Origin of the sequence: Streptosporangium sp. CA-115845, assembly GCF_050943795.1 — a bacterium.
GTDB lineage: Bacteria > Actinomycetota > Actinomycetes > Streptosporangiales > Streptosporangiaceae > Streptosporangium.
Genome location: NZ_CP191988.1, coordinates 6564325 through 6620998, shown reverse-complemented (window position 1 = coordinate 6620998; position 56674 = coordinate 6564325). Strand labels below are relative to the sequence as shown.

At 68.9% G+C, this 56674-nt stretch carries 49 protein-coding genes (2 of these 49 running past the window's edge); 22 read left to right on the top strand and 27 right to left on the bottom strand.

All coding sequences use genetic code 11. The features are described from left to right. Positions 1-432, bottom strand: the start of a protein-coding gene (locus tag ACQP0P_RS31860) for an ATP-dependent DNA helicase (protein WP_433361735.1). The gene continues 1656 nt to the left of window position 1, outside the view; the window shows 432 of its 2088 coding nt (coding positions 1-432); the start codon lies at positions 430-432; the stop codon falls past the left edge of the window. Between the two features lie 315 nt (positions 433-747). On the opposite strand from ACQP0P_RS31860, the gene ACQP0P_RS31855 reads away from it, so the two are divergent. The 3 genes from ACQP0P_RS31855 (at position 748) to ACQP0P_RS31845 (ending at position 4165) form a co-directional block, all read left to right on the top strand. After that, complete coding sequence (locus ACQP0P_RS31855) at positions 748-954, top strand: zinc ribbon domain-containing protein (protein WP_433382209.1); 207 nt, start codon at positions 748-750, stop codon at positions 952-954. A 195-nt stretch (positions 955-1149) separates the two neighbouring features. Next, positions 1150-2400, top strand: a complete 1251-nt coding sequence (locus ACQP0P_RS31850) for a hypothetical protein (protein WP_433361732.1) — start codon at positions 1150-1152, stop codon at positions 2398-2400. Positions 2401-2581: 181 nt separating this feature from the next. Then, the gene (locus ACQP0P_RS31845) at positions 2582-4165 is read left to right on the top strand and encodes a Na+/H+ antiporter (RefSeq protein ID WP_433361729.1); all 1584 of its coding nucleotides are present in this window, start codon (positions 2582-2584) and stop codon (positions 4163-4165) included. 6 nt (positions 4166-4171) lie between these two features. Here ACQP0P_RS31845 and ACQP0P_RS31840 read toward each other — a convergent pair whose 3' ends face one another. Then, on the bottom strand, positions 4172-4597 hold the full coding sequence (locus ACQP0P_RS31840) for a hypothetical protein (protein ID WP_433361726.1): 426 nt from the start codon (positions 4595-4597) through the stop codon (positions 4172-4174). Between the two features lie 112 nt (positions 4598-4709). Then, positions 4710-4967 carry a ubiquitin carboxyl-terminal hydrolase 14 gene (locus ACQP0P_RS31835; RefSeq protein WP_433361723.1) on the bottom strand — a complete coding sequence of 86 codons (258 nt, stop codon included), beginning with the start codon at positions 4965-4967 and terminating at the stop codon, positions 4710-4712. A gap of 132 nt (positions 4968-5099) precedes the next feature. Here ACQP0P_RS31835 and ACQP0P_RS31830 point away from each other — a divergent pair, with 132 nt between their 5' ends. The 3 genes from ACQP0P_RS31830 to ACQP0P_RS31820 all read left to right on the top strand — a co-directional run bounded on the left by ACQP0P_RS31830 (position 5100) and on the right by ACQP0P_RS31820 (position 6241). Continuing rightward, positions 5100-5501 carry a hypothetical protein gene (locus ACQP0P_RS31830; RefSeq protein ID WP_433361720.1) on the top strand — a complete coding sequence of 134 codons (402 nt, stop codon included), beginning with the start codon at positions 5100-5102 and terminating at the stop codon, positions 5499-5501. A 69-nt stretch (positions 5502-5570) separates the two neighbouring features. After that, positions 5571-5912 (top strand): YidH family protein, encoded by a 342-nt coding sequence (locus ACQP0P_RS31825; protein WP_433361717.1) that lies wholly within the window; start codon positions 5571-5573, stop codon positions 5910-5912. Then, positions 5909-6241 carry a DUF202 domain-containing protein gene (locus ACQP0P_RS31820; protein WP_433361714.1) on the top strand — a complete coding sequence of 111 codons (333 nt, stop codon included), beginning with the start codon at positions 5909-5911 and terminating at the stop codon, positions 6239-6241. Before ACQP0P_RS31825 ends, ACQP0P_RS31820 begins: the two co-directional genes overlap by 4 nt. Before the next feature lie 88 nt (positions 6242-6329). On the opposite strand, the gene ACQP0P_RS31815 is transcribed toward ACQP0P_RS31820, so the two are convergent. Continuing rightward, positions 6330-7451, bottom strand: a complete 1122-nt coding sequence (locus ACQP0P_RS31815) for a ferritin-like domain-containing protein (RefSeq protein ID WP_433361712.1) — start codon at positions 7449-7451, stop codon at positions 6330-6332. A gap of 93 nt (positions 7452-7544) precedes the next feature. Between ACQP0P_RS31815 and ACQP0P_RS31810 the strand changes: the two genes are divergently transcribed. Next, positions 7545-8177, top strand: a complete 633-nt coding sequence (locus ACQP0P_RS31810; RefSeq protein WP_433361709.1) for a TetR/AcrR family transcriptional regulator C-terminal domain-containing protein — start codon at positions 7545-7547, stop codon at positions 8175-8177. 67 nt (positions 8178-8244) lie between these two features. On the opposite strand, the gene ACQP0P_RS31805 is transcribed toward ACQP0P_RS31810, so the two are convergent. Both ACQP0P_RS31805 and ACQP0P_RS31800 read right to left on the bottom strand, forming a co-directional pair. Continuing rightward, entirely contained in the window at positions 8245-8739 is a 495-nt protein-coding gene (locus ACQP0P_RS31805; RefSeq protein WP_433361706.1) for a transglycosylase SLT domain-containing protein, read from the bottom strand. Positions 8740-9087: 348 nt separating this feature from the next. After that, positions 9088-9480, bottom strand: coding sequence for a transglycosylase SLT domain-containing protein (locus ACQP0P_RS31800; protein ID WP_433361703.1), 393 nt, complete (start codon positions 9478-9480; stop codon positions 9088-9090). Positions 9481-9701: 221 nt separating this feature from the next. Between ACQP0P_RS31800 and ACQP0P_RS31795 the strand changes: the two genes are divergently transcribed. Continuing rightward, the gene (locus ACQP0P_RS31795; RefSeq protein WP_433361700.1) at positions 9702-10187 is read left to right on the top strand and encodes a glutathione peroxidase; all 486 of its coding nucleotides are present in this window, start codon (positions 9702-9704) and stop codon (positions 10185-10187) included. Here ACQP0P_RS31795 and ACQP0P_RS31790 read toward each other — a convergent pair. Further along, positions 10159-11157, bottom strand: coding sequence for a LacI family DNA-binding transcriptional regulator (locus ACQP0P_RS31790; protein ID WP_433361697.1), 999 nt, complete (start codon positions 11155-11157; stop codon positions 10159-10161). The two genes, ACQP0P_RS31795 and ACQP0P_RS31790, sit on opposite strands and share 29 nt — an antisense overlap. A gap of 176 nt (positions 11158-11333) precedes the next feature. Between ACQP0P_RS31790 and ACQP0P_RS31785 the strand changes: the two genes are divergently transcribed. Then, positions 11334-12554, top strand: a complete 1221-nt coding sequence (locus tag ACQP0P_RS31785) for an ABC transporter ATP-binding protein (RefSeq protein ID WP_433361694.1) — start codon at positions 11334-11336, stop codon at positions 12552-12554. A gap of 137 nt (positions 12555-12691) precedes the next feature. Here ACQP0P_RS31785 and ACQP0P_RS31780 read toward each other — a convergent pair whose 3' ends face one another. Further along, the gene (locus ACQP0P_RS31780; RefSeq protein ID WP_433361691.1) at positions 12692-13444 is read right to left on the bottom strand and encodes an SDR family NAD(P)-dependent oxidoreductase; all 753 of its coding nucleotides are present in this window, start codon (positions 13442-13444) and stop codon (positions 12692-12694) included. 242 nt (positions 13445-13686) lie between these two features. On the opposite strand from ACQP0P_RS31780, the gene ACQP0P_RS31775 reads away from it, so the two are divergent. The 3 genes from ACQP0P_RS31775 (at position 13687) to ACQP0P_RS31765 (ending at position 16770) form a co-directional block, all read left to right on the top strand. Continuing rightward, a complete protein-coding gene (locus tag ACQP0P_RS31775; RefSeq protein WP_433361688.1) occupies positions 13687-14187 on the top strand; it encodes a hypothetical protein in 501 nt (166 codons plus the stop codon). Beyond that, positions 14177-15937, top strand: a complete 1761-nt coding sequence (locus tag ACQP0P_RS31770; RefSeq protein ID WP_433361685.1) for a DUF4012 domain-containing protein — start codon at positions 14177-14179, stop codon at positions 15935-15937. The genes ACQP0P_RS31775 and ACQP0P_RS31770 overlap by 11 nt, the downstream gene beginning before the upstream one ends. A 110-nt stretch (positions 15938-16047) precedes the next feature. Then, on the top strand, positions 16048-16770 hold the full coding sequence (locus tag ACQP0P_RS31765; RefSeq protein WP_433361682.1) for a hypothetical protein: 723 nt from the start codon (positions 16048-16050) through the stop codon (positions 16768-16770). Here the strand turns inward: ACQP0P_RS31765 and ACQP0P_RS31760 are convergent. From ACQP0P_RS31760 to ACQP0P_RS31725, 8 genes are all read right to left on the bottom strand, one after another. Continuing rightward, positions 16748-18124, bottom strand: a complete 1377-nt coding sequence (locus ACQP0P_RS31760; RefSeq protein WP_433361680.1) for a polysaccharide biosynthesis tyrosine autokinase — start codon at positions 18122-18124, stop codon at positions 16748-16750. The genes ACQP0P_RS31765 and ACQP0P_RS31760 overlap by 23 nt on opposite strands. Positions 18125-18128: 4 nt before the next feature. Next, a complete protein-coding gene (locus tag ACQP0P_RS31755; protein WP_433361677.1) occupies positions 18129-19166 on the bottom strand; it encodes a glycosyltransferase family 4 protein in 1038 nt (345 codons plus the stop codon). Continuing rightward, positions 19163-20152, bottom strand: coding sequence for an NAD-dependent epimerase/dehydratase family protein (locus ACQP0P_RS31750; protein ID WP_433361674.1), 990 nt, complete (start codon positions 20150-20152; stop codon positions 19163-19165). The genes ACQP0P_RS31755 and ACQP0P_RS31750 overlap by 4 nt, the downstream gene beginning before the upstream one ends. A gap of 56 nt (positions 20153-20208) precedes the next feature. After that, entirely contained in the window at positions 20209-21174 is a 966-nt protein-coding gene (locus tag ACQP0P_RS31745; RefSeq protein ID WP_433361671.1) for an NAD-dependent epimerase/dehydratase family protein, read from the bottom strand. After that, entirely contained in the window at positions 21171-22352 is a 1182-nt protein-coding gene (locus ACQP0P_RS31740) for a glycosyltransferase (RefSeq protein WP_433361668.1), read from the bottom strand. The genes ACQP0P_RS31745 and ACQP0P_RS31740 overlap by 4 nt, the downstream gene beginning before the upstream one ends. 261 nt (positions 22353-22613) lie before the next feature. Further along, a complete protein-coding gene (locus ACQP0P_RS31735) occupies positions 22614-23945 on the bottom strand; it encodes a hypothetical protein (protein ID WP_433361665.1) in 1332 nt (443 codons plus the stop codon). A 3-nt stretch (positions 23946-23948) separates the two neighbouring features. After that, a complete protein-coding gene (locus tag ACQP0P_RS31730) occupies positions 23949-25037 on the bottom strand; it encodes a glycosyltransferase (RefSeq protein WP_433361662.1) in 1089 nt (362 codons plus the stop codon). After that, positions 25034-26152, bottom strand: a complete 1119-nt coding sequence (locus ACQP0P_RS31725) for a glycosyltransferase family 4 protein (protein ID WP_433361659.1) — start codon at positions 26150-26152, stop codon at positions 25034-25036. Before ACQP0P_RS31725 ends, ACQP0P_RS31730 begins: the two co-directional genes overlap by 4 nt. A gap of 781 nt (positions 26153-26933) precedes the next feature. Here ACQP0P_RS31725 and ACQP0P_RS31720 point away from each other — a divergent pair. Then, positions 26934-28175: a hypothetical protein gene (locus tag ACQP0P_RS31720; RefSeq protein WP_433361656.1), complete on the top strand. Its 1242-nt coding sequence runs from the start codon at positions 26934-26936 to the stop codon at positions 28173-28175. 236 nt (positions 28176-28411) lie between these two features. After that, entirely contained in the window at positions 28412-30712 is a 2301-nt protein-coding gene (locus tag ACQP0P_RS31715; RefSeq protein WP_433361653.1) for a hypothetical protein, read from the top strand. Between the two features lie 222 nt (positions 30713-30934). On the opposite strand, the gene ACQP0P_RS31710 is transcribed toward ACQP0P_RS31715, so the two are convergent. Then, complete coding sequence (locus ACQP0P_RS31710) at positions 30935-34498, bottom strand: DUF4082 domain-containing protein (RefSeq protein ID WP_433361650.1); 3564 nt, start codon at positions 34496-34498, stop codon at positions 30935-30937. 313 nt (positions 34499-34811) lie between these two features. Here ACQP0P_RS31710 and ACQP0P_RS31705 point away from each other — a divergent pair, with 313 nt between their 5' ends. From ACQP0P_RS31705 to ACQP0P_RS31695, 3 genes are all read left to right on the top strand, one after another. Then, positions 34812-37181, top strand: coding sequence for a hypothetical protein (locus ACQP0P_RS31705; RefSeq protein WP_433361647.1), 2370 nt, complete (start codon positions 34812-34814; stop codon positions 37179-37181). Positions 37182-37255: 74 nt separating this feature from the next. Beyond that, complete coding sequence (rffA, locus tag ACQP0P_RS31700; protein ID WP_433361644.1) at positions 37256-38410, top strand: dTDP-4-amino-4,6-dideoxygalactose transaminase; 1155 nt, start codon at positions 37256-37258, stop codon at positions 38408-38410. Further along, the gene (locus ACQP0P_RS31695) at positions 38410-39216 is read left to right on the top strand and encodes a GNAT family N-acetyltransferase (RefSeq protein WP_433361641.1); all 807 of its coding nucleotides are present in this window, start codon (positions 38410-38412) and stop codon (positions 39214-39216) included. Before rffA ends, ACQP0P_RS31695 begins: the two co-directional genes overlap by 1 nt. Here ACQP0P_RS31695 and ACQP0P_RS31690 read toward each other — a convergent pair. Beyond that, entirely contained in the window at positions 39167-40171 is a 1005-nt protein-coding gene (locus ACQP0P_RS31690; protein WP_433361638.1) for a glycosyltransferase family 2 protein, read from the bottom strand. The genes ACQP0P_RS31695 and ACQP0P_RS31690 overlap by 50 nt on opposite strands. Before the next feature lie 81 nt (positions 40172-40252). Between ACQP0P_RS31690 and ACQP0P_RS31685 the strand changes: the two genes are divergently transcribed. Together ACQP0P_RS31685 and ACQP0P_RS31680 are read left to right on the top strand one after the other, a co-directional pair. Then, positions 40253-40717 (top strand): GtrA family protein, encoded by a 465-nt coding sequence (locus ACQP0P_RS31685; RefSeq protein ID WP_433361635.1) that lies wholly within the window; start codon positions 40253-40255, stop codon positions 40715-40717. Positions 40718-40849: 132 nt separating this feature from the next. Beyond that, positions 40850-41917: a glucose-1-phosphate thymidylyltransferase gene (locus ACQP0P_RS31680; RefSeq protein WP_433361632.1), complete on the top strand. Its 1068-nt coding sequence runs from the start codon at positions 40850-40852 to the stop codon at positions 41915-41917. A gap of 153 nt (positions 41918-42070) precedes the next feature. Here ACQP0P_RS31680 and ACQP0P_RS31675 read toward each other — a convergent pair whose 3' ends face one another. Beyond that, positions 42071-44188, bottom strand: a complete 2118-nt coding sequence (locus tag ACQP0P_RS31675) for a DUF4082 domain-containing protein (protein WP_433361629.1) — start codon at positions 44186-44188, stop codon at positions 42071-42073. Positions 44189-44813: 625 nt separating this feature from the next. On the opposite strand from ACQP0P_RS31675, the gene ACQP0P_RS31670 reads away from it, so the two are divergent. Further along, positions 44814-46073, top strand: a complete 1260-nt coding sequence (locus ACQP0P_RS31670) for a nucleotide sugar dehydrogenase (RefSeq protein ID WP_433361626.1) — start codon at positions 44814-44816, stop codon at positions 46071-46073. Between the two features lie 138 nt (positions 46074-46211). Here the strand turns inward: ACQP0P_RS31670 and ACQP0P_RS31665 are convergent, their stop codons facing one another. The 8 genes from ACQP0P_RS31665 to ACQP0P_RS31630 all read right to left on the bottom strand — a co-directional run bounded on the left by ACQP0P_RS31665 (position 46212) and on the right by ACQP0P_RS31630 (position 52377). Further along, positions 46212-46538: a carboxymuconolactone decarboxylase family protein gene (locus ACQP0P_RS31665; RefSeq protein ID WP_433361623.1), complete on the bottom strand. Its 327-nt coding sequence runs from the start codon at positions 46536-46538 to the stop codon at positions 46212-46214. 37 nt (positions 46539-46575) lie between these two features. After that, positions 46576-47424: an NAD(P)-dependent oxidoreductase gene (locus ACQP0P_RS31660; RefSeq protein WP_433361620.1), complete on the bottom strand. Its 849-nt coding sequence runs from the start codon at positions 47422-47424 to the stop codon at positions 46576-46578. 61 nt (positions 47425-47485) lie between these two features. Further along, on the bottom strand, positions 47486-48214 hold the full coding sequence (locus ACQP0P_RS31655) for an SDR family oxidoreductase (RefSeq protein WP_433361617.1): 729 nt from the start codon (positions 48212-48214) through the stop codon (positions 47486-47488). Beyond that, on the bottom strand, positions 48214-49629 hold the full coding sequence (locus tag ACQP0P_RS31650) for an aldehyde dehydrogenase (protein WP_433361614.1): 1416 nt from the start codon (positions 49627-49629) through the stop codon (positions 48214-48216). The genes ACQP0P_RS31655 and ACQP0P_RS31650 overlap by 1 nt, the downstream gene beginning before the upstream one ends. A gap of 121 nt (positions 49630-49750) precedes the next feature. After that, the gene (locus tag ACQP0P_RS31645; RefSeq protein WP_433361611.1) at positions 49751-50299 is read right to left on the bottom strand and encodes a hypothetical protein; all 549 of its coding nucleotides are present in this window, start codon (positions 50297-50299) and stop codon (positions 49751-49753) included. Next, positions 50299-50502 carry a ferredoxin gene (locus tag ACQP0P_RS31640; RefSeq protein WP_433361609.1) on the bottom strand — a complete coding sequence of 68 codons (204 nt, stop codon included), beginning with the start codon at positions 50500-50502 and terminating at the stop codon, positions 50299-50301. The genes ACQP0P_RS31645 and ACQP0P_RS31640 overlap by 1 nt, the downstream gene beginning before the upstream one ends. Further along, positions 50499-51356: a cytochrome P450 gene (locus ACQP0P_RS31635; RefSeq protein ID WP_433361606.1), complete on the bottom strand. Its 858-nt coding sequence runs from the start codon at positions 51354-51356 to the stop codon at positions 50499-50501. Before ACQP0P_RS31635 ends, ACQP0P_RS31640 begins: the two co-directional genes overlap by 4 nt. A 439-nt stretch (positions 51357-51795) precedes the next feature. Next, positions 51796-52377 (bottom strand): TetR/AcrR family transcriptional regulator, encoded by a 582-nt coding sequence (locus tag ACQP0P_RS31630; RefSeq protein ID WP_433361603.1) that lies wholly within the window; start codon positions 52375-52377, stop codon positions 51796-51798. 141 nt (positions 52378-52518) lie between these two features. On the opposite strand from ACQP0P_RS31630, the gene ACQP0P_RS31625 reads away from it, so the two are divergent. Further along, positions 52519-55662, top strand: a complete 3144-nt coding sequence (locus tag ACQP0P_RS31625) for a BTAD domain-containing putative transcriptional regulator (RefSeq protein WP_433361600.1) — start codon at positions 52519-52521, stop codon at positions 55660-55662. 140 nt (positions 55663-55802) lie between these two features. Beyond that, positions 55803-56674 carry the 5' portion of an MFS transporter gene (locus ACQP0P_RS31620; RefSeq protein WP_433361597.1) on the top strand. 673 nt of this gene lie beyond the right edge of the window, so the window shows 872 of its 1545 coding nt (coding positions 1-872); the start codon lies at positions 55803-55805; its stop codon lies beyond the right edge, outside the window.

Here is a 56674-nt window from a genome sequence, read left to right as displayed (position 1 = left end):
CTCCTCGTCGGGCCACCCCGCGCTCGCCTTGTAGCGGCACAGGTAGTTGCGGCGGCCCTTGAGGATCGCGAACGTGGGCTCGTGCGGTAGCTGCGGGGCGAGGGCCTTGGCGAGGCGGGGCAGGTCGCGGTCGACGAGCTGGCGCTGGAGCGCGATGGTGGCGGTGGAGACGACCACGGCTCCCTTGGAGGTCATCGCGTGCCTGATCGAGGGGATCAGGTAGGCCAGTGACTTGCCGGTGCCGGTGCCCGCCTGGACGGCCAGGTGGTCGCCCGACTCGATCGCGTGCTGCACCGCCCTCACCATGGTGATCTGTCCGGGGCGTTCGACCCCGCCCACCGCCTCGACGGCGGTGCTCAGCAGGTCCTCAACCGGGGGGATGTCCACCTTTGAGGAGACGTCTTCGGGAGCGGTGATGGAGTCGGTCGGCACGACAGCCAACCGTACCGGCTCGCTCCGACAAGCGTGGCGGCTCCGGCGGGAGCGGTGCGCCCCCGCCTTCCTCGGTCCTGTCGTGATCCACCGGGCTGACCACGGGAGGCCGATACCTCCAGCTGGTGATCCACGTGTCGCAGGTCCTGCTCCCGGTTCGGAAAGATGACCCGCCGGACCCTTCCGGGATGCTCCCGCGCTCGGTCGTCGGAATCGCCGGGTGGAGGCCCCGTCGTTCACGGCGGGGAGGAAACGCGGAAAACGGCGCCGTCCGGTGGCGGTGAGTGACAGACTCGGTGCGTGCCGGTGACGGAAATGCTCAAGCCCGCGCCCTCGCCTGAGCAGGGGCAGGCCCAGCGTGCAGACCTGCACTCGTGGGGTTTCCATCGACTGCGGACGTTCGTGACGTACAAAGCGGTTTCGGCCGGGGTGGCGGTGCGGCCGGTGGATTCGTGTGACACCTCCCGCACCTGCCCGGGGGGCGGCCACATCGACAAACGGAATCGTGCTACCTGCTCTTGAGCTTACGCTCGGATATAGTCCCCTTTAGGTGTTCTATTGCGTACCCTTTGCTCGTTAGGCGGTGACCGAGAGTGATGGTCGGCGTGACGGTGTCCGCCGCGATTGCACCGCGATTGCACCGCGTGAGGTGCGATTGCCCTGCAAAGTCCCTGCTCGAACTGGATGTTTGGGGCGTTTGAGTACATTATGTCCTCCATGTCGGAAGTTGTCCCGTTGCCGTCGTTCGGCGAGGTGTTCTTTGACGAGCGTGGCCAGGAGCGGGTGCTCCGGGTCACCTGGCACGAAGGCACGCTGGTGCTGAGCCTGTGGCGCGGCGAGATGTGCACCGCGAGTTTCCGCATGCCCATGAACGACGTGGGGCGGCTGGTCGACACCCTTGACGAGGGCTTCGTCCAAGCCGGTGGGCAGTACCCCGACGAGGTGGGCGAGCCCGTTCACACCGAGCAGCAGATCCACAGTGAGTATCCCGGCACCGGTCAGTACGCCAGACCGCGGCCCGAGGACTACGCCCAGCCCCAGCAGCAGTATCCCGACCCGGCCGGTCACCTCCCCGCGCCGGACGAGCCCCGTCAGGCCGCCGCGCTCGGGCCGAACGACGTGCTCGTCGCGCGGGGAGTGGTGCCTCCGCCGGATCGACCCGACTGGTCTCAGGATCGGATGGCGCCGGGGCACGGCTCCTCCGACGCCGTGCCGCGTGAGAACATGATCGTGAACGACGCCCTGCCCTACGGGCAGCCGCAGTCCTTCGATCCGCTCGGTACGGGCCCGGTGCCCGGCGAGGCCGCCTACCAGATGCCGGGCGACCGCTACCCGCCCGCGCAGCAGCCCGATCCGTACGGCGCCCAGCAGCCGGACCCCTACGGCACGCCCGCGCAGCAGCCCGCCGACCGGTTCGGCGCCCAGCAGCCCGATCCGTACGGCGTACCGCCCCAGCAGCGGCCCGCCGACCCGTTCGCGCCGCACGCCGACCAGTTCCCCACCCCCGCCCGCCGGCCGGATCCCGACCTCTACGGGCAGGGGCAGCAGAACTCGACGGACCCCTTCGGGTTCGCCGCCCAGCAGCAGGCCGGGGGCCACGGGATCCAGCAGCCCGACCCGTACGGCTACCCGGCCCCCGCGCAGCCGGATCCCTACGCGTTCGGCACCGCGCAGCCGCACCAGGCCGGTCACCCCGCCGACCTTCGGGACCTGTACGGCTCGCCACCCGCCTACCCGCAGCAGGACGTCGATCCGTCCGACCCGCTGGGCCTGGGCGGCCAGTCCGCACCCGACCAGAGGCTGCCGCGCCCCTACCTCCAGGACCCGCCGCACTCCACGGGCGAGAGACTCCGCCCCGAACAGGGCTACGACGACCGGTACGACCGCCGCCATGACGAGCACCAGTACGACGACAGGCGCCGTGAGGGGCGGCGCCGCGACGACCGGGAAGAACGCCGGGAGTGGTGACTCTCCAGGGGAGGTGGGTTCCCCGGAGACGGGTTCCGTCGTGTCCCGGGCGCGAGATCCACATCCGGGGGTAGCGTCGTTCTGTCCGCCGAAGGGAAAAAGCCGGCGCTCCGCTGTCCCGGACGGTTCGCGAGGCGCGCGGAGGCACGGAAGCTGATCGATCCCTATCGGGCGGAGTGGTGTGGACCAGTCGACCGTGGTGCAGACGCTGGTCGTATCTGTCCTCGGCATCGCGGTGGCCGCCGTCGCCAGGCGCAGGGGGTGGCCGGCGCCGCTGCTGCTGGTGCTCGCGGGCCTGGTGCTGTCGCCCGTCTTCCCCGAGTACGAGCTCGACCCCAACCTGGTCCTGCTGGTCTTCCTGCCCCCGCTGCTCTACTCGGCGGCGGTCGACAGCTCCTACCTGAGGCTCAAGGACTTCCGCAGGCCGATCGGGCTGCTCTCGATCGGCCTGGTGCTGTTCACCACGCTGGTCATCGGGTGGATCACCCACCTGCTCCTGCCCGAGCTGCCGACGGCCGCCGCGTTCGCGCTGGGCGCGATCGTGGCCCCGCCCGACGCGGTCGCCGCCGTCGCCGTGGCCCGCAGGCTCGGATTGCCCCGCAGGACGGTCACCATCCTGGTGGGGGAGAGCCTGTTCAACGACGCCACCGCGCTCACCGCCTACCGGGTGGCCGTCGCGGCCGCGCTGGGAGGGGGCATCACCTGGCTGGAGGTCACCGCCGACTTCGCCCGGTCCGCGGTGGGCGGCGTGCTGATGGGCCTCGGGCTCGCCTGGGTCCTGGCCCGGGTGCTGATCCGGTTGCGCGACCCGCTCATCGAGAACACCGTCATGCTGCTCGCTCCGTTCGCCGTCTACCTGGCGGCCGAGAGCGTGCACGTCTCCGGTGTGATCGTCGTGGTGATCGTCGGGCTCTACATCGGCCATCGCCTGCCCAGGGCGGGCTTCGGTACCCGGCTGCTGTCCGGCGCGGTCTGGCGGGTCCTCGACTTCTTCCTGGAGACGATCGTCTTCGCGCTGATCGGCCTGCAGTTCTGGCCGATCATGAGAGGGCTGGAGTGGGCCGACCCGTGGAAGCTCGCCGGGATGGCGCTGGTCGTCTTCGCCGCCGTGGTGGTCACCAGGGCGCTCTGGGTCGTGCCCAGCCTCTACCTGCCCCGGATCCTGTCAAGGAAGATCCGCGAGAGCGAGCCCCACGCGCCGACCTGGCAGCAGGTGACCGTCGTGAGCTGGGCGGGCATGCGCGGAGTGGTCTCCCTCGCCGCGGCCTTCGCCATTCCGCAGACCCTGCAGGGCCGCGACCTGCTGCTCTTTCTCACCTTCTCGGTGGTGATCGGTACCCTCCTGGTCCAGGGCCTGACGTTCCCGGCGCTGATCCGCAGGTTGAAGATCTCCAACGAGCGGGAGATCTACACCGACAACCTGACCGAGGCGGCCGCCCAGCAGGCGGCCACCTCCGCCTCGCTGGCCCGGCTGGACGAGCTGGTGGGCGAGGGCGTCGACGAGGTCTATCGGGAGGTCGTCGACCAGCTCAGGGCGCGCGCCGAGCGCCGCACCCTCGCCGCCTGGGAGCGACTGGGCAGCGGCACGGGACCACAGGGGGAGGAGACGCCCAGTACGGTCTACCGGCGGCTCCGCCGTGAGATGCTGGCGGTCGAGCGCGAGGTTTTCGTACGCCTCCGCGACGAGCGGCGCATCGACGACGAGGTGCTCCGCCGGGTTCTCCACGAGATCGACTTCGAGGAGGCCATTCTGGAGCGCGACTAGCCTGGGTCAGCCACCCTGGGTGTAGACGGTCTTCCACCGAGAGCACCGCCCGGCCGGCCGTGCGGAGGTGCCCCGGCAGGTCCTCGCCTTGATCTGCAGGACCCCGCCGACGTTCTTACGGAACGTTCCCGGGCCGGGAACGCAGTTGTAGTAGGACGCCGTGTGCCACCGTCCGTTCTGAGCGCTCAGGTAACGTATCTGGGCCCATGCGCAGCCCGAGCCGCGGGTGTCCTCCAGCGTGCCGTACACGACGAGGCCCGACTGGCCGACGGTGACCTTGCCCCAGGCCGCGGCGAGCCCGTCGGTGGAGTGCAGGGGGCCCCATCTCCAGACCGTGGGGGCGGCGGTGGAGGCCAGGGCCGGGGCCGAACCGCCGAGAGCGAGCGCCGCGGCGGTGGTCAGGCCGAGCAGGACACGAAGACCGGTACGCATGGAGGGGTTCCAAACTCTTGAGCATCGTTACATGTCAAGAGATAGGCCCTCGTGCTTGGAAAAGACTTGCGGCTGACATCCCCGCGGGGTGGAGGAACCCCGCTGCCGCCGGTCAGCCGATGATTTTGTCCACGTAGCACCACCGCCAGTCCTCGCCCGGTTCGAACGAGGCGATGACCGGATGACCGATCACCGTCGCGTGGGCGGTGGCGTGCTTGTTGGGAGAGGAGTCACAGCAGCCGATGTGCCCGCAGGACAGGCACTTGCGCAGGTGAACCCAGCGATCTCCGGTCGCGAGGCACTCCTCGCACCCCTGCGGTGTGCGCGGCGCCGGGTCCTGGGCCTGCTCGAGATGTTGACAGATCTGCATGGTCTCCCCTTCGTCCGAACACTGATGATCGTACGGCCGGAGCCGCGGTCCGGTCCCCAACGCCTCGCAGTCCGGGTAACGAGCCGGTACGACAGGCACCTGCCGCACCGGCTCGTTGGGTAGGGTCTGGGCATGCGATCCCTTCCGCGACGAATCCCCGCCCTCGCCGCCTCAGCGCTCGCCGCCGCCCTGATCACCACCGGTTGCTCAGAGATCCAGGAGGTGAGCCAGGGCATCGACAAGGCACAGCAGTGCGTGCAGGCCGCGGGCATCGTCACCGAGACCGTCTCGAAGGTCTCCGGCCTGCTCAACGACCCTGCCGCGATGGAACAGGCGCTGAAGGACGGGGGCGCCAAGCTGGGCGACCTGGCCGACAAGGCGGCCAACACCTCGCTGAAGGAGGCGGCCGACAGCGTCTCCAACACCCTGGAGGGCTTCAACGTCCCCGATGCCAACAGCGCCATCGACACCGCGCAGAAGGTGGCGACCGACTCGGTGCGGTGGGTCGAGCAACTGACCAACGCCTGCGGATAGCCCTCACCTGCGGGGGCTCCGTCAACCCGGGTTCTCTATGGGGAATGTGGCTGAAATAGCGTCGTTCTCATGAAGCCTCCGGAGCGTGAACCGGATCCCCGGTTCACCCTTGCCAACGAACGCACCTACCTGACCTGGCTGAGCACATCGCTCGCGCTGAGCGCGGGCGGTGTGGCCATGGCCGCGGTCTCCGCCGATGTCTTCGTCCCATGGATGCGGACCCTGCTCGCGGTGGTCCTGGTGTCGTTGTCGGCTCTGGCGGCCGCGATGGCCTACCCCCGCTGGCGTCGTGTCCAGCACGCCCTGCGCATCTCCGCCCCGCTGCCGCCTCCCGCCCTCGCGCCCCTGTTCGGGTACGGCGTGGCGGCGGTCGCGGTGCTTGCCCTGATCCTCATTCTGCTGTCGCGATGAACGGCCCCTGGGACGAGGGCCTGCAGAGCGAGCGGACCCAGCTCGCCTGGATACGTACCAGCGCCATGCTGGCCGTCACCGCCCTGGCCGGTGCGGGGATCGCCCTGCGCGCCGGCACGCCCCTGATAGCGATCGTCCCCTTCGTTCCGGCCCTGCTCTGCGCCGGCCTCCTGCTGACCCACACGGGTATCCGTTTCCGCCGCGTCCAGGAGGCACTCCACCAGAGCCGTCCCCTCGACAACCGGGCCGACGCCCTCATCGCCTGGCTCGGCACCCTTGCCGCCGTGGCCGGAGCCGTCACCTTCGTGCTGGCCAGGTTCGGAAAGTAAGGGATACGCGGCCTGGCACGTTTCGATGATCTATCCGGGATCGACCGCGTCGATCCCGGATAGATCATCGCGAACCGCGGGCCGCCGGTCAGGGGCGGGGGTCGCCGCCGAGGGCGACGGTCTCGGCGACCTCCGCGTGGCGCTCGGCCTCCTCGGCGGCGAACCGCTCGGTGTCGAGCTTCTCGGCGATGTCCTCGTCCTGCCGCATCAGCTGGTCCAGGTTCTGGCCCGCCATGTCCAGCACGCCCATGTCGGCGTAGGCCTGTTGCAGGCGGGGGCTCCACAGCCCGATGTCCTTGACGCAGGGAACGATGCGGCTGAAGAGCAGCGAGCGGAATAGCTTGAGATATTGGGATTTGTCAACGGATTCCATGGCATCGGCGACCTCGGCCTTGTTCAGGCCCAGATTCTCCCAGGTCTCCTGGCCGCGCAGCCGGTCGCGCATCAGGTAGCAGCCCTCGATGACGAAGTCCTCGCGCTCGCGCAGCTCCGACTCGCTGAGCTGACGGTAGTAGTCGCGCAGCGCCATCCGGCCGAAGGCCACGTGCCTGGCCTCGTCCTGCATCACGTAGGCGAGGATCTGCTTGGGCAGCGGCTTGGTGGTGATGTCGCGCATCACGCCGAAGGCGGCCAGGGCGAGGCCCTCGATGAGCACCTGCATGCCGAGGTAGGGCATGTCCCAGCGGGAGTCGCTCAGCGTGCTGTCGAGCAGCGACTTCAGGTGCGGGTTGATGGGGTAGGCCAGCCCCACCTTCTCCTGGAGGAAGCGGGCGTAGGTCTCGGCGTGGCGGGCCTCGTCCATGGTCTGGGTGGCGGCGTAGAACTTGGAGTCGAGGTCGGGGACCGACTCCACGATCCTGGCCGAGCAGATCATCGCGCCCTGTTCCCCGTGCAGGAACTGGGAGAACTGCCAGGAGGCGCCGTGCAGGCGCACCTCCTTGCGCTGCTTTTCGTCCATCCGCTCCCAGAGCGGGGTGCCGTGGATCGCGATGGTCTCGTCGGGGATGCCGAGCACGTTGTACGGGTCGACCTCCAGGTCCCAGTCGATGCGTTTGACCGAGTCCCACTGCTTGTCCTTGCCCTTCTGGTAAAGGGCGAGCATGCGGTCCCTGCCGTTGTCGTACTCCCAGGTGAAGCGGGCGGCTCCGGCCGCCTCGACGTCCCACGTGGAAAGCTCGGCGGGGATGGTGTAGAGATCGTGTGTCGACATGCGGCCTCCAGAGACGTACACCGTACGTACGCAACGAGCGTGCCACGTACACTGTACGTACGTCAATGAAGCCGATGAGGGGACAATGGTCATATGCCTGCCGAGCCACTGTCCCGAGCGCGCATCGTCGCCACGGCGATCGACCTGATCGAGCGGGAGGGCGCCGACGCGGTGTCCATGCGCGCGATCGCCGCCGAACTGGGGGTGGGCGTGATGTCGCTCTACAACCATGTGCCGAACAAGGAGGCGCTGCTGGACGCGGTGGCCGAGACCGTGCTGTCGCAGATCGAGTTCACCGACGACCCGGACGCCGAATGGACCGACCGGGTGCGCATGCAGGCGCTCGCCTTCCGGCAGATCGCGCATCACTACCCGCGGTGCACGATGGTGGTGGTCAGCCGCCAGCTCCGTTCCACCGCCGGGCTGCTCCCGGTGGAGCGGGCGCTGGCCACGCTGCGCGGCGCGGGCTTCGGGGGCGACGAGGCGGTGCGCGCCCTGCGGGTGTTCATCGCCTACATCGTGGGCTCGCTGCTGAGGGAGGTCGGGGTGACCCCGACGTTCGCCCCGGTGCACCGATCCGACGTCCACGTCAGCGAGGTCGACCCCCTGCTGTTCCCGCAGGTCGGTGAGCTGGCTCCGGCACTCCACGAGTGCGACCACGAGGCGGAGTTCGCCTTCGGCCTCGAACTGCTCATCCAGGCGATGGCCCTGCAGCTCAAGAGGTGACGCCCGGGACCTCGCGGCCCCGGGCGCCGGGAGAGTGTTCCCTTCCCCTGGACACTCTCCGTGCGGGTCAGTACCAGTTGCTCGACCGGAAGTGACCCCACGCGCCGCACGGTGACCCGTAGCGGCTCTTGATGTAGCTCAGACCCCAGTGGATCTGCGTGATCGGGTTGTACCGCCAGTCCCCGCCGCTGCCGCCCATCTTCGAGCCGGGCAGTGCCTGCGGGATGCCGTACGCCCCCGAGGAGTGGTTGTAGGCGCGGTGGTTCCAGTTGCTCTCCCTGGTCCAGAGGCTGTCCAGGCAGCGGAACTGGCTGTGCGGCCACGCGCGGCGGGAGACGAGACGATAGGCGATCGTCTTGTTCCTGCTCTTGGCGGTCCTCGCGACCGCCTTCACTCTTGGCTTCACCTGGGTGACCCAGGTGAGGCGATGAACGGTTCTCGCCGTCCCTTTCCTGGACGACTCGGCCGTGCTGTCGGCCTGTCCCGACGTCGAGGATCCGACCATCGCCGAGGCGGCGAGAACGGTCACGACTGTGTTGCGCAGAACGCGGTAGCTGCTCACATGAATCCTTGTCCTTGGGCCGCGTGCGGAAGTCGCAGGAGGGCACGTAGGTGCTCTCCTGCGGTCGGCGATCCGGCGCCCGTGGCTCGGGCGGGGAACGTCCGCGCGGTCTCGCCGGCCTGTTTCCGGCATGAGACGCCGCGGCGGTCTCTCTAGGCGGCTTTCTAGTACGCGAGAGAGTGTCGGACGGCGGATGGGACACGCGAAGGGAAGGTGTTTGCCCGATCTTCTTGATCTACGGGAGATTCGGCGAGGGTCCGGTTACGACCGGCGAATCGCCCATGCGTGGAGACGGTGTGAAAATCACCCCGTCATGGGGTTTCAGATCACCGCTCCGGGATCAGTGGATCAGTACCAGCCCCGCGAGCCGAAGTGCGCCCACGCCCGGCACGGCGATCCGTAGCGCTGCTTGATGTATCCGAGTCCCCATCTGATCTGTGTCCTGGGGTTGGTACGCCAGTCGCGGCCGGCGCCGGCCATCTTGCCCGCGGGCAGTGCCTGCGGGATTCCGTACGCCCCCGAGTGGCGGTTGCGGGCGCGGTGGTTCCAGTTGCTCTCCCTGGTCCAGAGCTTGCTGAGGCAGTTGAACTGGGCTCTGCTCCAGCCGTGCGCGGCCACCATCGGCCTGGCGACGGCCTGGTTGCCCGTTCTCGCCGAGGACGCCTGGGCGACCGTGGTGGTGGTGCCGAGGGTGAGTGCCGAGGCGATCACCAGCACACCGGTACGGCGTAGCGTCGACATGGGACTCCCTTGTGCCTTGGGGTTGAGGGACGGCCGCCACGATGCCCGGCGATCCGCGGCCGGGCCAGTCGACAGTGCCTGTCAGGAGCCATGTCAAAGATCGGTAAGAAGATGATCAGAGTCCTGGTGAGGGGGGTGCCGTCTCATCTGTGGTCTCTGTCACATTTCACTTTATGGACGACATAACTCTCGAATGTGACAGGGGGATTAGGGTGCGGAGCATGGGAATCCGTGATACCGCCATCCACACTCTTTCCGACGTGCCCACCACCCTGGCCGAGCTGGCCGGAGAGCGGGCGGTCCTCGTCGTCAACGTCGCCTCCAAATGTGGCCTGACCCCGCAGTACGCCGCTCTCGTCGACCTCCAGCGGACCTACGGCGACCGGGGCTTCACGGTCGTGGGAGTGCCCTGTAACCAGTTCTACGGACAGGAGCCGGGCACCGCGGAGGAGATCCAGGAGTTCTGCTCCACCACCTACGGCGTCGACTTCCCGCTCCTCGCCAAGAGCGAGGTCAACGGCGAGGGCCGGCACCCGCTCTACGACCTGCTCACCCAGACCCCCGACGGCGAGGGCAAGGCCGGCGACGTCGAGTGGAACTTCGAGAAGTTCCTCGTCTCCAAGGACGGGGAGGTGCTCGCCAGGTTCCGGCCGCGCGTCCTGCCCGACGCCCCCGCGGTCATCGAGGCGATCGAGAGGTCCCTCTAGCCGCGCAGCTGCCCCTGACGATCAGCTCGGTGGGCAGCAGCACCCCGCGCGGCCGCCTGGTGCCGCCGCGCAGCACCAGTTCGGCGGCGCGGTAGCCGATGTCCTGGGCCGGCTGGGCGATCACCGTCAGCGGCGGTGAGCACAGCTCCGCCCAGGGCACGTCGTCGAACATGATCAGAGACAGGTCCCTGGGGATGCGCAGGTCCAGCTCCCTGGCCGCCAGTACCGCCGCCTCGCCCAGCAGGTTTCCCCCCGCCAGCACCGCGGTCAGGTCGGGCCGGTGCTGGAAGAGCCCGGCCGCGGCGGCGTACGCGGAGTCGCGGCTGCCACGGGCGACGACGACCAACTCCTCGTCGACAAGGGGGCCGAGCGCCTGCCGGAAGAAGGACAGGCGCTGTTCCTGCCCGGGACCGCCCAGGTAGGCGATACGGCGGTGCCCCAGTCCCGTCAGGTAGTCGACCGCGGTCCTGATCCCCGCGCGGTCGTCGGCCAGCACCGCGGGGATGTCGTCGTGCCCGGGGGAGAGCCGGTGCGCGAACACGGTGGTCAGCCCGGCCCGCAGGGTCGGCGCCCAGCCGTCGCCGTCACCGGAGGGGACCGCGATCACCCGGTCCACGCCCTGTTCGAGCAGCGTGCCGATCAGTTCGGCCTCACGCTCGGGATCGTCGCCGGTGGCACCCAGGATCACCGGCTCTCCCGCCGAGCGCGCGCAGGTGAGCACGCCGTCGGCCAGCCGGCCGTAGAAGGTGTCGGTGATGTCGGGCAGCAGCAGCCCGATCCCGCCCGAGCGCCGCTGGCGCAGGTTGCGCCCGAGCGCGCTGGGCCGGTAGTCGAGCTGGGCCGCGACGTTCAGCACCCGTTCCCTGGTCTCGGGACTCGCCGATCCGCCGGACAGAACCCGGGACACCGTGGCGACCCCCACCCCGGCCGCCTCGGCGACATCCTTGATCGTCGTACGACGCATGTTCATGGAAACGATTCCATCATGCTTTCCGTGTTCGATCCAGCGCGAAGCGATAACGGCTGCCCTGTTGACAGGCCAGAACCAGTCACCCTCTTGACAGGGATATCCGTTTCCGGTGAGATGCATGAAAACGTATCCAATATCGGGTGAACACGGGGTTGCCCGAGGCGCTAAGGACTTCCATGGCATCCATCGTTCTCAGCAAAGTCGACAAGATCTACGCGGGCGGCGTCAAAGCCGTGAACGGCCTCGACCTTGAGATCAAGGACGGGGAGTTCATGGTGTTGGTCGGGCCGTCCGGCTGTGGCAAGTCCACCGCCCTGCGCATGATCGCCGGGCTTGAGGACATCAGCGGCGGCGAGATCGCCATCGGCGACCGGGTGGTCAACCACCTGCCTCCGAAGGACCGCGACATCGCCATGGTCTTCCAGAACTACGCGCTCTACCCGCACATGACCGTCGAGGAGAACCTCGCCTTCGGTCTGAAGCTCCGCAAGATGCCCAAGGCGGAGATCGCCAAGCGCGTCAACGAGGCCGCCAAGATGCTCGGCCTCGACCAGTACCTCAAGCGCAAGCCCGCCGCTCTCTCCGGTGGCCAGCGCCAGCGTGTCGCCATGGGCCGCGCCATCGTGCGTGAGCCGCAGGCCTTCCTCATGGACGAGCCGCTCTCCAACCTGGACGCCAAGCTCCGCGTCTCCATGCGGGCCTCCCTCAACACCCTGCACGAGCGCCTGGGCGTGACGACCGTCTACGTCACCCACGACCAGGTCGAGGCCATGACCCTCGGCGACCGCGTCTGCGTGCTCCGCGACGGCCTGCTCCAGCAGGTCGACACCCCGCAGAACCTCTTCGACAAGCCGGTCAACCTGTTCGTCGCCGGCTTCATGGGCTCCCCGTCGATGAACTTCGTCAACGCCGAGCTGGTGCGCGGCGAAGGCGGCGCAGCCGTCGCCTTCGCGGGCTTCAGGCTGCCGGTGCCGAACGAGAGCTTCACCGAGAAGCGCGGCCTCGACCAGTACTTCGGCAAGAAGATCATCCTGGGCATCCGCCCCTCCGACTTCGAGGACTCGGTCGCCGCCAACGGCGCCTCGGGCGGCTGGACCCGCCTGCAGGTCCGCGCCGAGGTCACCGAGGAACTGGGCTCCGAGATCAACGTGCTCTTCCTGATCGACGCTCCGCCCGTCCAGCACCAGGACACCGTGGCCGCCGCCGACGCCGACGGCGACGAGGAGGCGACGCTGCCGCTGGTGGGCGACAAGTCGCTGTGGACCGCCCGGGTCAACTCCCGCAGCCACGTCCGCCCCGGTCAGAGCATCGAGCTGGTCGTCGACACCCACAACCTGCACTTCTTCGACCCGGTCTCGGGTCTGGCGATCGGCCACGAGGCCAACGCCCGCGTCTGATCGGCTCGGCGGGCCTCAGGGGCCGTCCTCGACCACCCCCGCAGGCCGGAAAGGGCCCGCGCCACGACCCCCTCCCGTGGCGCGGGCCCTTTCTGTCGGCCGTGTCAGGCCGGTGTCGTCAGGCCGGTGGTGTCAGGTCAGCGGCGGCCGAAACGGCGGGAGACCAGGGCGATCACGTTGGCCGGAAGCAACCTGCTGACCCCGACGATGGCCTTGTAACGAAGGTCGGGGACGCTCACCAGCACACCGCGGGCCAGATCGCGCATGGCCTCGCGGGCGACGTTGTCCGCCGACAGCCACAGGAAACCGGGGATGCTCGACTTGTCTATCGAGGCGCGCTCGTGGAACTCGGTGTGCACGAAACCCGGGCACAGGGCCATGACCCGCACGCGGCTGCCGGTCAGCTCCACGGCCATGGACTCGCTGAAGCTGACCACCCACGCCTTGGAGGCGCTGTAGGAGCCCCCGGGCAAGAACGCCGCCACCGACGCCACATTGATCACCGCGCCCCGGTCGCGTTCCCTCATGCCCGGCAGTGCGGCCAGCGTCAGCCGCAGCACCGCCTCGCAGTGCAGCTTGAGCATCCGCACCTCCTCCTCCACCGGAACGTCGAGGAAGTGGCCCTGGTGGCCGAAGCCCGCGTTGTTGACCAGCAGGTCGACCCCCTCGCGGAGCCGTCGTTCCACCGCATCCAGGCCCTCGTCGGTCACCAGGTCGGCGGCGAGTACCTCGCTGCTCACCCCGTAGCGCAGGCGCAGCTCCTCGGCGACCGAGATGAGGCGTTTCTCGTCGCGGGCCACCAGGACGAGTGAGAATCCGTCGGCGGCCAGACGGCGGGCGAAGGCGGCGCCGATGCCGGCCGTCGCCCCGGTGATCAATGCGGTTGGCATACCCGCAGTCTAGGGACGACACGGTGGGGGAGGGGCAGGCGAACGCCCCGGGGCCTCCGGCCGGTGGCCGTGTCGACCCGTGATCGTCAAAAGGCGGAGAACAGTTGGCGATCTTTCAGTAAGTGTCACGAGGCGGCGAGTTCGTTCCCGACGAGGTTGCATATAACGGGTTCCAGGGACATGTCGCCCGCATTTCGGGCGTCGTTTCCACAGCTTGAGATGCCGCCACCGGGGAGCTTGAAATGGCTGGAAAGTGTTTGGGACCCACCGCCTTGACGATGACCGCCGGGGCCGTACTGGCCTTCGGAATATCAACGGCGGCCTCCGCCGCGACTTTGACCACCGCGATCGGCCTGTCCACGTCGGAGGTCCAGCCGGTGCCGTATCCACCGCGTCCCGCGGAGCAGGTCAACACGATCGGCCAGGACCAGGTCAACACGATCGACCAGAACCAGAAGCAGGGAAACAACATCCGCCTGGAAAACCGCGGGAGGCATCACCGTAACTGTAGGGAGGGGTGCCGTAACTGCGGGGGGAACTGCGGCGGTGGCGGCTGCGGGAGAAGTGGGAGAAGCTGCGGGCCGCGCGCGGTAGCGGGGAAGCACGCGGTAGCGGGGAGGCAGCTGCCGTTCACGGGGGCACCGATGGGGGCGATGGCCGCGCTCGGCGGTGGCCTGCTGGCCGTGGGAGCGACCGGCACGCTGATCTCGGTACGGCGCCGTCGATCTGCCAGTGCCGAGTAGGCGACGACGCCGGATAGTCGTGGTGGGCCTGCTGGTCCCCGCAGCCCTGGGGCTGGCGGGGGGCTGGTCGGTCCACCTCGGCATGCGCGTGCGCGATCACCTGGAGGCGGCCAGGGGCGCGCTGGTCCAGTTGCGCGCGGTGGTGGGCGCGGGCGATCCGCGCCCGCTGACCGAGGCGCTGGCAGAGGCCCGGCGGCACGCGGTCGAGGCCCGGCGGCTCACCGAGGGCCCGGACTGGTGGGTGATCGCGCACACCCCGATCGTGGGGAACGCCGCGACCACCGTGCGCGGTCTCGCCGGGGCCGCCACCGAGCTGACCGATGTGCTCGCCGGCGTGCGGGAGGCGGCCGGCCCGCTCCTGACGATCAGGACGCGCTCCCCGGGCGACCTGCGGCATCAGCTGGTCGTGCTCGACGCCGCGGCGCCGGCCCTGGACGACGGCGTCACCCGTCTCGGGCGGGTGCTCTCCCACCTGGCGGCCGCCCCGGACAGCACCGGCCTGGACCGGCTGGACGAGGCGCGGGACACGGCGCTGAGCGAGATCGGCCGGCTGCGCGGCCTGCTCCGCGACGCGGCGGACACCGCCACCCTGCTACCCCCGATGCTCGGCCGCGACGGCCCCCGCCGCTACTTTCTGGCGTTCCAGACCAACGCCGAGGCGCGAGGCACCGGGGGGCTGGTCGGGGCCTTCGGTATCCTGCGGGCCGACCGCGGCAGGGTCTCCGTCGAGCGCCTCTCCGCCAACACCGGCCTGGCCGCGAGTCCGGTCCCCGTCGCCGACCACGGCCAGGACTTCCTCGGGCGCTACGGAACGAGCGCGACCAGGATGCTCTCCGTCTCCAACCTCTCCCCGCACTTCCCGTACGCCGCGGCCACCTGGACGGGGCTGTGGGAGCGGCAGGCCGGCGGGCGGCTGGACGGCGCCATCGCCACCGACCCGGTGGGCCTCGCCCACCTGCTGAGGGCGATCGGGCCGATCCCGCTCCCCGACGGGAGTGAGGTCACCGCCGAGAACGTCGTCGATCTCACCGAGCGGGAGGCCTACGCCCGCTACCCCGACCCCGTGGCACGCAAGCGGTTTCTCATCGAGATCGCCGGTGCCGTCAGCGAGGCGCTGCCCACCTCCCTCGCCGACCCCACCAGGTTGCTGCCCGTGCTGTCCGACATGGTGAGCGAGCGGCGGATCCAGATCTGGAGCCGCCACGAGACCGAGCAGCGGCGGCTGTCGCGTACCCCGGTGGGCGGCGTGCTGCCGTCGAGCCCGGGTCCGTTCGCGGGCCTGGTGGTCAACAACTCCGCCGGAGGCAAGCTCGACTACTACCTGGAGCGCTCCCTCGACTACGAGCTGGGCCCCTGCCAGGGCGGGCTGCGCTCCTCGACGGTGCGGATCCGGCTCACCAACGACGTCCCGAGCCGGACGCTGCCCTCCTACGTCACCGGCAGGCTCGACGCCCCGCGAAGCGGCCACCCCCCCGGTTCCAACCTGCTGTGGGTGTCGCTGTACGGCGGCCTCGGCGTGAGGATGACCGCGGCCCGCCTCGACGGCGACCAGGTGAAGGTGATCAGGGAGGCCGAACGCTCCCACCCCGTCTACTCGGCCCTCCTGGAGTTCGCCCCGGGACAGTCCAGGAGGCTGGAGTTCGACTTCACCGAACTCGCCTCCGACGCGCCGCCGCTGGTTCCGGTGCAGCCGCTGGCCCGTCCCCAGCGGACTCACGTCACCCAGGACGCGCGGGGCTGTGCATTCTGACGTCCCCGGCGCCCACCCCTGCGCCGTGCCGGCGCGCGGTATCGGCAGAAAAGAGCAAAGAGGCGCGTGCCACGGGCGGTGGCGCACCGCGGGCGGCCTACCCTCGCGCCATGAAGGCTTCACCGGGGACCGGCGGGACCGCACAGCACCCCGTGACCGTGGAAGGCGCCGGAGCGGCGGGCGGCGGCGAGGGCGTCCCGGCCGGACACGAGGGCTGCGGGCAGCGCTGCTGGGAGGCCGGGCAGGCGAGGGGGACGCGGGACGGTACCCGCTTCCGCATTCTCTACGTGTGCACCGGTAACGTGTGCCGTTCCCCGCTGGCCGAGCGGCTGACCCGCGCGGCCCTCGGGCCGTGCCCGGCGGTCCAGGTGATCAGCGCGGGCACGCACGCGGAATCGGGACGGGAGATGACCGAGCACGCCCGGCGGGTCCTGATACGGCTGGGTGGCGATCCCGCCGGCTTCGGCTCCCGCCCGCTCGTCCCGGAGCTGGTGGCAGCCGCGGATCTCGTGCTGACGGCCACCTGCGGGCACCGCGCGGAAGCGGTGGCCATGCACTTCGCGGCGGCCACGCGGACCTTCACCATCGCCGAGTTCGGCACGCTGGCGCGGGCCGTGTCACCCGAGGAGATCATCCGGCACCGGGATCCGGCACGGCGGGCTCACACGCTGGTCGACGAGGTGCGGGCGCTACGCGGGCTGGTCCGGGTGGACCAGCCCGACATCGCGGACCCGTACCGGCGATCCCGGCTGGTCTACCAGATGGTGGGACGGAGCATCGCGAGGTCGCTCGCCGTTCCGCTCAGGTTGCTCACACCTGCACCGGCTTCCTGACCTCCGGCTCGTAGCCGTAGCCGTAGCCGTAGCCGTAGCTCTGGTAGGCGCCGTTACGCGACGGGACGAAGTTCAGGACGGTCCCCACCACGCGGGCGTTGATCGACGCCAGCAGCTCCGAGGCGCGGGCCATGTGCTCCCGGCGGGTCCTGCCGTACCGGGCGACGAGTAGCGCGCCGTCGCAGAGCGCGGTGATCGCCGCCGCGTCGGTGATGGGCAGCAGCGGTGGCGCGTCGATGATCACCATGTCGTACATCCCGGTGAGCTGGGCGAGCACCTCACGCATCCCGCCCGAGCCGAGCAGCTCGCTCGGGTTGGGCGGGATCTGGCCGCTCGGCAGGACGGACAGGCCGGTCTCGCCCCAGACCTGGATGACCTCGCTCAGCCGGGCCCTGTCGATCAGCACGTCCGTCAGGCCGACCGCCCCCTCGATGCCGAGGTAGCGCGGAATGCTGGGACGGCGCAGGTCGCCGTCCACCAGGACGACCCGCCAGCCGGCCTGGGCCAGCGTGATCGCGAGGTTGGTGGAGGTCGAGGACTTCCCCTCGCCCGGCAGGCAGCTGGTGACCACGAGTGACTTCGGCTGCCGGTCGACGCCGATGAACTGCAGATTGGTGCGGAGCGCACGGAACGCCTCGGATCTGGAGGAACGGCCGCGGCTGCGCAGGATCAGGGGGTGGTTCTTGGCGTCCCGCTCGTAGCCGATGATCCCGAGGGTCGAGCTGCCCGACGCCTCCTGCAGCGCCTGGGAGGACTTGAGGGTCGTGTCCAGACGGTCGCGCAGGACGATCGCGGTCAGCGCGACGAACAGTGCGGCCAGTACCGCGATCACCAGGTTGACCAGTGGTTTTGGGCTGACCGGCTCCCGGGGGACGTCCGCCTGATCCACTATCGTGATCTTGACGGTGGGGCGGCTGCGCGGAGTGGGCCGCTCGATCTGGTCGATCAGCTCGGTGAACCGGGCCCCCAGGGCATTGGCCAGCCGGGCGGCCCGTGCGGGGTCGGGGTCGGTGACCGTGGCACGCAGGAACACGGTGCCGGGGACGGCCTCGGCGGTGATGTTCCGCTGGAGGCGCTGGATGTCCTCGCTCCCGACGATCTGGCCGACCAGTCGGCGGCTGGACAGCAGGCCGGCGTAGGACTGCACCCGCTGGGCCGACAGCATGCCCGCCTGGTAGGCGGTGGAGAGACTGCCCTCCCTGTCGTGGCCCGACACCAGCATGGAGATCGTCGCGACGTATTTCGGCGGTGTGTTCGCCGTGACGGCGAGCGCCGCGCCCACCGCCAGGGTCACCGAGAGGAGGATGAGCAGCCAGTTCCTACGCGTCAGCCGTACGTAGTAGAGCAGATCCACGGGGTCAACGCCGCCTTTCACGGATTTTCTGAGAGGTCCTGGAGGGCTGGACCGGCGAGTGGACGCTCGAGCCTCGCAGCAGACTGACGAGAACGATGGCGATCACGCCCGCCACGAGCACCGCGACGATCGGTGACAGCAGGCCCAGGACCATCGCCAGGCAGAGGGCACCGGTGACCGCCGTGACCACGCCCAGCGTCGCGGCGACCGCCCGGGTTCCCAGGCCGGCGCGGCGTAGCCGGTGCGACAAGTGGTCGGTGCCGCCCTGCAACGGTGAGCGGTCCGTCAGCATGCGGGAGAGGAAGACAGCGCAGGTGTCGACGGTCGCCATGAAGGTCGGCAGGAACAGCCCGGCGATCGTCTGGTCCGGGGACCGCCCCATGACCAGGACGGCCGCCGAGCAGGCCAGCGTGAATCCGAGGAACAGCGATCCGGAGTCTCCCATGAACATTCTCGCGGGTGCCCAGTTGTGCGGCAGGAAGCCCAGACACGCGCAGGTGAGCGCGGCCAGCAGCACCGCGAGCGCGATATGGCCCTGGACCAGGGCCGTGGCCGCGAGGAGGGCGGCGGTCACGGAGGTGACGGTCCCCAGCGCGCCGTCCATGTTGTCCAGCAGGTTGAAGGAGTTCGTCATCACGACGACCCACACCACGGTGAGGGCGCCGTCCAGCCATGTCCCGGTCACGGTCGCCTGGACGCCGGAGAGCACCACCCCGATCGCCACCACGGTCTCCACGGTCAACCTGGTGGCCGCGGGCAGGGGGGCGATGTCGTCGATCAGGCCGAGGACGCACACCGCGGTGGCGGCGAGGAGGATCGCGGTGATCTGCAGATCGGCGAAGCCGAGCGCGATCGTGGTGGGCACGACCGTACCCGCCGCGATCGCGATGCCGCCGAGGTAGGGGGTCGGGCGGGCGTGGGCCCGGTGCCCGCCGGGGCGGTCGACGAGATCCCAGCGCAGCGCCAGGCGCCTCAGCGGCACGGCGGTCGCCACGCTGAGAAGGCAGGCCGCGCCCGCGGCGAGGGCGATCGTTCCGTTCACCGGGGGTACGCCGCCGGATCGCCGACGGACTCTCTGATGATCTCGGTGAGGATCCTGTCGAGAGAGCGCCGGGGAGCCCAGCCGGTGAGCGCGCGGAGCTTCGCGGTATCCGGAACCCTGCGGGTCATGTCCTCGAATCCCCGCTCGTAGGCCTCGGAGTAGGGGACGAGGTCGATTCCGGAGGTGGAACCGGTGAACTCGATGATGAGTTTCGCCAGTTCCATGATGCTCACCTCGTCGGTGGAGCCGATGTTGAAGGTCTCACCGATGGCCGCGTCCTCGTCGAGCAGCCGGAGCAGCGCGTCGACCACGTCCGCGACGTGCGCGAAACAGCGGGTCTGGGTCCCGTCGCCGAAGACCGTCAGCGGCGTGGCCGACAGGGCCTGCCGGACGAGGCTCGGGATCACCATGCCGTAGGTCGGACTCTGTCGCGGGCCCACCGTGTTGAACAGCCGGACGACGATCGTCGGTAGGCCACGTTCCTTGTGATAGGCGTTGGCGAGGATCTCGTCGACGGCCTTGGCGGTGCTGTAGGCCCAGCGGACCACTGCGGGGCTGCCGAGGATACGGTCGGAGTCCTCACGCAGCGCGTCGGAGGGGTTCTTGCCGTAGATCTCGCTCGTGCTGGTGATCAGGATCTTCTTCCGGTACCGGTGCGCGGCCTCGATGACGATCTCCGAGCCCCGGATGTTGGTCGTCAGCGACCGCAGCGGCTGCTCGACGATCAGCTTGACGCCGACCGCGGCCGCCATGTGGACGACGACGTCGCAGCGGTGCACCAGCTCGTCGACCATGAGTTCGTCCAGGACCGAACCGTGTACGAAACGCAGCTCCGGATGGGGCCGCAGGTTCTCCAGCCGGCCCGTCGAGAGGTTGTCCAGGACGACGACGGAGTCACCGCGCGCGAGCAGCGCGTCGGCCAGGTGCGATCCGATGAATCCACTGCCACCCGTTATCAGATAGTTGGTTCTTGGTGCCGTGCTCACGGGTTCCCCTCATCACGTGCTTGGAGAGATCTCTGTTAGCGGGAGGAATCGGTGGTTCACGCGTACGTGCCAAGCGTCGGCTCGATGCCTGGAACCTGGGTTCCCTCGAACCAGCGCACCGTCGCGCGGAGCCCGTCCTCAAGCGGGACGGGACACACGCCGGGGAACAGTTCGCGTAGCAGTTGGGGAGAGGCCTGGGATTGCCGGATGTCGCCCGCCCGCGGCGGCAGGTGAGCCGACTCGACCGGGCGGCCGAGGATCTCGGCGAGGACGTCTGTCAGGTGCCGGAGGGAGACCGTGGTGCCGAACGCCAGGTTCACCGGCTTCGTGCTGGTCATCCGGCGCGCGGCCGCGTCGACGAGGACCTGGGTCACCGACCTCACGTAGGTGAAGTCCCGCGTCTGGAGGCCGTCGCCGTGCAGCGGCACCGGCTCGCCCCGCAGCGCCGCGGAGACGAACGCCGGGATCACGGCCGCATAGGCGTGTCCGGCGGTCTGCAGCGGGCCGTAGACGTTGAAGAAGCGGAACGGCAGGACCGGCAGGCCGTAGCTGTGCGCGTAGGCCAGCGCGTAGGCCTCGCCGGCGAGCTTGCCGGCCCCGTACGGGCTGAGCGGCCTGGTGGGCAGGTCCTCGTGCTTGCGGGGTTCGGGACAGTCGCCGTACACCGAGGACGAGGAGGCGAGGATCACGTGCGGCCTGCTCGCGCGGCACGCCTCCAGCACGTGCAGGGTGCCGGTCGCGTTGACGGCGTGCGAGGCCAGCGGATCGGTCAGGGAGCGGGGGACCGAGGGCCGGGCGGCGAGGTGGATCACGTGCGTGACACCGGCCACCAGGTCCGTCAGCAGGTCCCGGTCCAGGATGCTGCCCGTCACCACCGCAGCCTCGACGCCGTCGAGGTTGCCGAGGTCCCCGCTGCTCAGATCGTCCAGCACCGTGATGTGCCCGACCTCGGGCCGCTCCGCCAGCACCCGGCACAGGTGCGCGCCGATGAAGCCGGCGCCGCCCGTCACCAGCACCCTCATCGCGCGTTCTCCTCCGCCAGGAGCCGCCGGCCGGCCTTCCCGCACAGCGACCGGTAGAGATGCTCGGTGTCGGAGACGAGGCGCTCCACGCTGAACGCGGACCTCGTCCAGTCGTGGGCCGCCTCGCCCATCCGGCGGGCCAGGCCCGGGTCGCGGAGCAGGCGGACCGCGTGCGTCGCCAGTTCGCCCGGGTCGGTCGAGGACAGCAGTCCGGTGTGCCCGTCCCTGACGATCTCGGCGACGCTTCCCACCCGGGTGGAGACCACCGGTGTGCCCGCCATGCCCGCCTCGATGAGCGAGAGCGGGGTGCCCTCGTTGTCGGAGGTCAGCACGACCACGTCGGCGGCGGCGTAGACGGCCTCCACGTCCTTCCTCCAGCCGAGCAGGTGGAAGGAGTCGCGGACGGGCTCGACGTCCCGTGCGACCCGCCGCTCCAGGTCGCCGCCCCCGCACATGACGAAGCGGCAGCCGGGGATCTGCCTGGACACGATGTCGGCCACGGCGAGGAAGCGGTCGGGCCGCTTCACCTGGGTGAGGCGGCCCACGTACGCCACGACGGGTGCGTCCGGCGGGAGTCCGAGCGCGGCGCGGGCCGTCCCGCGGTCGGGGACCGGTCCCAGCCGGACGCCGGGAGGGATCACCACGTACTGGGCGGGGCGTCCGATCCCGGCCCGGAGCAGGTCGTCCCTGACCTGGGCTCCCACCGTCACCAGCCGGTCCGACATGGAGGCCAGGATCCGTTCCGAGCGCACGTAGAGCCCGCGCTTGACCGGGGAGAAGTAGCCGTGCAGGAGGTGCCCGTGGAAGACGTGCGCCCGGGCCGAGCCGACACCGGACAGCCGGGACGCCGTCCTGCCCAGGGCGCCCGCCTTGGCCGTGCGGGTGTGCACGACGTGCGGGCGGAACGTCCGTATGGCGCGGATCAGGGAGAAGAGCGCGCGGCAGTCGTCTCCGGGCCTGACCGACCGGCCGAGGTAGGGCACCCGGTGAACCCGGGTGTCCGCGTCGTGCAGCCGGAGGTGGTCGCCCTCGTGCTCGTTGACGTGACCGGTGTAGAGGCGGTGGTCGAACTCGCCGGTGTCCAGCCCTTGCGACAGTCCCGACACCTGGGTGGCGGGGCCGCCGACGTTCATCCGGGCGATGATCTCCATGACACGAATCCGGCCATCCGGCTTCATAGCGGCTCCTTGATGACGGGCCTGGCTCACGTCGGAGAAACTAGTTCTCCGCCCGAGCCGTTTGCCGACGCCATCACGGTGTGGGCGCGATGTTTTCCCCATTCCCTACCTAGGCATGATCTAGTTGGGTCGCCCCAAGTGTTCACAGTCCACCCTTTGGTCCCCGTCGGGGGTGACGACGTGGTGAGTGGCTGTGACGACGGCATAGGGAATTAGACCTTTTTCTCTATCTCCGCATTTCTGTGTTCCGCTATTGGAAAATCATCTGAAATCCGAACATTTGAGGTCGGTGATGTGCCGCAACGAAGCGATCCAGAAACCCGTGCCGAGCACGGCGACGGCCAGCGCTCCCCATGCGAAACAGCGTGATGCCTGGAACGGGCCCGAGGCGGTCCAGGCGGCGGCCAGGAGCACCCCCAAAAGCATGACCCCCTCCGCCGAGAGATACGCGAGCCTCCAGCCCGGCCTGCCGAGGGCGAGGGGAAGCACGTTGGACCAGCACACCGCCCCCTTCACGCACGCGGCGCCCAGGAGCACCACGGCGACCACGCCGATGTGGGCGTACTGAGCTCCGTAGGCCATGCCGATGACGGCGTCGGTCGTCGGGAGCGCGACGGCAAGGGTCGCCGCTCCGGCCACGGTGAACAGCAGGGCCGTGCGCGCGATGTCCCGCCTGATGGGCGCCGTCCCGGCTCCCGCCGTGACGGCCCGGACGATCCGGGGATAGAGCATCGCGGCCACCGGGACGGCCAGGTTGGCGTAGAAGCGGCCGGGGGCCGATGCGATCTTGAGAATGGTCACCAGGTTGGGGCCGCCCAGCAGGCCCGCGAGGGTGAGGATGCCCGAGTCGGAGATCCCGGCCACGCTGGTTCCCAGGGACGTCTTCACGGTGAAGGCGACCATGTCCGAGGGCAGCCGGACCCGTGCGACGGCCGGTCCCAGCTCCGCGACGAGCCCACGGGTCGCCAGCAGGTAGAACACCACCGCCATCACCAGCGCGCCCGCGGCCTGACCCGCCAGGTAGAGCAGGGGCCCGCCGAGGAGGAGCCCGCCGAGGGACAGCCCGAACGACAGGAGCGCGCACCGCGTCCTGAGCGAGCCCAGCGCGCGCAGCCGGTCCGTCAGCGCGAAGGCCGCACCCGCCGTGCCGTACGACGCCATGGCTCCGCGGGCGACGATCGCGAGAGCGAGCATGAGGGCGAACTCGTCCGAGACGTGCTCCAGCAGGCGCGCGGTCAGCAGCGCCGTGAGGCTGAGGCCGGTCGCGGCCACGCCGATCGCCACGTCCAAGTGGATCAGGCGCATGAACAGTGCGGAGCCCCGTCCGCTCCGCTGCTGTTCGATGGGGACGAATCGCTGGGCGGCATTCTCCAGGCAGGGGTCGCACAGCAGGAACCAGACGGTCGCGACGGACTGGGCGAAGATCACCTGGCCGGATGTCTCGCTTCCCGTCAGGCGTACCAGGGCGATCAGGCTGAGAGTGGGAAGAACCGCCTCGCCCAGGCCGGCGGCGGTCAGCGACGCGAAGGTCCGCAACTGACGCCCGCCGGGCGGGCGCATCCGGTGGACGGTGCGTCCGAGAGTGTTGACCATCTCCTAGGAGCAGACCTCGTCGTACAGCCGGTCGAACCAGTCGGCCGCCCGGCTGATGTCCACGAGTTCCGCGCTCTCCCGCGCTCCCTCGCGAAGGCGGGCGTGGATCTCCGGTTGTGCCGCCCGCAGGATGCCCTCGGCGAGGGCGGCGGGGTCTTTGGGCCTGACGAGGAGGCCGTTCACGCGATCCTCGATCAGATCGGGTACTCCGCCTACGGCGGTGGACACGACCGGCACGCCCGCGGCGAGAGCCTCCATGACGACCACGGGCAACCCCTCGTAGCGGGAACTGAGCACCAGCAGGTCAGAGGAGGCGATGAGCCGGCCGGCATCGGGCACGTGACCGAGCAGGCGCACGTTGCCCAGGCCGAGCTCCTCGACCAGGCGGGCCATCCGAGCGCGCAGGGGACCGGATCCGGCGAGCAGGAACACGGGCCGGGGATCTTGCTTCTCGACCCTCGCCGCGGCCTCGATGAGCAACTCGTGGTTCTTCTGCGGGTGGAAGTTGGCGACGTGCACGATCAAAAAAGCGTCCGGGGAGACGTGCCACTCCCGCCTGGTCTGTTCCGATCGAGCCGCCCAACGGCGCTGTTCCGCGACGTGGACGCCGTGCACGCGAACGGACAGGCCGCGTGAGCGCCTGCCGGTGCGAGCGCGGGCGACCTGCGGAGAGACGGCCACGGTCCGGGTGTCCAGCCAGCCGGTCGCCCGGTCGAGCAGCATCGTCGGCAGCCGGTAGCGCACATTGTGCACGGTCGAGACCAGGACCGGGCGGGGACTCAGCAGCTGGGACACGGGCCGCAGGAGCGACGCGGGAAGGGGGGAGTGGATGTTGAGAACGTCGGGTTCCAGCCTTCGCACCACGCACGCGAGGCGGGCGGCGCGAAACCAGCGCGGGCACGTGGTGAGGTCGACGACTCCGATGCCCGCCGATCGCAGCCGTCCGCTCAGCTCGCGGGTGGAGGCCCGCAGGCATACGACGGTGTAGCGCTTGCCCGTCGGGGGAGCGGCGAGCAGCCTCTCGACGAGCAGGACCTCCGCGCCGCCCACGTCCAGCGTTTTGATCACTTCGCAGACGTGCAGGTTCCTCATGACACACCTGTGGCGAAGAGAGAGGCCCGGTCGGCCAGGAACGTCTCGTACCACTTCTCGATGTGGCCGGCCACCAGCGGCCAGTCGTGTTCCGCGACGGCCCGCACACCGCGTTGCATCAACCGCAGGCAGAGCATCTCGTCGTCGAGGACCGTCCGCAGCTGGGTCAGGAGGTCTTCCGCGCTCTGCGTGCGGAAGACGCGGTAGGCGTCCTCGTCCGCGATGGCCGGGTCGAGTGAGGAGTCGGAGGAGACGATGACGGCGGTGCCCAGCGCGAGGGCCTCCATGGGAGCCGTGGGAATGCCCTCCCCGATGGTGGGGAACCTGTGGGAGGCGTGTACGAGGATCTGGGCCCGTCCCATCAGGGAGTAGACGTCGTCGGGGGAGAGGTGCCCGGCGAATTCGATCTCCGAGCCGGTTCCGGCGAGCCGCTCAAGCCGGGCGCGTTCGGGGCCGTCCCCCGCGATGACGAGTCGCACGCCCGGATGGGTGGCGCGCAGCCTGTGAAAGGCATGGATGGTCAGCGCGTGGTTCTTCACCTTCACCAGCGAGCCGACGCTGACGATCAGTCCCTGTTCGACGGGATGTCTCTCCCGAAGCCGGGTGAGGTGATCGAAGGCCACGCCGCTGGGAACGATCCGCATCAGCCGGTCCGGTATGCCGGCCGTCAGCAGTCCGGCTCGGGGTCGCTCCCCGGAGACGACGAATCCGTCGATGTGGCGCAGGGCCCACGGCATGATCCGCTGGTGACGCACCGTGAGAGCGCCGTGTACGTGGAGCACGCTGGGGATGCCGAGCCGCCGGGCGGCGGCGCCCAGGCCGAGTGCCTCACGGTGGTCGCCGTGCAGGTGAACGATGTCGAACCGGCGCGCGCGGCGAAGTGCCCGTGCGCACTCCATGCCGAAGGCGACCACGTCCGACCTTCTGGAGACGGCGCGGCTGAGACCGGTCCGTATCGGGGGGAGCGTCTGTGCGCCGCGCGGGACGTCGCCACGCCGGTGGGCGACGGTCACCGTGTGCCCCCGCAGTGTCTGCTCGTGGACGAGCCGCTCTATGTAGCGCTCTTTCCCCCCGGGGTCGGGCGGGAGCCGGTATCCGATGTGGAGAATCCTCATGTCAGCTTCCCTGAGAGGTCTGTTCCTTCGGGCGCTCGGTCACGTCGCCCGGACAGGTGCTCGTCGGGCACGTGTCCGGTGGTCGGTGACGAGAGTGGAGAAGTGTGCCCTGGCTGCCGTGGGTCAGCAGGATCGTCTCGGCAGTGGAATAGACCGTCTCCACGTCTTTTCTCCAGCCGATCAGGTGGAAATCATGCCGGGGTACGCCGGAGAAACTAGCCCGGGATCCGACCTGCCGGACGGTGCCGTAACGGCGGTGGCGAAATGTTTTCCCATCGTCTACCTGCGCATGATCCAGGCACTGCGGGCGGATGGAGGTTGTCCGGCCTGTCATGAGGTGGTGGCTGAGGGTACGGGAAGCCGATACGGTCAGGGGTCGCCGAGATGGAGAGCGTCCATTCTGTGGCTAGAGAGTGAGAAAAATCGAGGTAAGCGGTTATTTGTCTGTTCCGCCGTCCTGAACATGTGGCGAGCCGCAAAACATCCATCGGGTATCGAGTGATGGTAAGACCTGTGAGAGCCAGATAAATTCTCGTCGTGTCGTCGTGTCAATACCTGTTCGCGGGGCCAGACTGCCTGGTCTGCGTGTTTTGTCCAAGACGATGACAGGAAATTCTAGATTTCATCGTATATATCCTTCTCGAAGAGAGGCGATGCCATGGGGGATGCGCTGTCGGGCCGCCGAGTGGGCGCCTGGATTCCCGGAGGTCTCCGGAGTGCGAAGACGTGTTCCGGTGGGCCCGCGGTGGGTGACGTTGAGACGGGCCGGAGGTGATTGTGTATGGAATATATTCTTGTTGCTTTTTGTATAATTATTTTGATGTTTCTGGTTCAGGTGAACTTCGAGACGGGTGTGGCGGGTCGAGTGCTTCCGGTGCTGCTGGTGGCTTTCGCGGTCAGGCTGGTCATCCATGTTCTGCTGATCCGAAACGGGGGCATGTGGTATGGCGGGGACAACCTGATCTACGAGGTCAGGGCCATGGAGATCGTCGAAGAATGGAGGCAGCAGGGTTTCCATTTCGTCATGTCCGGACAGAGTGAGTTCCAGAAGTCCGTGGCCCTGCCGTGCAACCTGTTCGCGATTGTGATCTATCTGTGCGGCGGGAGGGCTGCACTGGCCTGCACATCTGTCGTCGCCCTCGTTGCCTGTGCGCTGTGCATCGCCATCTACAGGTTTGCCCGACTGCTCGGCGCGGACGAGCGCTCGGCGTTTCTGCTGCTTGTCATCTCGGCATTCACCCCGGCATTCTTGGTGCACACATCCGACATGTTCAAGGACGGTTTCAGTGTTTTCCTGGTGGTCGCCTGCCTTGGTCTGTCCTGTTCGAACATGCAACGCTTTGACATGCGTAAGCTGGTCATGCTCGTACCCTTCATGTGGGCGTTGTGGCATGTGCGGCCCTATATGGTTTTCATGTGCATGCCACCTCTGCTGCTCAGCCTCCTGGGCTCCAGGAGGGCACTGTCTCCGCGTATCATGGCCGTCTTCGCCGTGGCGCTGGTCGGTGCCCTTTACTTTTTTGGCGACTTCGGGAGCATCGGCGTCCTGGAAACGATGGAAAAGCAGATTGAGTACGGGCAGTCGGATACCGTGCGTCGTTCCATCGCCAGTCAGGATTCAGGCGTGACGTTCGCGGACGGCGGCAACCCGTGGGGTGCACTCGGAGCCAAACTCATGTACACGCTCCTGTCTCCGTTCCCCTGGACGGAGGGGAGCATGATGCTGCAGTTCGGGAAGGTCGAAGTATTGATCTGGTACTTCCTTCTCTACAGTGCCGTACGAGGGGCTCGCCGGCTGTGGTGTTACGACCGCAGGATGCTCTTCGTCCTCCTGCTGTTCATTGTTCCGGGCATTGTCATCTATGCCACCACCATGGGAAACATCGGCCTCATATTCCGCCAGCGCATGCCGATCTTTATGGTCACGAGCGTGCTCTCGGCGGTGGCGTGGACCAAGGTCGAGAGGGAGTCTTCATCCGCGGGTGGACGTCATGGTGATGACGCGAAATCGGGGGCGGTATAGCCGGGCGATGCCGGGAAGAAGGCGCGGGTTCGAGATTTACTTCCACGTCCGTCCTGCCTGGCCGCCGGGCCCAGGTTTTTCCGGCGGCCGTGCTGCGAACCGGTTCTTCTTTCTCCTCTTGGCCTGGCTAAAGGGCCGGAAAAGAAATTTTCGAAAGCTCGTGTCCGAGACGCCTCTGACATGCCCGAGTCACCAGGCTTGGGCGTATGGACACAACCTCGTCCGCTCATGGTTCCGTGCCGACCCTGTCCGAACCCGTGAGAGCCGGTCGATCAGACGGGTTACCGCGTAGCGGGCGGCGTTTTTTGCTGTCAGGGTGGCTGCCGACGGCGTTTGCGGTAATCTTCACCGCTGCCGTTCTGAGTTTCCATGGCGTCTCCGCCTGGGATATGGTCGTTTTCGGGGCCTATATCGCACTGGGTCTCGCTCTCCCGGGCGTGTTGCTGATCCGGGCCCTGTACGGCGGTGCCCGTACTCTGGCCGAGGAGGTCGCCCTTGGATTAACCCTCGGCTATTCCCTGGAAATATTCGCCTATATCTTCGCCAGGGCCGTCGGCGCGCCGTTGCTCGTCCTGGTGTGGTCACTCGGCACGTACACGCTGTTTATCGCGGTGCCTCGGCTACGGAAACACTGGAAAGGAGTTCCCCGCCCGGGCGCCCCCATCTGGTGGTCGTGGTCGCTGGCGCTGGCGGTCGTCTATCTGGTCGCCTGGAGCGCGATCACGTTCTTCGGCCCTTACGCGCTCACCTGGCCGGCGCTGGGGGCATCCCATGTCGACACCTCCTTTCACCTGTCTCTGATCGGTGAACTGAAGCACCACATGCCCCCCACGGTGCCGTGGGTCGCCGGGGAACCGCTTTTCTATCACTGGTTCATCTACGCGCATCTGGCGGCCGGAAGCTGGGTGACCGGTCTGGAACCGGTGGTGCTGCTTCTCCGGTTGGCCATGCTGCCCATGCTGGCCGCACTCGTCGTCCTCGTGGGCATGCTCGGGCACCGAGTCATCGGTTCACGCCCAGGCGCGCTGGCGGCTGTACTGGGCGCGATGTTCATGGCGGCTCCCAGCCTGTATCTGGGAACGAACGGGATATTCACCTGGGGCGGGATTCAGGACGCGGCATGGACCAGTCCGACCCAGACCTTCGGGGCCGTTCTGTTCGCACCGGTGGTCCTGCTGTTCGTCGAGCTGCTGGAAGGGCGGTCACGCCGTGGTAGCTGGCTCCTGGGGCTGGTCTTCCTCCTGGCGGTGATGGGTTCCAAGGCGACCTACCTGCCGTTGCTGGTGGTGGGACTGGCCGCGGTGACCGTTGTGGAGGCGATCAGGAGCCGCCGGTTGCCGCGATCCCCGCTCATCGCGCTGGGGATTACCACGATGTGTTTCCTCTATGCGCAATTCGTTCTCTTCGGGCGCGCGCAGCAGGGGGTGACCCTGGCCCCTTTGTCGCTGATGGAAAAAATCTGGGCCGATCTGACCGGCCGGCCCTCTGCCGTCGATCTCACCCCGGCGACGGCGGTCGGCATCACATCGGTATACCTGCTGTGCTGGATCGTCACGTGGTGCGGAGTGCTCGGGCTGTTGAGCCGGCCGAGCCTGCTGCTGCGTCCCGCTGTGGTGATCATGGTGAGCATGGGAGCCACCGGCCTCGGGGCGGTCCTCCTGTTCGGAAACGCTCACGGGAATCAGCTCTACTTCCTCAGAGGGGTCTACCCCTATATGGCGATCGTTTCCGTCTACGGGCTCTTCGTCGTCGTACGCCGGGCGTGTGCGTCACGCGGGGCGGTGGCGGTGGCGGCCGGGGGCGGAGTGTTGGCCGCCTACCTGATCCCGCTTCTCTGCGGTGTTGAGATTCCCCGACGACCCGGGCAGACGACCGCTGTCCTGTACCTGCCGTACATCGTCCTGCTGGGCTTCGTCCTGTTGACGGTCGTCGTCCTGATCGCCACCAGACGGGGCTGGAGCCGGTGGGCCCTCGCCCTGACGATGGTCGCTTGCATAGGCCTGCCCGCCGCGGCGCACACCCGGGTCCTTTCCGTGCTTCACCGTGTCGCCGAAGACGGTCTGGACGGGGTGCTCAGACAGCCGGCGGCCGAGGCGATCCCGCAGGGGGCCCTGGCCGCGGGCCGGTGGCTACGCGATCATTCCGGCCCGGACGATGTGATCGCCACGAACGGGCACTGTCGCTGGGGGCACGAGGTTCCCTGCGACGGCCGTCATTCGTGGGTGGCGGCGTTGACCGAACGACGGGTGTTCCTCGAAGGGTGGGCGTACACCGCGAAGAACTGGGATCGCTGGCGGCCGGGCACGGTGCTGGAAAACCAGCCGTTCTGGGATGGTGAGCGAATCCGATCGAACGACGCGGTGTTCCTCGCGCCCTCGCGGGAGTCGGTGCTGCGCCTGGGAGAACGATATGGAGTGCGCTGGCTCTTCGCCGACCGACGCCGGGTGAATCCGGAACGGAAGATCGACGACTATGCGAACCTGCGCTTCGCTTCGGGTGACTACGCCGTTTATGAGATTCCGGGCGACGTGCGATGACCAAGATTGACAGGATGGTTCGGAAAAGTGACGCGGGGCCTGCGGCACTCGACTCCACATGACGGGCTGAGAGTGATCGGGGCCGAGGGCGGGGTGGGAAGGCGCGATCTCCGGGTTCGTCCCGAGCCCGGAGATCGCGTCTTTTGCTCACTGTGGCCGACAGGCCCGATGAGCCGAGGTGGTGACCGGCGACAGCGTCACGGACGCCGGTCCGCTGTCACGCTAGTCGGCGTCGAACACCACGTCGACCCAGTAGTTGGTGGACTGGTAGCTGCTGGTCGGGAAGGTGTTCGTCGAGCTGTACGTGTAGACGCCGTTGCCGCCTTCCGCACCGTTCGCGAGCGCCAGCAACGGCTCGTTCGTGTATTGCTTGGAGAAATATGGACGCGTTACTGAGTAACGTCCGGGCACTGTGTAGTAAGAGGCGATATAGGTCGTGTTCGGGGTCACCCTGACGGGTGTCGCGAAGTTCACCTGTTGCCAGCCGGATGCCGTCTCGTTGGTGAAGGTGGCACTGGCGAGCGACTGTCCGTTGCTCGTCCACAGGTTTCCGACGTGGGTTCCGGTGTTCTCTGCGCCTTTGTAGAACCGGATGCCCCTGATGGTGCCGCTCGTCAGCGTCCTGAACTTGACGCCGACCGCCACGGACTTGTCGTCGGCCTGGGACGGGACGTCGGGTGTCGCCTTGCTCTCCCACAGGCTCTCGGACGGCACGAACGCCACGTCGACCCAGTAGTTGGCCGCCTCGCTGGTGCTGGTCGGGAAGGTGTTCGTCGCGCTGTACGAGTAGACGCCGTTACCGCCCTCGTCGCCGTTCTGCAGTGCTAGAAGCGGGCCATTTTGATATCTATTAGCAAAATACGATTGCGCTATCGAATAATAGCCAGATGTAGTGTGGTAAGAGGCGATATAGGTCGTATTTGCGTCTACCGTAACAGGTGTCGCGAAGTTTACCTGTTGCCAGCCGGATGCCGTCTCGTTGGTGAAGGTGGCACTGGCGAGCGACTGTCCGCTGCTCGTCCACAGGCTTCCCGTATGGGTTCCAGTGTTTAGCGGGCCTTTGTAGAAGCGGATGCCCTTGATGGTGCCGCTCGTCAGCGGCTTGAACTTCACACCGACCACGATGGCGCGGTTGTCGGGCTGAGAGGAGACCGGCGGAATCGTCTGGTCGTCCCACAGGCTTCTCATCGGTACGAGCACCACGTCGACCCAGTAGTTGGTGGCTTGATAGGCGCTGGTCGGGAAGTTGCTTGCCGCACCGTAGGCGTAGACACCGTTACCGTTCGACGCCGCGCTCGCCGGCACGGTGAACGGGCCGTGAGCATAGGGAATCGAGAAATATGGGCGTGATATTGAATAATTTCCAGACGCCGTATGATAAGAGGCAATATAGGTGGTATCTGCGGTTACTGTGATCGGTGTCGCGAAGTCCACCTGCTGCCAGCCGGACGCCGTCTCGTTGGTGAAGGTGGCGCTCGCCAGGAGCTGCCCACTTGAGCTCCAGAGGTTGCCGACGTGCGTTCCCGTGTTGGACGAGCCCTTGTAGAACCGGATGGACTTGATGGTGCCCGCGAACTTCGTCCGGAATTTCACCCCGACCTCGACCGCGTTGGCGTCGGGCGTCGAGGAGGTGGCGGGCTCGGTGCTGGGCGGCCAGGCAGTGCAGGCGCTGCACGAGGTCTCCATGCTAACCGTGATCACGGTCGGGAACGTCTGGAGGTTGCCGATGTCGTCAACCGCCCGGACCGCGATCGTGTAGGTTCCGGAGCTCAGGGGTGTCCATCGGTACTGCCAGTTCTCCCGCCCCGTCGCCGGAAGCCAGGTGGTGCCGTTGTCGACCGAGACCTCGACGTCGGCCACCACGCCCCCTCCGGTGTCGGCGGCCGTTCCCTGGATCACGAGGGTCGTCAGCGCGGAGCCGGAGAATCCGTCCACCGGACTCGTGATCGTCGCGGTCGGGGGGCTGGTGTCCGTCGACTGGGTGGCCGGGACCAGGCCGGTCTGAAGGCTGGCCGGCTGGATGCCCATGTCGGCAAAGAGGTTGACCGTCGCCTGCTGCATCCGGATGTCCGTGGGGGAGCCGGCCCGATCGTGGTTGGCGTCCAGCCCCCACGCCCACTGGGTGGTCCCCGCGCCGAAGACGAGCGCGCCGCTCGTGCTCCGGTAGAGCGTCAGGTGGTGTGTCGCGCTTCCGAGGCTGTAGCTGCTGCCGTAGTCGATCAGGTATCTGGAAGGCAGGTTCACCAATGTTCCGGACAGCCTGGCCCGGCCGGTCGGTTCGACCTCGTTTTCGGGGGAGACGTCCCATTCGTAGCCGAGCGTTCCAGCAGGGAAGACGGCCTGCTGCCCGGCCGGGAGGGTCGCCACGGAGGTGTTGCGCCACAGGCGCATCTTGCCGTACTCGGCGGGGACGGTCATCGCGTCGTTGGAGACGCCGTTGACCCTGAACCAGGTTCCCGTGACGGCGTTCTCCGGTCTTCCGCCGTCCGAGGGCGGGGAGAAACGCGGGTCACGCCAGGTACCGGTCCACTGGGTGGACGGGTCTATCTTGGCGTTCGCCAACGTCTCCTTGTACGTGACCAGGGTTCGATACGGGGTGTTCGTCCCGTCGCGGCTGCTCTCCCAGCGGGTTTTCCAGAAAATTTCGTTCCCGGAGAAGAAGGCCATGTGAACGCCGTTGTCCCGGGCGCTCGTGACGTTGCTCCGCATCTCGTTGGACCAGTACTCGTCATGGCCGGAGGACATGAAGATCTTGTGTTCGAGAATCTCCGAGCCGCGCATCGCGGTGTCGATGCTGCTGGTGTAGCTGACGTCGTAGCCGTTGGCTTCGATCCACCTGATCATGGGGTATTCGGAGTCAAAGAACCAGCTCTCCACCGAACCGCCGCAACAGCTGGAGACGCGGGTGATGAACGGCCGGTTGTAACTGACCTTGTAGGCCCGTCCGGCCGGGGAGGTGGAGGAGGAGTACAGGCTGCTGTTGCCGTATCTGTTGTACGCCTGCCAGGTGGCGTCGGAGGTCTGCAGCAGGAGCTCCGATCTGCGGGCGTCATCCCGGACCACGAATATCATCTGGCTGGCGCTGGTCAGCCCGTCCTCCCGGATCAGGTTCGCGATGTAGACCCCGGAGACCGCGTCGGCCGGCACGGCCCACGAGGCGGACACCGCCCAGCTCCCGCAGTCGACCAGCCCGGTCGCCGTCTCGCTGAAGCAGCTCGGTTGGATCTGGGGCAGCGGGATCGAGGGGCGAACCGTCGTCACCTTCCGCGCGCCCATGCCGCCGTAGTACCCGATGCGATAGATGTCCACGCGGTAGGCGGTTGCCTGGGTGTTCACCTTGAACTGAGCGGTCTCCCCCTTGTTGACACTCATGTTGGTCACGTATCCCTGGATGTCGGGGCTACCGCCTCCGGGGACGTCCCACTCGCTGGACGGGTTGCCCGGCAGATTGTTCTCCAGGCAGATGACCGAGGTCGGCGGGCAGTCCGCCTGAAGCGCCGAGGAGCGGGAGGACGCGTTCGCGATGATCTTCCGCTTGGCCCGCTTGGCCCGCTCGGCGGCGTCGCCGCGGTGCCGGGCGCCGGTGTCCGCCACGGTGACCACCTCCCGCGCGCCACCGGCACCGGCACCGGCACCGGCACCGGCGTCGGCACCGGGGACCGGGGACCAGGCGGCGCAGAGCAGGCTGATCGCGGCGAGGACACCGGTTCGGAAACGGATCGGCACGGTCAGCGGTGACCGTCGTCTGCGGCTCGCTTTCCCGGCATCGTCTGGGTTCTGTGGCATACGTGACCTCCCGGGCACTTTCTGGGGTGAACATCTCCGCCCGGGACGGAGTAGTGAACAGAAAAGAGACAAGCATGCCGAGGTTGTGCCGGAAATGATATTTGAATAACGGCGATTTCTTTACAAAACGGGTTGTCGCTCTAATGTTGCACTAGAAGACTACTTTCGGAATAAAGGTGATTTTCCCTGACGGGAATATCGGTCGGAAGTCCGGATGCTCCACCCCTGGCCTCACATAAAGGACTGGCAAGAAAACCACCGAAAGCCTGCGCCCGGAGTCGTCCGGGGGACGGGCGTCATCATGCTTGCGCTCATGGAGACGACGTCACCGGCGCGGGGTCACGCGCCGAGCCCACCGCCACCCGTACACGTCACCCAGGCAGGTGAGCCGCGCCGCGGTGAACGCCGGCCTGCCCGGCCTCGGATCCCGGGTATCCGAGCCGTACCGCGCTGGTTGCCCGCGGTCTTCGTCGTCGCCCTCACCGTTGCCGCGCTCCTTTTCCACGAGGTGACGGCCGACGACATCATCCGCTTCGCCGCCTACCTCGCCTTCGGCCTGGCCCTGCCCGGCACCCTGATCATCCGGGCGGTCTACCGCGGTGAGCGCACCCTGGCCGAGGAGCTCGCCCTGGGCGTCGCCCTGGGCTACGCCCTGGAGATACCCGCCTACCTCGCCGCCCGCGCCGCCGGCCTGCCCCTGCTCACCCTGGCCTGGCCCGTCACCGTCTACGTCCTCTTCCTGACCGTGCCCCGCCTGCGCCGGCACTGGAAGAGGCGGCCCCGCCCCGCGGTCCCCATTTGGTGGTCATGGTCACTGGCCCTGGCCATCGCCTACCTCACCGCTCTGGGCGTGGTCCGCTTCTTCCGCGGCCACGCCCTCGCCTGGCCCGCCCTGGCCACCTACTCGGTCGACATGCCCTTCCACCTGGCCCTGATCGGCGAGCTCAAACACCACGTGCCCCCGACCGTTCCCATGGTCGCCGGCGAACCCCTGCTCTACCACTGGTTCATCTACGCCCACTTCGCCGCGTCCAGCTGGATCACCGGCATCGAACCCCTGGTGCTGCTCTTCCGCCTGGGAGCGCTGCCCATGACGGCCGTGCTGCTGATCCTGCTGGCCATGGTCGCCCGGCGGGTCACCGGCTCCCGCGCCGCCGCGCTCCTGGCCGTTGCCGGCACGGTGTTCGTGACCGCCCCGAATCTCTACCTGGGGGTGAACATCGGGAACTTCACCTGGAGGGGCTTCCAGTCCTGGACGGGACTCACCCAGACCTTCGGCGCCCTGCTGTTCGCCCCGGTCGTCCTGCTCCTCGCCGACCTGCTCGACGGACGCGGGCGCCGGGCCGGCAGATGGCTCCTGCTCGGAGTCTTCCTGGCGGCGGTCATGGGTGCCAAGGCCACCCACCTGCCATTGCTGGCCGCCGGACTGGCCGCCGTCGCCGGAGTCGAGATGATCAGGCGGCGCCGGCCGCCGTGGCGGGCGCTCGCCGCGCTCGCCATGACCGCGGTGTGCTTCGGCTACGCGCAGACGGTGCTGTTCGGCGGTGCGCGGCAGGCGATGACGGTCGACCCCCTCTCCATGCTGCGCCGGGCGTGGGGGGAGCTGACCGGCGGTGCCGGCGCGGCCGAGCCGACGCCGGCCTCGCTGCTGGGTCTCACCGCGCTGTACCTGGTGTGTCTGGCCGTGACCTGGTGTGGGGTTCTCGGGCTGCTGTGCAGGCCGAAACTGCTGCTGCGGCCGATGGTGGTCCTGCTGCTCGGGATGGGCGCCGCGTCCACCGCCGCTGTCCTGCTCCTCGGCCATCCTCATCTCGGCCAGCTCTACTTCTTCGGGGCGACCTATCCCTACTTGATGATCGTCGCGGCCTACGGGCTCGTCGTCGCCGTGCGGCGGGTGCGGATGCCCTCCAGGAGGGTCGCCTGCGCGGTCGGCGCCGGGGTGGTGGCCGCCTGTCTGATCCGTGCGCTCTGCGACGTCCGGGCTCCCCTGAGCGCGGGGCGGTCGGAGTTCGCCCTCTACCTGCCCTACGCCACGCTGCTCGGCGTTGTCGCCCTGGCGGCCGTCGTGCTGGTCGCGACCGGGCGCCGAGCCCTCCGGAACTGGGTCTTCCTGCTCGTCGCGTTCGCGGCGGTCGGTGCGCCCGCGGCCTGGTGCGCGCGCGTCCTGCCCGTCGCGGGTGACGTCCCGGTGGCTCGTCCCTTCGGTGAGGTCCAGCCGGTGGCGCTCCAGGACGTTCCCGAAGGAGCCGTGACGGTGGCCCGGTGGTTGCGCGCCCACTCCGGCGCCGACGATCTGGTCGCCACGAACGTGTACTGCCGCTGGGGGTACGAGGACCCGTGCGACAGCCGTCAGTTCTGGGCGGCGGCTCTGTCGGAGCGGCGCGTGCTCGTCGAGGGATGGACGTACACCTCCGCGAACATGGGCCGCTGGCGTCCGGGACTGCTGCCCGAGTACTTGCCCTTCTCCGACGGCGAGCGGCTCCGGGCGAACGACGAGGCCTTCCGCGCGCCCTCGGCGTCCGCGATGCGACGCCTGCGCGAGGAGTACGGGGTGCGCTGGCTCCTCGTCGACGAGCGCCACCTGGACCCCGGCTCGAAGATCGGGGACTTCGCCGAGCCGAGGTTCCGCTCCGGCGACTACGCGCTCTACCGGCTGGCCGACGGACAGACCGGTGTGATCTAAGACTTGCGTAATGGATCGCCAAGGAACGACGGCGCGACGCGTGTCGGACGGGCCTTTCGTTGTTCACTTCGGCCGTGAACGCAACCGACCTGACGATGGTCCCCTTCAACCGGACGCACATCTCGATGAACGAGCTGGAGTACCTGGGGGAGGCCGTGCGCCGGCGATCCACCTGCGGAGACGGGCCGTTCACCCGGCGGGCGGCCGAGCTCCTCGGAAAGATCACCGGGGCCGGCCAGGTGCTGCTGACCACCTCCTGCACGCACGCGCTGGAGATGTCGGCGATCCTGCTGGATCTACAGCCCGGCGACGAGGTGATCGTGCCGTCGTTCACCTTCGTGTCGACGGCCAACGCCTACGCGCTGCGCGGGGCGGTCCCGGTCTTCGTCGACTGCAGGTCCGACACCCTCAACGTGGACGAGCGGCTGATCGAAGCCGCGATCACCGATCGCACCCGGGCCGTCGTGGTCGTCCACTACGCGGGCATCGCGTGCGCGATGCGGGAGATCGCCGAAATCTGTGACCGGCACTCCCTCACCCTGATCGAGGACAACGCCCACGGCCTGGGCGGGTTCTACCGGGGCCGGCCGCTTGGATCGTTCGGCAGCATGGCCGCGCAGAGCTTCCACGAGACGAAGAACGTGCAGTGCGGGGAGGGAGGCGCGCTGCTCCTGAACGACGCCGGTCTCGTCGCGCGTGCCGAGGTCGTCCGGGAGAAGGGCACCGACCGTAGCCGGTTCTTCCGCGGCCAGGTGGACAAGTACCGGTGGGTGGACATCGGCTCCAGCTACCTGCTGTCCGACGTCCTGGCCTCACAGCTGACCTCCCAGCTGGAGTCGTTCGAGGAGGTCCAGTCACGGCGCCATGCCGTCTGGTACCGCTACCACGAGGACCTGGCGGACTGGGCGATCAAAAACGGGGTCTCCCGGCCGGCGATCCCGGAAGGCTGCGCGCATCCGGCGCACCTGTACTACCTGCTGCTCCCGGATCTGGAGAACCGCCAGGCCTTCATCGGTCATCTCCGGAGCGAAGGCGTGCAGGCGACGTTCCACTACCAGCCCCTGCACGCCGCGCCCGCTGGGGCGCGGTTCGGCCGGGTGGCCCCGGGCGGCTGCCCGGTCACGGAGAGGGTCGCCGACCGTCTCGTCCGGCTGCCGCTCTTCGCCGATCTGGACGAGACCGGCGTGGCGCGGGTGATCGACGCCGTCCGGTCCTACGAGGTGAGCTGATGGCCTGGCACGACGTGATCGAGGCACGGGCCGTACGGGCGGTGGAGTCGCCGCTGGAATCGGCCCGGTTCGGATGTTCGGTGGAGCGCCTCACCGTCCCCGCGAAGTCCGCCTCACCGTTCTCCGCAGTCCGTGAGGCGCTGCTGAACTCGGTCGCGGACGTCGTCGTGCTCCGGTATCCGGCTGAACACGTCGACTGGTTCGCGAGGCTGACCGTGCCCGGCCGGACCGCCGTGTTCGCGGACTCCCTGGTGTACTGGCGGCTGCGCGCGGGAGAGGGGCGCGGGCCCGCTCCGTCGCCCGGGCTGCGGACGTCGGGGCCGGTCGATCCCGCCGAGGTGCGGGCGCTGGTCTCCGACATCTTCGGCGCGTACGGGAACCATTATCTGGCCAATCCGCTGTTCGACGCGGACAGGGCCCTGGCGGGCTACCAGGAATGGGCGCTGAGGTCCTTTACGGAGGGGGAGTACCTGGCGTTGGAGGATCCGGCACCGGAGGATCGAGCCGCGGGGGAGGGGAGGCCGTGCCTGCTCGGGCTGGCCACGCTGGAGGAGGACGGCCCCCGGACGGAGATCCTGCTGGCCGGGGTGGTCTCCGGCTCGCAGGGGCGTGGGCTGTACGCCCACCTGCTCAGGGCCGTCGAGGACCGTACGCTGGCACGTGGCGCGGCAGAGGTCGTCATCTCCACCCAGGGGCACAACACGCGGGTGCAGAGGGCATGGGCGAGGTACGGATTCGAGCCCGTCCAGACCTTCCTCACCGTTCATCTGCTCCGGAGCCGGCTCCTGCGTGCGCGGGAAGGCTAGGGCCGCCGGGTCGCGGGGGAAGGACGGCGGCAGGCGACCCGGCGCGCTCGCGCACCACGTAGGTCGGGCGGCCCATGCCGTTTCCGTGAATGCGGCCGATGTACTCACCGAGGAGTCCGATGGACACCAACTGGGCGGACGAGAAGAGCGCGACCATCGAGGCGATGGTGGTGAATCCGGCCACCGTGGTGTCGCCCGCGGCGAAACGCCACAGGACGGCGCCCCCCAGCAGCAGGCCGATCATGCCGACCAGGAACCCGAGGTAGCTCGCCGCGCGGAGCGGAGCCGTGCTGTAGCCGAGGAGCATGTTCATCGCATGCCCGATCAGCAGGCGCGGCGTGTAGTTCGATCGCCCGTGGTCGCGCTCGTTCATGTGCACGCCGACGGAGCCCACCTGTGTGGTGGCCCATGACAGGGCCACGTCGATCGACGCGTGTGGCCCGGACAGGTCGGTGAAACCGTCGCGCGTCCGCGTGCGCAGGGCACGGAAGGCGCTGATCGTACGCGCGGTGCGGATGCCCAGCGCGCCGGCCATGGCGGCCTTGACGGACCGGGACGCGAGACTCCGCAGGAACCCGTGCTCCTCGTGGTGCGGGATACCGTACACGAGGTCGAGACGGTCGCCTTCGAGGGCGGCCAGCAGGAGGGGGATCTGCTCGGGCGGATGTTGCAGGTCGTCGTCCATGGTGACGATGACCTCGAAGACAGCCTCCCTGATGCCGGCGACCAGCGCGTTGTGCTGCCCGTAGTTCCGGGACAGCCGGATCGCCCGGACGACGTCGAACCGGCGGGCCAGCTCGACGGCGGTCTCCCAGGTGTCGTCCGGGCTGCCGTCGACGACGAGTATCACCTCGTGCTGGACGGACAGGCCCCGAAGGACCGGCACGAGCCTGTCCACCAGCGCCGGGAGGGTCCGCGCGGAGCGGTAACACGGAATAACCACCGACACCGACATTAATCCCCCGATTGTTTTTCGTCACCCACTACAATCCTTTTTCAACCCCACTGTCGGATCACGACCCGGAGCGCCCGTCGCATGGTTGAAGTTGAAGGCAGAACCGCCGATGGCAAGAATTCGCCTTTCGGGCGGCTGGCTGTGATCTCGGCCTTTGGTGGCCACCGCATCACATACCTGCTCGCCGGTGCCGTAACGGCCATGGTCTATTGTGGTCTCCTTGGCCTGGGATTAATGGTTGCTGAAGATCGCATCCCTTATCTTTTCCTGGTCGTGGTCAGTCATTTGACGACCGTGGTGATCGTCTACCCCGGGTACAGGCTGGTGGTCTTCCGCGGTTCCGGAGACCCCTGGCTCACCGGCTACCTGCGCTTCTATCTGGTCGGTCTGAGCTTCCTCGCGGCGTCCGTCATCGGTGTCCCGTTCCTGGTGGAGTTCGCCGGGATCCCGATCATGGTGGCCCAGGGGGTGGTGATAGTGACGAGTCCGCCGCTGAGTTATGCGATAAACCGGGCCTGGGTGTTCTCCGATCGAGGAAAAGTGTGAAATCGGCAACATGCCATGCGCTCTTCGGCAAAGAGGCGAGCCGGTGCGGAAACGCTGATTCCGGTTCCCAGTAAACTTCGGCGGAAATATGGCGCACGGTCATGTGTTCTTCGTGGAAGGACTAAAAGAACGTTGAAGGCACTCGTTCTGGCGGGCGGCAAGGGGACGAGGTTGCGCCCGCTGACCCATACCTCGGCGAAACAACTGGTCCCGGTGGCCAACAAGCCGGTGCTCTACTACGGACTTGAGGCGATCCGGCAGGCCGGCATCACCAGTGTGGGCATCGTCGTCGGCGACACCGGTCACGAGATCCGGGCCGCCGTGGGCGACGGCTCGCGGTTCGGGCTGGACGTCACGTACATCCCCCAGGAGGCTCCCCTGGGGCTGGCGCACTGCGTCCTGATCGCCGGAGAGTTCCTCGCCGACGAGCCGTTCGTGATGTATCTGGGGGACAACTTCCTGGTGGACGGCATCACCGGTCTGGTGGACGCCTTCCGTGAAGGCGACCACGACGCGCAGATCCTGCTCACCAGGGTCGCCGAACCGCAGTTCTACGGGGTGGCCGAGCTCGGGCCGCAGGGCGAGATCGTCAGGTTGGAGGAGAAACCCGAGTACCCGCGCAGCGACCTCGCGATCGTCGGGGTCTACATCTTCTCCCCGGCGATCCACCAGGCGGTACGGGCGATCACCCCGTCGGCGCGCGGTGAGCTGGAGATCACCGACGCCGTCGCGTGGCTCGTCGCCAACGGCTTCCGGGTCCACTCGCACCTCGTCAGCGGCTACTGGAAGGACACCGGGCGCCTCCAGGACATGCTGGAGTGCAACCGCATCGTCCTCGAACGCGTCGAGCCCGCCATCAGGGGCACCGTGGACGACCTGAGCGAGATCACCGGGCGGGTCGTCGTCGAGGCGGGCGCGGTGGTGGAGAACTCGATCCTTCGCGGACCGATCGTGATCGGCGCGGACACCAAGATTCTCTCCTCCTACGTCGGCCCCTTCACCTCGGTCGGTTCCGGCTGCCTGGTCGACGGCGCCGAGATCGAATACTCCATCGTGCTTGACGGTTCCTCGGTGCGGGGCGTCTCACGCGTCGCGCACTCCCTGATCGGGCGCAACGTCGAGGTCAGCCGCGCGGCCGGGGTGTCCAACACCCACGAACTCATGGTGGGCGACCACAGCAGGATCCAGGTGCGAGGCTGAGAGCTCTCGTCATCGGCGGTGCCGGGGTCGTCGGGTGGTGCCCGGGACGCCTCGGTGTCAGGGCGTCCGCTCCTTGGAGCGGACGCCCTGACGGTGGCATCGGAGCCGGATGTCAGCCGGCCGCCGGAGAACCTCGGCCGGAAAGGGATCGGATCACTCGTTGAAGACCGGGTCGACCCAGTAGTTCGTCGCCTGGTAGCCGAGTGACGGGAAGGCGTCGGTGAAGCCGTACCGGTAGACGCCGTTGGAGCCCTCGGCGCCGTTGGCCAGGGCGACCAGGGAGCCGTTGGCGTACTGCGAGGTGAAGTAGGGCCGGGTCACCGAGTAGTTGCCGGACGTGGTGTGGTAGGCGGCGATGTAGGTGGTGCCGGCGATGACGTTGACGGGGACCGCGAAGTTGACCTGCTGCCAGCCGCTGGCGGTCTCGTTGGTGGAGGTGGCGATGGCCAGCCGCCCGCCGTTGGCGGTGAACAGGACCACGGTGTGGGTGCCGGTGTTCTGCGGGCCCTTGTAGAACCGGATCCCGCTCACCTTGCCGTTCGCCGTCGGCTTGAACTTGACGCCGAGGGTGACCCCCTGCGGATCGGACTGCGACACGACGGCGGGCGTCGCCACCTTGTCCCACAGGCTGTTCGTCGGGACGAACACGACGTCGACCCAGTAGTTCGTCGCCTGGAGACTGCTCGTCGGGAAGGTGCTCGTCGCACCGTAGGTGTAGACGCCGTTGCCGCCCTCGGTGCCGTTGGCCAGGGCGACGAGCGGGCCGTTGGTCCGCGAGGTGGTGAAGTAGGGCCGGGTCACCGAGTAGTTGCCGGACGTGGTGTGGTAGGCGGCGATGTAGGTGGTGCCGGCGGTTATCGGCACCGGTGTCGCGAAGGTGGCCTGCTGCCAGCCGGTGGCGCTCTCATCGGTGAAGGTGACGCTGCTCAGGAGATTGCCGTCGCTCGTCCACAGGCTCCCGGTGTGGGTGCCGGTGTTCTGCGGGCCCTTGTAGAACCGGACGGCGGTCACGGTCCCGCTTGTCGTCGTCCGGAACTTGACGCCGACGGTGATCGGCAGCGGATCCGCCTGTGACACGACGGCGGGCGTTCCCGAGTTGTCCCACAGACTGTCCGAGATGTTCACGGTGACGGGCGCCGACGTGCTCGGTGCGAAGTGGATCGGGGCTTCGTGGTCGAAGGTGTCGCCCCCGAGATAGACGGCGATGATCTGGTGCTCTCCCCCGACGAGGTTGGAGACCGTGATCCGGGCGGGGCCCTGGTCGTCGTGCCAGGCCGAGCCGAGGACCGTCGAGCCGTCCTTGAAGACCACCTCGCCGACGGGCACGATCAAGCCGCTGACCGCCTGCACCGCGGCCGTCAGGGTGACCGGGGACCCGGTCCACGCGGAGTTCGCCGAGGTGGTCAGGGTCGTGGTGGTCGGCGGGTCGTTCGGTACGGTGATGCGGGTGGGCGGCAGGCTGTTGGTGCCCTGGATGGAGACCGTGATGCCGAGCCCGAAGGCGCGGCCGATGACGTTGGCACCGCTGTTCACCCCGACCGAGTTCTGCGCCAGGATGTTGCCGCGGAAGGTGCAGTACGTCCCCAGCGTCGCCGTGTCGCCGACCTGCCAGAAGACGTTGTCGGCCTGGGCTCCGCCCAGCAGGGCGATGTTGCTGATGCTGGCCGCGGTGAGAATGGTCGACTTGAAGATGAAGACGGCGCCCGGATCATCCTGGGCGTCGAGGGTGAGGGTCCCGTTGATCGAGAAGTTGCCGGTGATGCTGCTGTAGACGCCCGGCCCCTTGGTCGTCCCGCCCAGCTGGGAGGGGACGGTGGCGGTGGGCGCGCGCCCGACGATGTCGTTGTAGGCGGCGACCGCGTCGGTCTTGGCCTGCGCCGCGGCGGTGTCGGCCAGGTGCGTGCTGCCCGACACCACGCCGGGAGGGAAGCCGGCCAGGGTGTTTCCCGGGCTTACCCCGAGGTCACCGGTGACCGTGGTGGAGTTCGAGTTGCCGACCGAGGTTCCGGCCAGAACCCCGAAGGAGGCGGCGCTGCCGATGTCCACCGGATCGATCGCGCGCGTACTCCGGTCGGCCGCGTTCGCGCTTCCCGGTGTGCCGGTGACCGCGCCCATCGCGAGGACGGCGACCACGGTCGCCTTCAGCACGGCGCGGCCAAAGGCTCGCGGGCGGCGCAGGGAAAGCGGCAGGCGCCGGGGAAGCCCGGCGTCGGCTGTGGTCGTGGTCGTGTCTGTCATCTGGTCGAGCGCGTCGCGAACGGGTTTTGACATGCGACACAACTCCTCACTGATCTCGTGCTGTGTCAGGCGCCCGGTACGGTCCGTCGCCTGCGAGCTGTCATGAATGAAACTTGAGGCCTCTATCGGGCTCCTGTGTGATTTGTGGTATTAATCCCAGGAGGCGATTAAAGGTCGATTGAAAGGTAAATTGCCGAAAATATTGTCACGTTGGCGAAGGATGCCGCGTGACACGCTGACGACTGTGCCGTGGAGGAGGGGCGCGCGAGCCTGTGCGCGATCAAGAAGGTCATGTCTCGGTATGCGGCTGATGGAAAATTTACTCGACAATACTTCCTGATATTACTTGTTTTTCGGCGTTAAATTGATCTCTGTGCTGTTCAGGAGGGTGAGAGATGGGCGAAGTGGTGTGTAGGTTCGCTCGACCGTCCGCTCGGTTGTCATATGTGCACAAAAGGCATAAGTGTTTATTTAAAGTTGTTGGGCGGCCATTGGGGGCTTTAATCTGTTGTCACCGGAAGGAGTGGTCTCGTTTGCGCGCCTGAATGACTCCGGGCGTCGGGCGACACGCCCGGAGAATGACAAGATGGGCGGTGCGGGAAAGCGAAACTCCTACAGTCGAGGTCGTATCTCATCTCGAATCGACGGGGGTTCTGCCGTGGGAGAGAAACTGGTTGTGGTCGGCCAGGGGTATGTCGGCCTGCCTCTCGCGATGCGGGCCGTCGAGGCGGGGTTCGACGTGGTGGGCATCGACGTCGACGAGCGGAGGGTCAAGCGGCTCAACGCCGCGGAGTCCTACGTCGAGGACATCGGCGACGAGACGCTGTCCGCGGCCCACCGCTCGGGGCGCTACCTGGCCGACACCGACTACGCCGTGGCCGAGGGGTTCGACGTCTGCGTGATAACCGTGCCGACGCCGCTGCGCGAGGGCGTTCCGGATCTGCGCCACATCGGCGCGGCGGGAGAGTCTCTCGCCCCGCTGCTGCGGCGGGGCGCCACGGTGGTGCTGGAGTCCACCACCTACCCGGGGACCACCGAGGAGTACCTGCTGCCGCTGCTGGAGGACGGCTCCGGACTGCGGGCGCCGCAGGACTTCCATCTGGGCTACAGTCCCGAGCGGATCGACCCGGGCAACGCGCGCTGGCGCCTGGAGAACACGCCGAAGGTGGTCTCCGGGATCGACGAGGCCTCCCTGGAGAGGGTCGGGGCGTTCTACGCGAGGATCGTGGACGAGGTGGTCCCGGTCTCCTCGCCGCAGGTGGCCGAGCTGTGCAAGCTCCTGGAGAACACCTTCAGGCATGTCAACATCGCCCTGGTGAACGAGCTGTCGATCTTCGCGCAGCAGCTCGGCATCGACGTCTGGGAGGCCATCGACGCCGCCTCGACCAAGCCGTTCGGCTACCTGCGCTTCACCCCGGGGCCCGGGGTCGGCGGGCACTGCCTGCCGATCGACCCCTCGTACCTGTCATGGAAGGTCAAGCGCAGCCTGGGGCACAACTTCCAGTTCGTGGAGCTGGCCAACGACATCAACGACCACATGCCGGACCAGGTCGTGCGCCGGGTCGGCCTCGCGCTGAACCGCCTGCGCAAGCCGGTCAACGGCAGCCGGGTGCTCGCGCTCGGCCTCGCGTACAAGAAGAACGCCGGAGACTGCCGCGAGTCGCCCGCGATCGACGTGGTCAGGGGCCTGCGCAAGCTGGGCGCGGACGTACGGGCCGCGGACCCGCATGTGGACTGCTTCCTGCTGCCGGAAGGCGTCGAGGTCGTCGCCTTCTCGGAGCGGGAGCTGGCGGCGGCGGACGTGGTGCTGGTCCTCACCGACCACGACCGCTTCGACTACGAGCTCGTCCAGCGGGCGAGCGCCTTCGTCCTCGACACCCGCAACCGCTGCCGCGGGCCCAACGTCGAGAGGTTGTGACCCACCTCGACCCACCTCGACCCACCTCGCCCCGCCGCGCGCCTCCCGCGGGACGGCGCGTCGGCGGCGCGGGGAATCCCGGCCCCCGACAGGCTGGGAGAAGGTCGACGACGGTGACCCCGCCGGGCTCCGCGGGGGCTAGGACTTCAGGACGCGGGCGATCAGCTCCTCGACCTGGCCGTTGAGCCTGGCTCCCCGGGGCCACCCGGCGTAGTGGGTGAGGAAGATGACGATCTCGCGCAGTTCGTCGGGGGTGAGGTCACCGGTCCTCAGCGCCGCGTCCAGCTGGAGCCCGACGACGTCGTCCATGCCCTGCCCGACGAGCAGGCCGACCAGCAGCAGCCGCCGGTCGCGGGTCGAGATCCCCTCTCTGGACCACACCTCGGCGAACAGGTGCTCGACGGTCATCCCGAAGAAGTCGCCCGGCCCGTCCCCGACGTGATCCCAGCCGTAGACCTGTTTCATGATCTCCAATCCGCGCCTCCGGCGGTCAGGAGTGGTGTCATTCGTGTGATCGCTCATGAGGCACTCCGAGTCCGTCGGCCAGCTGTTCCAGGGCGAGGGCGGCCAGGGGGGTCTCCACCCCTCTGGCCCGTGCCAGTTCCAGTGCGAGGGTAAGGTCTTTCTCCCCCAGAGTCCTAACATGTAGCAATATGTCGTACCAGGGATCATCCGGCGTTACAGGTCCCGTCGTCTTCCTCAACATGATCGCCCCCGGGCCGCCGGTGATCGCGTCCGAGTGCCTGACGGCCCGCGCCAGCGCCTTCAGCGAGATCCCGCACGACTCGGCCAGCCGCTGCGCCTCCGCCGCCGCGGCGAACGACGCGAAGTGCAGCAGGTTGCGCGCCAGCTTCGCCCTGGTGCCGGCCCCGGCGGGGCCGACGTGCAGCACCAGCTCCGCCCAGCGCCCGAACGGCTCCTCGCACCGCTCGACCGCCTCCTGCGGGCCACCCACGAACACCGCCAGCCTGCCCTGGTGCGCGCCCATGAAGCCGCCGCTCACCGGGGCGTCCACCACGTGCACGCCATACGGCTCGGCTTCGGCCGCCAGTTCCTCGGCGGTGGACGGGGCGATCGTCGAGTGGACGGCGATCACCGTGCCCGCCCTGGTGGCCGGTAGTCCGGCACGCACGACCTGGCGTACCTGCTCGTCGTCGAGGACCATCACCTCGATCAGATCGGCCTCTGCCATGATCTCCAGCGGGTCCCGCACGGCTCGCGCGCCCTTCTCCACCACCGGCGCGCACGCCTCGGCCCTGATGTCGTGCACGAGCAGCCCTCCGGGCCAGCCGGCCAGGTGCGTGGCCATCGGCGCGCCCATCTGCCCCAGCCCGATGAATCCGAGTCTCAACGGAGAACCCCCTCGTTAATTCGAAGGTCACACGATCGGGGTTGCGTCCACGTTGCGCCGCTCATGACCGGATCACCTGCCCGCCGTCCACGTTGAAGATCTGCCCGGTGATCCAGCCCGCCTCCTCCGACAGCAGGAACAGGCACATCCCTGTCAGGTCCTCGGGCCGGCCGAGCCGCTTGAGCGCCAGGTCACCGACCATCTGCCTGCGGTAGCCCTCGGGGACCACCGCCCGGGTGGCCTCGGTGTCGGTGGGGCCGGGGGCGATCGCGTTGACCCGGATGCCCATGCCGCCGAGTTCGTGGGCGAGCTGCTGGGTCAGGCCGTTGATGCCGACCTTGGCCAGGCCGTAGAAACCGGAGTAGACCCATGCGGCGGTCGACGACTGGTTGACGATCGAGGCGCCCTCGCCCATCAGCGGATAGCAGGCGCGCACGCAGTTCAGCGCCCCGTCCAGGTTCACCGCCATGAACCTCCGGTAGTAGTCCCAGTCCACGATGATCAGGAAGTCCAGCCTCATCCCGCCGTAGATCGCGGCGTTGTTGACCAGGTGGTCGAGCCTGCCGAAACGCTCCCTGGCCACCGAGGCCATCGCCCTCGCCGACTCGGGGTCGGCCACGTCGGTCCTGACGAACACCCCGCCGACGTCCTCGGCCACCCGCTCGCCCAGCTCGGTCTCCAGGTCGGCCACCACCACCTTCGCGCCCTCGGCCGCCAGGGCGCGGACGTAGGCCTCGCCGATTCCCCGCGCGCCGCCGGTGACGATCGCCACCCTGTTCTCGAAACGCATCACCGACCTCCGTGCGGGGTGGCGACGACCTTGCTCTCCAGGTACTCCTCGAAGCCGAGCACGCCCATCTCCCGGCCGACCCCCGACTGTTTGTAACCGCCGAACGGCACGTCCCCGCCGTACCACTGCCCGCCGTTGACGCCGACCGTTCCGGTCCGCAGCCGCCCGGCCACCGCCAGCGCGCGTTCCTCGTCGCCCCCGTGCACCGCGCCCGACAGCCCGTACGGCGAGTCGTTGGCGATCCGCACCGCGTCGTCGTCCCCGTCGTGCGGCACGGCCACCAGTACGGGGCCGAAGATCTCCTCCTGGGCGACCCTCGCGGAGTTCGGCACCCCGACGACGAGGGTCGGCTCGATCCAGAAGCCCCTGTCCCGCTCCGGTGGCCGCCCACCGCCACAGGCGAACGCGCCGCCCTCGTCCACGGCCAGCCGCAGGTAGGACTCCACCCGGTCCCGCTGCGCGGCCGAGATCACCGGTCCGCAGACGGTTCCGGGGTCGGCAGGGTCGCCCACGCCCAACCTGCCCAGCGTCCTGGCCGCGGCGTGCACGCCCTCGTCGAACCGCTCCCGGGGGAGCAGCAGCCGGGTCGTGATCGCGCACCCCTGTCCGGCATGGGTGGCCACCGCGAAGGCCGCCATCGCCGCGGCCGAACCGATGTCCGCGTCCTCCAGCACGATGTAGGCGGACTTGCCGCCCAGCTCCAGGAAGACCCGCTTCACGGTCGCCGCCGCCGAGGCCATCACCGAGCGGCCCGTCGCGGTGGAACCGGTGAACGAGACCAGGTCCACCCGTGGGTCGGCGACCAGCTGGGCGCCGAGCGCGTGCGAGGAGGAGGTGACGACGCCCAGCACGCCGGGTGGGAAGTCCGTCTCCTCGTGGACGATCCGCGCCATGAACTCGGCCACCAGGGGAGTGTCGGGGGCGGGTTTGAGCACCACGGCGTTACCCGCCGCCAGGGCCGGGCCCAGCTTGGCCAGGTTGATCTGGTGCGGGAAGTTCCACGGGGTGATCGCGCCGACCACCCCGGCGGGCTCGCGCAGCAGGGTACGCCGCGACGTCATGCCCATCGGCGCGCTCACCCCCAGATCCCGCGACCACTCGTAGGACTCGGCGAGGTCGGCGAACCAGCCCAGGTCCGCCACCGGAGCGTCCAGCTGGGGGCCGTACGTCAGGAAGACCGGGCAGCCGGCCTCCGCCACCGTCAGCTCCCGCAGCTCGGCGGCGTGCGAGACGAGCCCGTCTCGCAGCTGGCGCAGGCAGCGGGCACGCAGCCGCGGGTCGGCGGACCACACCCCGGCATCGAACGCCTCCCGCGCCGCGCCGATCGCCGCGTCCATGTCGGCGGGCGTCCCGTCGGGGGCCTCACCGACCACCTCCTCGGTGGCGGGGTTGACGCTCGCGAACCGGCCGCTCATCGCCGCCCCCTCACGGCCGGAGCCCGCTCCGGCACACGACCGGAGGACGGCGCGGCCCGTTCCGGAACCCGGCGGGCGCGAGCGGTCGTGGTCCGGTGCGGCGCACGACCGGGACGGCGGCTCACCGGCGGTCCCAGAGCGCGACGGGGGCACCGCCCAGCCGGTACCAGCCGCCGGGTCTGCCGCCGGCGCGCTCCATCCGGCGCTTCATGCCGTCGGTCAGCACGCCCGCCTGGATCATCTCCACGAACAGCGCGGTGGCGTTGCCGAAGTCGAACCAGTCGCGCTGCCACGACCACCTCATCTCACCGGCGTACCTGAACCACGAACCGCCGATCCCCGCCACCTCGTACGGCGTGCCGTCCGGGCGCGTCGCCTCGGCGACCTGCTTCCAGAAGCCGACCACCTCGCCGGCGACCTCGTCGACGAGGACCTTCTGGTACGGGTACCGCCAGCCGTCGAGACCACCCATCTCCTGGCCGAGCGCGATGTCGCGGATCTCCTGCCGGCCCACGGCCATGAACTCCAGCTCGGGTCCGAGGTTCCAGCCGTAGGTGGCGTCCTCGGTGTAGAGGGAGGCCAGCGGCCTCCAGTCGCCGAGGCGTTCGCACTCCCGGTTGGACGACAGCCACAGCCGGACCATCTCGTCCAGCTCTTCGCGGGGGTACATCAGTCCTCCAGTCGCAAGGCCCGGGTCGGGCAGTTCCGCACGGCTTCGCGCACCGCGTCGAGCAGGGTGTCGGGCAGAGGGTCGGGCAGGGCGTCTCGCCGAATCTCCACCACGCCGCGCCTGGGCACGGAGAAGACCTCCGGGGCGGCGAACTCGCACTCGGCGTGCCCCTGGCACAGGTCGGGATCCAGGACGACCCTCATCGGGCCCGCCTGCGGTAGCGGACCGCGCAGGGCTGCCGGAGCTGGACGACCATCTTGCTGTGGTCGTTCTGGTAGCTGTCCAACGGCTGGGCGGGCGCGAACTCCCAGTCCCGCAGCAGTACCGAGAAGATCGCCTTCAGCTGGACCATCGCGAACTGGGCACCCACGCAGCGGTGCCGGCCGGCCCCGAACGGGATCCACGTCCACCGGTTGACCAGGTCCTCCTGGCGCGGCTCCGCGTAGCGCCCCGGCCGGAACTCGTCCGGCGCGGGGAAGTCGTCGGGCAGCCGGTTGGAGATCGCGGGTGAGACGGCCACCAGCTCGCCGGGCTCGACGAGGTACCCGCACACCCGCTGCGGCGTCTTGGCCACCCGCATGAGCAGGATCAGCGGCGGGTGCAGCCGCAGCGCCTCCTTGATCGCCGACTCCAGCGCCGGAATCTCGCGCAGCGCCTGGAAGCTCACCGTGGAGCCGTCGGCGTACAGCGCGTCCAGCTCCCCGGTCACCTCCGCCAGCACCGCCGGGTTGCGCAGCAGCTCGATGAGCGTCCAGGCGGCGGTGCCGGAGGTGGTGTGGTGCCCGGCGAACATCATCGAGATGAACATCCCGGTGATCTCGTCGGCGCCGAAGCGCGGCGTGCCGTCCTCGTTCCTGACCGAGAGCAGCACGTCCAGCAGGTCGCGGTCCTCCCGCGCCGCGGGACCGCGCGAGTCCATGATCTCCTGGACCAGCGCCACGAGCTTCACCCTGGCCTCGTCGCGGCGGCGGAACGACTCGATGTCGGCGTACGGGTCCACGAACGCGATCGGGTCGGTGCCGCGCTCAAGATCGTGGTAGAGGCGTGCGAACCGCACGTCGAGCTGCTCGCGGAACCTCCGGCCTGCTACCGGCGACGCTAGCGCGTCGCGGTTCGGCCGCTGGGATCCGGCTCTGTGCCGATGGCGACGCTGGCGCGTCGCGGTTCGGCCGCTGGGATCCGGCTCTGTGCCGATGGCGACGCTAGCGCGTCGCGGTTCGGCCGCTGGGATCCGGCTCCTTCCCTCGTCGAGTGAGGTCGTTCGTTCCTCACGACCTCACTCTCCTCAGTCCAGTCCCCGGCGCGGCCTCACGAGTCAATGGCGACGCGGTGCGTCGCGGTTCGGCCGCTGGGATCCGGCTCCTTCCCTCGTCGAGTGAGGTCGTTCGTTCCTCACGACCTCACTCTCCTCAGTCCAGTCCCCGGCGCGGCCTCACGGGATGGTCCCTCAGGGCGGTTCGCCTGGTCCTTCCCTGGTATCAGTAGCCGGCGCGGCCTCACGGGCACTCCTCAGTCCGGGGGAAGATGGTTCCGGCCGTGGTGGCGAGGAGGCCGGGGAGGTCGCGGTAGGAGAGGTGGCCCATTCCCGCCTGGACCAGCGCGCCGTAGAAGGCCAGCTCGAAGGCCTGCAGGGCGGCGGGGGAGGCGTCGGTGGCGCCGGAGATCCGCTCGTGGACACGGAGCCCGATGCGGGCACGCAGCCGGAGGACGTTGGGCTCGTCGGCGAGCATCGCGGTGGTGCACGCGGCCGAGAGCGCCGGATCGTCGGCGACCAGCAGCGCCACCGCGCTCAGCGCCTCGGCGGCCCGGTCGGCGGGGGAGCCGCCGGGGAGCGGGTCCGGTTCCGGCAGGTCGCGCAGCCGCCGCCAGAACACCTCCGCCAGCAGGTGGTTCTTGGAGGCGAAGTAGGTGTAGGCGGTGGCGGGCGCGACCCCGGCCCGCTTGGCGACCCCGCGCACCGTCAACCCCTCGTACCGGTGCTCGGCGACCTCCTCGACCGTCGCCGCGGTGAGCCTGCGCACGGTCTCGGCCTGCCGGTCCGACAGCCGGGCCCGGGGCGCCTCGGTGGTCCTGGGCATTGTCGCTCCTCAAACTGGACACCTGTCCAGAAGCTAGCCCACGCCCCGCCCCTTGCCTAGTCCCAAACTCCGGACGCGAGGACGGGTGATGCCCCGGCCGCGCGGCACCGTACGGGGGCGGGGAGTCGTGATAATCGGGGTATGCGGTTCGACGTTCTCGGCCCCACCCGGATCCGGCTCGATGATGGTCGCGCGGTCGTCGTGGGCGGGCCGCGGATGCGCGCGCTGCTCGTGATGCTCCTGCTCGACGTGGGAAAGGTCGTGACCACCGAACGGCTGATCGGCGGCCTGTACGGCATCGATCCGCCCGCGGGCGTCGCCAATGCGCTGCAGTCGCAGGTCTCGCGGCTGCGCAGGGCGCTCGGTGCCCAGGAAGTGATCGAGTTCCACCCGGCGGGCTACCGGCTCGTGGCCGGTGCCGATGCCGTCGACGCCCACCGCTTCGAGCGGCTCGCCGCCGAAGGCCGGCGTCTCCTGGCCTCCGGTGACTGCGGGCGGGCGGTCGAACCGCTGGGCGAGGCGCTCTCGCTGTGGCGCGGGCCCGTGCTCGCCGACGTGGCGGAGTTCCCGTTCGCCCAGGCGCCCTCGGCCAGGCTGGAGGAGCTCCGGCTCGACTGCGTGGAGGATCGCCTGCAGGCCGAGCTGGAACTGGGCCGCCACCGTGAGCTGGTGGCCGAGCTACAGGAGCTGACCGCCGCACATCCCCTCAGAGAGCGGCTGTACGGGCAGCTGATGCGCGCCCTGTACGGCTCGGGCAGGCAGGTCGAGGCACTGGAGGTCTACGACAGGGCCAGACGGATCCTCGGCGAGGAGTTCGGCGTGGACCCGTCGGCGGAGCTGGCCGCCGTGCACCTGGCGGTGCTCAGGGCCGATCCCGAACTGACCGGCGCCCCCGCCGCCGGTGCCGCACCCCTCAGGTCGGGTCTGCGGGCCCCGCTGACCAGCTTCGTCGGTAGGGAAGGCGAGATGTCCGAGCTCCGCGCGCTGCTCGGCGAGGCGAGGCTGGTCACCCTGGTCGGCCCCGGCGGCGCGGGCAAGACCAGGTTGGCCGGTGAGGTCGCCGCCGGGGAGCAGGGGGAGGTGTGCTTCGTGGAGCTGGCTCCCGTCTTCGACGGCGGGGAGGTGGCCCAGGCGGTCCTCGGGGCGATGGGGGTCCGCGACGCCCGACTGCTCCCCGGCCCTGGCCGGCCGGTACCCACCCCCCTCGCCAGGCTGGTCGCGGCGCTGGCCGACCGTCCGCTGCTGCTCGTCCTGGACAACTGCGAGCACCTGGTGGCGGAGGTCGCCGAGCTCGCCGACCGCCTGCTCGCCGCCTGTCCGGCGCTGCGTGTCCTGGCCACCAGCAGGGAGGCGCTCGGCATCACCGGGGAGGTGATCCACCCGGTCGCGCCGCTGCCGGTGCCGGGGGCCGGCACAGCCGCCGGGGAGGCCACGGCCTACCCGGCCGTGCGCCTCCTCGCCGACAGGGCAGCCGCCGTGTGCCCCGGTTTCCGCGTCGACGACACCAACGTCGAGCAGGTGCTGGACATCTGCCGGGCACTGGACGGCCTGCCCCTCGCTCTGGAGTTGGCCGCGGCACGCCTGCGCTCCCTGTCGGTGACCGAGGTGGCCTCCCGGCTGGGCGACCGGTTCCGGCTGCTGTCGCGGGGCAGCCGCACCGCGCTGCCCCGGCACCAGACGCTGCGCGCCGTGGTCGCCTGGAGCTGGGACCTGCTCGACGACGACGAGCGGTCGCTGGCCGGGCGGCTGATCGTCTTCGTGGGTGGCGCGACGCTGGAGGCGGTCGGACGGGTGTGCGGGCTGCCGGAGGCCGAGGCCGTCGACCTGCTGAGCTCCCTGACGGAGAAGTCGCTCATCGAGCGGGTGGGCGGGCGCTACCGCATGCTGGAGACCATCCGCGCGTATTGCGCGGAACGGCTGGCCGAGACCGGCGAGACCGAGGTGCGCCGCGAGGCGCATGCCTCGTACTACACGGATCTGGCGGCCGCGGCGGACCGCCGGCTGCGCGGCGCCGGGCAACTGGAGTGGTTGCGAAGGCTGGACGAGGAGCGCGACGACCTGCACGCCGCGCTGCGCTGGGCCGTCGACACCGGCAGGACCGGGCAGGGGCTGCGCCTGCTGGCCGGGCTCGCCATGTACTGGTGGATGCGGGGCCGTCGCTGGGAGGGCGCGGGCCTGGCCACCGACCTGCTCGGTGTGATCGGGTCGGCCTCGGTGGAGGGGCTGGAAGAGGAGTACGCCCTCTGCGTGCTCGTCGCCTTCGGTGGCGAGTCGCGGTCGCCACGGCTGCCGGCCCTGCTGGATACGGCCGCACCGCTCGTTCCGGCGATCGACCGGCCGTACCGGTGGCCGTTTCTGGCCATGCTGTGGCCGATGTTCACCGGCCCGGCCGCCGCCTTCCGCTCCCACCCGCCGCGGACCTCGGCCATCGCCGACCCGTGGGTTCGGGCCCTGTCCCACTTCGGCTGCGGCTACTTCCAGTTGTACGACGGCGACGCCGGTGGCGCCGAGCGCTCCTTCGAGGACGCGCTGCAGCTGTTCGGCTCCATCGGGGAGCGGTGGGGCAGTGCCCTCACACTCGCCGAACTTGCCGAACTCGCCGACCTACGGCAGGACGTGGCGGCGTCGCGCGCGCTGGCCGACGAGGCGCTCCGGCTGGCCGAGGAGCTCGAATCGGCCGAGGACATCGCGGATCTCATCTGCCGCAGGGCTCTGGGAATCGTGCGTGAAGGCGACCTCGCGACCGCTCACGCCGAGTACCTGCGCGCGGCCGTGTACGCCCGCAGGGCGGGCACGCCCGATGTGATGGCCAAGGTACGGCACGGGCTCGCCGAGGTCGCCAGGCTCCGCGGCGAGCTGGACGAGGCCCGCACCCTCGCCCGCGAGGCACTGGACCTGTGCCCACAGGAGTGGTACGCCGCCGAGGAGACGCGGTTGCGCATCACCGTCGAACTGGGCCGGATCGCCACGTCGAGCGGAGACGGGGCCGGGGCGAGGGTCTGGTACCGCGAGGCGCTGGAACCGGCGCTACACCGCTACCTGCTCGTGGCGGGTTCGGCGATCGAGGGCCTGGCGGAGGTCGTGCTGCTGGAGAACGACGTCCGGGGAGCGGCCCGGCTGCTGGGGGCGGCCACGGCTCTCAGCGGCGCCGCGGCGGCGCACCCGGACGCGGCCCGGGTCACGGCAGCCGTCCGCGCCCGGATCGGCGGCGCCGCGTACGAGGAGGAGTGGCGTGCGGGAACCCGCATGTCGCGGAGCGAGGTGCTTTTGATGATCGAGGCATGACCATGTCCGGGTGATTTCGACCGCGCGGTCGTCACTGGCCGTCAGCGGTCGTCAGCGGTCGTCAGCGGTCGTCAGTGGCCGTCAGTGGCCGTCAGCACGAGGTGCGCGGGCCGTCAGCGCCGACGATCACGATGGCGGGCATGACCGATCACTTCCCGATCACCGACCGTCGCAGGCGGGCGACCCTCGCCGTCGCCTGCCTGGCGGCGCTGCTGCTCTCCGTTGACGTCACGGTCCTGCACCTCGCCCTTCCCCAACTGGTCGCGGACCTGCGGCCCTCGGCCACCCAGATCCTGTGGATCGGCGACGCGTACGGTTTCGCGCTCGCCGGCCTGCTGATCACGATGGGCAACCTCGGCGACCGGATCGGCCGCAGGAGGCTGCTCCTCATCGGCGCCACGGCCTTCGGGGTGGCCTCGGCGGTGACCGCCTACGCACCCACCCCCGAACTGCTCATCGCGGCCCGCGTCCTGCTCGGCGTGGCGGGTGCCACGATCATGCCCTCCACTCTGTCGATCATCCGTAACGTCTTCACCGACCCGAGGCGGCGGACCACGGCGATCGGTCTGTGGAGCGGGATGGGCGCGGCGGGGTTCGCCCTGGGACCGGTAGTCGGCGGTCTGCTACTCGATCACTTCTGGTGGGGGTCGGTCTTCCTGATCAACGTGCCGGTGATGGCGCTCATCGTGGTCGCCGGCCTCGCCGTGCTGCCGGAGTCACGCAACCCCGCCGCGGGGCGGGTGGATCCCGCGAGCGTGTTGCTCTCCCTCGCCGGCGTCACCTCTTTGATCTACGCTGTAAAGGAGGCAGCCGGTCACGGTCTCGCGAATGCCGGAGTACCGGTGGCGGCGGTCGTGGGGATCGCCGCGCTGGTGATGTTCGCCCGGCGGCAGACTCGGCTGGCCGAGCCGCTGATCGACGTTCGTCTCTTCCGGCGCCGGGCCTTCACCGCGTCGGTCGGCGCCAACCTCATCGCCATCTTCGGCATGTCCGCGCTGTCGCTGATCTTCGC

Excerpts from the sequence above, each read along its gene's own strand:
- ACQP0P_RS31855 (WP_433382209.1), top strand. The coding sequence starts at position 748 with ATGCTCAAGCCCGCGCCCTCGCCTGAGCAGGGGCAGGCCCAGCGTGCA.
- ACQP0P_RS31850 (WP_433361732.1), top strand. The coding sequence starts at position 1,150 with ATGTCGGAAGTTGTCCCGTTGCCGTCGTTCGGCGAGGTGTTCTTTGAC.
- ACQP0P_RS31840 (WP_433361726.1), bottom strand. The coding sequence starts at position 4,597 with ATGCGTACCGGTCTTCGTGTCCTGCTCGGCCTGACCACCGCCGCGGCG.
- ACQP0P_RS31835 (WP_433361723.1), bottom strand. The coding sequence starts at position 4,967 with ATGCAGATCTGTCAACATCTCGAGCAGGCCCAGGACCCGGCGCCGCGC.
- ACQP0P_RS31830 (WP_433361720.1), top strand. The coding sequence starts at position 5,100 with ATGCGATCCCTTCCGCGACGAATCCCCGCCCTCGCCGCCTCAGCGCTC.
- ACQP0P_RS31825 (WP_433361717.1), top strand. The coding sequence starts at position 5,571 with ATGAAGCCTCCGGAGCGTGAACCGGATCCCCGGTTCACCCTTGCCAAC.
- ACQP0P_RS31820 (WP_433361714.1), top strand. The coding sequence starts at position 5,909 with ATGAACGGCCCCTGGGACGAGGGCCTGCAGAGCGAGCGGACCCAGCTC.
- ACQP0P_RS31815 (WP_433361712.1), bottom strand. The coding sequence starts at position 7,451 with ATGTCGACACACGATCTCTACACCATCCCCGCCGAGCTTTCCACGTGG.
- ACQP0P_RS31810 (WP_433361709.1), top strand. The coding sequence starts at position 7,545 with ATGCCTGCCGAGCCACTGTCCCGAGCGCGCATCGTCGCCACGGCGATC.
- ACQP0P_RS31800 (WP_433361703.1), bottom strand. The coding sequence starts at position 9,480 with ATGTCGACGCTACGCCGTACCGGTGTGCTGGTGATCGCCTCGGCACTC.
- ACQP0P_RS31795 (WP_433361700.1), top strand. The coding sequence starts at position 9,702 with ATGGGAATCCGTGATACCGCCATCCACACTCTTTCCGACGTGCCCACC.
- ACQP0P_RS31790 (WP_433361697.1), bottom strand. The coding sequence starts at position 11,157 with ATGAACATGCGTCGTACGACGATCAAGGATGTCGCCGAGGCGGCCGGG.
- ACQP0P_RS31785 (WP_433361694.1), top strand. The coding sequence starts at position 11,334 with ATGGCATCCATCGTTCTCAGCAAAGTCGACAAGATCTACGCGGGCGGC.
- ACQP0P_RS31780 (WP_433361691.1), bottom strand. The coding sequence starts at position 13,444 with ATGCCAACCGCATTGATCACCGGGGCGACGGCCGGCATCGGCGCCGCC.
- ACQP0P_RS31775 (WP_433361688.1), top strand. The coding sequence starts at position 13,687 with ATGGCTGGAAAGTGTTTGGGACCCACCGCCTTGACGATGACCGCCGGG.
- ACQP0P_RS31765 (WP_433361682.1), top strand. The coding sequence starts at position 16,048 with ATGAAGGCTTCACCGGGGACCGGCGGGACCGCACAGCACCCCGTGACC.
- ACQP0P_RS31745 (WP_433361671.1), bottom strand. The coding sequence starts at position 21,174 with ATGAGGGTGCTGGTGACGGGCGGCGCCGGCTTCATCGGCGCGCACCTG.
- ACQP0P_RS31740 (WP_433361668.1), bottom strand. The coding sequence starts at position 22,352 with ATGAAGCCGGATGGCCGGATTCGTGTCATGGAGATCATCGCCCGGATG.
- ACQP0P_RS31735 (WP_433361665.1), bottom strand. The coding sequence starts at position 23,945 with ATGGTCAACACTCTCGGACGCACCGTCCACCGGATGCGCCCGCCCGGC.
- ACQP0P_RS31730 (WP_433361662.1), bottom strand. The coding sequence starts at position 25,037 with ATGAGGAACCTGCACGTCTGCGAAGTGATCAAAACGCTGGACGTGGGC.
- ACQP0P_RS31725 (WP_433361659.1), bottom strand. The coding sequence starts at position 26,152 with ATGAGGATTCTCCACATCGGATACCGGCTCCCGCCCGACCCCGGGGGG.
- ACQP0P_RS31720 (WP_433361656.1), top strand. The coding sequence starts at position 26,934 with ATGGAATATATTCTTGTTGCTTTTTGTATAATTATTTTGATGTTTCTG.
- ACQP0P_RS31710 (WP_433361650.1), bottom strand. The coding sequence starts at position 34,498 with ATGCCACAGAACCCAGACGATGCCGGGAAAGCGAGCCGCAGACGACGG.
- ACQP0P_RS31705 (WP_433361647.1), top strand. The coding sequence starts at position 34,812 with ATGGAGACGACGTCACCGGCGCGGGGTCACGCGCCGAGCCCACCGCCA.
- ACQP0P_RS31695 (WP_433361641.1), top strand. The coding sequence starts at position 38,410 with ATGGCCTGGCACGACGTGATCGAGGCACGGGCCGTACGGGCGGTGGAG.
- ACQP0P_RS31690 (WP_433361638.1), bottom strand. The coding sequence starts at position 40,171 with ATGTCGGTGTCGGTGGTTATTCCGTGTTACCGCTCCGCGCGGACCCTC.
- ACQP0P_RS31685 (WP_433361635.1), top strand. The coding sequence starts at position 40,253 with ATGGTTGAAGTTGAAGGCAGAACCGCCGATGGCAAGAATTCGCCTTTC.
- ACQP0P_RS31675 (WP_433361629.1), bottom strand. The coding sequence starts at position 44,188 with ATGTCAAAACCCGTTCGCGACGCGCTCGACCAGATGACAGACACGACC.
- ACQP0P_RS31665 (WP_433361623.1), bottom strand. The coding sequence starts at position 46,538 with ATGAAACAGGTCTACGGCTGGGATCACGTCGGGGACGGGCCGGGCGAC.
- ACQP0P_RS31655 (WP_433361617.1), bottom strand. The coding sequence starts at position 48,214 with ATGCGTTTCGAGAACAGGGTGGCGATCGTCACCGGCGGCGCGCGGGGA.
- ACQP0P_RS31650 (WP_433361614.1), bottom strand. The coding sequence starts at position 49,629 with ATGAGCGGCCGGTTCGCGAGCGTCAACCCCGCCACCGAGGAGGTGGTC.
- ACQP0P_RS31645 (WP_433361611.1), bottom strand. The coding sequence starts at position 50,299 with ATGTACCCCCGCGAAGAGCTGGACGAGATGGTCCGGCTGTGGCTGTCG.
- ACQP0P_RS31640 (WP_433361609.1), bottom strand. The coding sequence starts at position 50,502 with ATGAGGGTCGTCCTGGATCCCGACCTGTGCCAGGGGCACGCCGAGTGC.
- ACQP0P_RS31630 (WP_433361603.1), bottom strand. The coding sequence starts at position 52,377 with ATGCCCAGGACCACCGAGGCGCCCCGGGCCCGGCTGTCGGACCGGCAG.
- ACQP0P_RS31625 (WP_433361600.1), top strand. The coding sequence starts at position 52,519 with ATGCGGTTCGACGTTCTCGGCCCCACCCGGATCCGGCTCGATGATGGT.